The 56,435-nt window shown below is 71.4% G+C and carries 56 protein-coding genes (2 of these 56 cut by a window edge); 13 read left to right on the forward strand and 43 right to left on the reverse strand.

The genetic code is table 11. The features are described from left to right. The 11 genes from lgt to hisI form a co-directional block, all read right to left on the reverse strand. Positions 1-498, reverse strand: the 5' end (the start) of a protein-coding gene (gene lgt, locus ABT070_RS00245) for a prolipoprotein diacylglyceryl transferase (protein WP_351752459.1). 699 nt of this gene lie to the left of the window's left edge; only the first 498 of its 1,197 coding nucleotides appear in the window; it begins with the start codon at positions 496-498; its stop codon lies off the left edge, out of view. A gap of 94 nt (positions 499-592) precedes the next feature. Then, positions 593-1,369 carry a DsbA family protein gene (locus ABT070_RS00250; protein WP_351752461.1) on the reverse strand — a complete coding sequence of 259 codons (777 nt, stop codon included), beginning with the start codon at positions 1,367-1,369 and terminating at the stop codon, positions 593-595. Positions 1,370-1,473: 104 nt separating this feature from the next. Next, complete coding sequence (gene trpA / locus ABT070_RS00255; RefSeq protein ID WP_351752464.1) at positions 1,474-2,292, reverse strand: tryptophan synthase subunit alpha; 819 nt, start codon at positions 2,290-2,292, stop codon at positions 1,474-1,476. Continuing rightward, the gene (gene trpB / locus ABT070_RS00260) at positions 2,289-3,572 is read right to left on the reverse strand and encodes a tryptophan synthase subunit beta (RefSeq protein WP_351752466.1); all 1,284 of its coding nucleotides are present in this window, start codon (positions 3,570-3,572) and stop codon (positions 2,289-2,291) included. Before trpB ends, trpA begins: the two co-directional genes overlap by 4 nt. Positions 3,573-3,629: 57 nt before the next feature. After that, positions 3,630-3,845 (reverse strand): tryptophan biosynthesis modulator TrpM, encoded by a 216-nt coding sequence (trpM, locus tag ABT070_RS00265; protein WP_351752469.1) that lies wholly within the window; start codon positions 3,843-3,845, stop codon positions 3,630-3,632. 22 nt (positions 3,846-3,867) lie between these two features. Continuing rightward, entirely contained in the window at positions 3,868-4,677 is an 810-nt protein-coding gene (trpC, locus tag ABT070_RS00270; RefSeq protein WP_351752472.1) for an indole-3-glycerol phosphate synthase TrpC, read from the reverse strand. Positions 4,678-4,826: 149 nt separating this feature from the next. Beyond that, the gene (locus ABT070_RS00275) at positions 4,827-5,294 is read right to left on the reverse strand and encodes a DUF2752 domain-containing protein (protein WP_351752475.1); all 468 of its coding nucleotides are present in this window, start codon (positions 5,292-5,294) and stop codon (positions 4,827-4,829) included. 100 nt (positions 5,295-5,394) lie between these two features. Further along, positions 5,395-5,658, reverse strand: coding sequence for an HGxxPAAW family protein (locus ABT070_RS00280; RefSeq protein ID WP_351752478.1), 264 nt, complete (start codon positions 5,656-5,658; stop codon positions 5,395-5,397). Between the two features lie 167 nt (positions 5,659-5,825). Beyond that, the gene (locus ABT070_RS00285; RefSeq protein WP_351752481.1) at positions 5,826-6,476 is read right to left on the reverse strand and encodes a TIGR02234 family membrane protein; all 651 of its coding nucleotides are present in this window, start codon (positions 6,474-6,476) and stop codon (positions 5,826-5,828) included. Between the two features lie 52 nt (positions 6,477-6,528). Then, positions 6,529-8,049: an anthranilate synthase component I gene (locus tag ABT070_RS00290; RefSeq protein ID WP_351752484.1), complete on the reverse strand. Its 1,521-nt coding sequence runs from the start codon at positions 8,047-8,049 to the stop codon at positions 6,529-6,531. An 11-nt stretch (positions 8,050-8,060) separates the two neighbouring features. Then, positions 8,061-8,510, reverse strand: coding sequence for a phosphoribosyl-AMP cyclohydrolase (gene hisI, locus ABT070_RS00295; protein WP_351752487.1), 450 nt, complete (start codon positions 8,508-8,510; stop codon positions 8,061-8,063). Between the two features lie 82 nt (positions 8,511-8,592). On the opposite strand from hisI, the gene ABT070_RS00300 reads away from it, so the two are divergent. Together ABT070_RS00300 and ABT070_RS00305 are read left to right on the forward strand one after the other, a co-directional pair. Beyond that, entirely contained in the window at positions 8,593-9,228 is a 636-nt protein-coding gene (locus tag ABT070_RS00300) for a TIGR03085 family metal-binding protein (protein WP_351752490.1), read from the forward strand. 11 nt (positions 9,229-9,239) lie between these two features. Beyond that, complete coding sequence (locus ABT070_RS00305) at positions 9,240-9,638, forward strand: VOC family protein (protein ID WP_351752493.1); 399 nt, start codon at positions 9,240-9,242, stop codon at positions 9,636-9,638. 30 nt (positions 9,639-9,668) lie between these two features. On the opposite strand, the gene ABT070_RS00310 is transcribed toward ABT070_RS00305, so the two are convergent. From ABT070_RS00310 to hisD, 10 genes are all read right to left on the reverse strand, one after another. Next, positions 9,669-11,090, reverse strand: coding sequence for an MFS transporter (locus ABT070_RS00310; protein ID WP_351752496.1), 1,422 nt, complete (start codon positions 11,088-11,090; stop codon positions 9,669-9,671). 14 nt (positions 11,091-11,104) lie between these two features. Then, positions 11,105-11,692 (reverse strand): ArsR/SmtB family transcription factor, encoded by a 588-nt coding sequence (locus tag ABT070_RS00315; protein WP_351752498.1) that lies wholly within the window; start codon positions 11,690-11,692, stop codon positions 11,105-11,107. 125 nt (positions 11,693-11,817) lie between these two features. Then, positions 11,818-12,573, reverse strand: a complete 756-nt coding sequence (gene hisF, locus ABT070_RS00320; RefSeq protein ID WP_351752501.1) for an imidazole glycerol phosphate synthase subunit HisF — start codon at positions 12,571-12,573, stop codon at positions 11,818-11,820. Continuing rightward, the gene (locus tag ABT070_RS00325) at positions 12,570-12,968 is read right to left on the reverse strand and encodes a RidA family protein (RefSeq protein ID WP_351752504.1); all 399 of its coding nucleotides are present in this window, start codon (positions 12,966-12,968) and stop codon (positions 12,570-12,572) included. The genes hisF and ABT070_RS00325 overlap by 4 nt, the downstream gene beginning before the upstream one ends. Beyond that, positions 12,965-13,690 (reverse strand): bifunctional 1-(5-phosphoribosyl)-5-((5-phosphoribosylamino)methylideneamino)imidazole-4-carboxamide isomerase/phosphoribosylanthranilate isomerase PriA, encoded by a 726-nt coding sequence (gene priA, locus ABT070_RS00330; protein ID WP_351752506.1) that lies wholly within the window; start codon positions 13,688-13,690, stop codon positions 12,965-12,967. The genes ABT070_RS00325 and priA overlap by 4 nt, the downstream gene beginning before the upstream one ends. Continuing rightward, positions 13,687-14,349, reverse strand: coding sequence for an imidazole glycerol phosphate synthase subunit HisH (gene hisH / locus ABT070_RS00335; RefSeq protein WP_351752509.1), 663 nt, complete (start codon positions 14,347-14,349; stop codon positions 13,687-13,689). Before hisH ends, priA begins: the two co-directional genes overlap by 4 nt. Beyond that, complete coding sequence (locus ABT070_RS00340; protein WP_351752511.1) at positions 14,346-14,510, reverse strand: CG2302 family histidine operon protein; 165 nt, start codon at positions 14,508-14,510, stop codon at positions 14,346-14,348. The genes hisH and ABT070_RS00340 overlap by 4 nt, the downstream gene beginning before the upstream one ends. Before the next feature lie 4 nt (positions 14,511-14,514). After that, on the reverse strand, positions 14,515-15,108 hold the full coding sequence (gene hisB, locus ABT070_RS00345; protein ID WP_351752514.1) for an imidazoleglycerol-phosphate dehydratase HisB: 594 nt from the start codon (positions 15,106-15,108) through the stop codon (positions 14,515-14,517). Continuing rightward, positions 15,105-16,244, reverse strand: a complete 1,140-nt coding sequence (locus ABT070_RS00350) for a histidinol-phosphate transaminase (protein WP_351752516.1) — start codon at positions 16,242-16,244, stop codon at positions 15,105-15,107. Before ABT070_RS00350 ends, hisB begins: the two co-directional genes overlap by 4 nt. Continuing rightward, on the reverse strand, positions 16,241-17,566 hold the full coding sequence (gene hisD / locus ABT070_RS00355; RefSeq protein ID WP_351752519.1) for a histidinol dehydrogenase: 1,326 nt from the start codon (positions 17,564-17,566) through the stop codon (positions 16,241-16,243). The genes ABT070_RS00350 and hisD overlap by 4 nt, the downstream gene beginning before the upstream one ends. A 167-nt stretch (positions 17,567-17,733) precedes the next feature. Here hisD and ABT070_RS00360 point away from each other — a divergent pair, with 167 nt between their 5' ends. From ABT070_RS00360 to ybaK, 4 genes are all read left to right on the forward strand, one after another. Then, on the forward strand, positions 17,734-19,323 hold the full coding sequence (locus tag ABT070_RS00360; protein ID WP_351752522.1) for an oxidoreductase: 1,590 nt from the start codon (positions 17,734-17,736) through the stop codon (positions 19,321-19,323). Positions 19,324-19,451: 128 nt separating this feature from the next. Further along, positions 19,452-20,498: a hypothetical protein gene (locus ABT070_RS00365; protein ID WP_351752524.1), complete on the forward strand. Its 1,047-nt coding sequence runs from the start codon at positions 19,452-19,454 to the stop codon at positions 20,496-20,498. Between the two features lie 11 nt (positions 20,499-20,509). Continuing rightward, positions 20,510-21,250, forward strand: coding sequence for an LON peptidase substrate-binding domain-containing protein (locus ABT070_RS00370; RefSeq protein WP_054242891.1), 741 nt, complete (start codon positions 20,510-20,512; stop codon positions 21,248-21,250). Between the two features lie 8 nt (positions 21,251-21,258). Further along, entirely contained in the window at positions 21,259-21,759 is a 501-nt protein-coding gene (ybaK, locus tag ABT070_RS00375) for a Cys-tRNA(Pro) deacylase (RefSeq protein WP_351752527.1), read from the forward strand. 129 nt (positions 21,760-21,888) lie between these two features. Here the strand turns inward: ybaK and ABT070_RS00380 are convergent, their stop codons facing one another. The 4 genes from ABT070_RS00380 to ABT070_RS00395 all read right to left on the reverse strand — a co-directional run bounded on the left by ABT070_RS00380 (position 21,889) and on the right by ABT070_RS00395 (position 25,840). Beyond that, entirely contained in the window at positions 21,889-22,578 is a 690-nt protein-coding gene (locus tag ABT070_RS00380) for a DUF2567 domain-containing protein (RefSeq protein ID WP_351752530.1), read from the reverse strand. A 34-nt stretch (positions 22,579-22,612) separates the two neighbouring features. Further along, on the reverse strand, positions 22,613-23,440 hold the full coding sequence (locus ABT070_RS00385) for an ABC transporter permease (RefSeq protein WP_351752532.1): 828 nt from the start codon (positions 23,438-23,440) through the stop codon (positions 22,613-22,615). 94 nt (positions 23,441-23,534) lie between these two features. Continuing rightward, positions 23,535-24,509 (reverse strand): ABC transporter ATP-binding protein, encoded by a 975-nt coding sequence (locus tag ABT070_RS00390; protein WP_351752535.1) that lies wholly within the window; start codon positions 24,507-24,509, stop codon positions 23,535-23,537. Between the two features lie 107 nt (positions 24,510-24,616). Further along, on the reverse strand, positions 24,617-25,840 hold the full coding sequence (locus ABT070_RS00395; RefSeq protein ID WP_351752538.1) for an NYN domain-containing protein: 1,224 nt from the start codon (positions 25,838-25,840) through the stop codon (positions 24,617-24,619). Between the two features lie 223 nt (positions 25,841-26,063). Between ABT070_RS00395 and ABT070_RS00400 the strand changes: the two genes are divergently transcribed. Next, on the forward strand, positions 26,064-26,228 hold the full coding sequence (locus ABT070_RS00400) for a hypothetical protein (RefSeq protein WP_199825085.1): 165 nt from the start codon (positions 26,064-26,066) through the stop codon (positions 26,226-26,228). 137 nt (positions 26,229-26,365) lie between these two features. On the opposite strand, the gene dnaE is transcribed toward ABT070_RS00400, so the two are convergent. After that, complete coding sequence (gene dnaE / locus ABT070_RS00405; protein WP_351752541.1) at positions 26,366-29,905, reverse strand: DNA polymerase III subunit alpha; 3,540 nt, start codon at positions 29,903-29,905, stop codon at positions 26,366-26,368. Between the two features lie 214 nt (positions 29,906-30,119). Here dnaE and ABT070_RS00410 point away from each other — a divergent pair, with 214 nt between their 5' ends. The 4 genes from ABT070_RS00410 (at position 30,120) to ABT070_RS00425 (ending at position 34,910) form a co-directional block, all read left to right on the forward strand. Beyond that, positions 30,120-31,445 carry a DUF2252 domain-containing protein gene (locus tag ABT070_RS00410; protein ID WP_351752544.1) on the forward strand — a complete coding sequence of 442 codons (1,326 nt, stop codon included), beginning with the start codon at positions 30,120-30,122 and terminating at the stop codon, positions 31,443-31,445. A 68-nt stretch (positions 31,446-31,513) separates the two neighbouring features. Then, positions 31,514-32,206 carry a hypothetical protein gene (locus tag ABT070_RS00415; RefSeq protein WP_351752546.1) on the forward strand — a complete coding sequence of 231 codons (693 nt, stop codon included), beginning with the start codon at positions 31,514-31,516 and terminating at the stop codon, positions 32,204-32,206. Between the two features lie 108 nt (positions 32,207-32,314). Further along, positions 32,315-33,127 (forward strand): thioredoxin domain-containing protein, encoded by an 813-nt coding sequence (locus ABT070_RS00420; RefSeq protein ID WP_351752549.1) that lies wholly within the window; start codon positions 32,315-32,317, stop codon positions 33,125-33,127. Between the two features lie 103 nt (positions 33,128-33,230). Beyond that, entirely contained in the window at positions 33,231-34,910 is a 1,680-nt protein-coding gene (locus tag ABT070_RS00425; RefSeq protein ID WP_351752552.1) for an alkaline phosphatase D family protein, read from the forward strand. 90 nt (positions 34,911-35,000) lie between these two features. On the opposite strand, the gene ABT070_RS00430 is transcribed toward ABT070_RS00425, so the two are convergent. After that, positions 35,001-35,570: a dienelactone hydrolase family protein gene (locus ABT070_RS00430; RefSeq protein WP_351752554.1), complete on the reverse strand. Its 570-nt coding sequence runs from the start codon at positions 35,568-35,570 to the stop codon at positions 35,001-35,003. A 98-nt stretch (positions 35,571-35,668) separates the two neighbouring features. Here ABT070_RS00430 and ABT070_RS00435 point away from each other — a divergent pair, with 98 nt between their 5' ends. Then, positions 35,669-36,781, forward strand: coding sequence for a mechanosensitive ion channel family protein (locus tag ABT070_RS00435; RefSeq protein ID WP_351752556.1), 1,113 nt, complete (start codon positions 35,669-35,671; stop codon positions 36,779-36,781). A 3-nt stretch (positions 36,782-36,784) separates the two neighbouring features. Here the strand turns inward: ABT070_RS00435 and ABT070_RS00440 are convergent, their stop codons facing one another. The 6 genes from ABT070_RS00440 to ABT070_RS00465 all read right to left on the reverse strand — a co-directional run bounded on the left by ABT070_RS00440 (position 36,785) and on the right by ABT070_RS00465 (position 42,492). Continuing rightward, entirely contained in the window at positions 36,785-37,525 is a 741-nt protein-coding gene (locus ABT070_RS00440) for an SDR family NAD(P)-dependent oxidoreductase (protein ID WP_351752559.1), read from the reverse strand. A gap of 92 nt (positions 37,526-37,617) precedes the next feature. After that, complete coding sequence (locus ABT070_RS00445) at positions 37,618-39,204, reverse strand: Na+/H+ antiporter (RefSeq protein ID WP_351752561.1); 1,587 nt, start codon at positions 39,202-39,204, stop codon at positions 37,618-37,620. 66 nt (positions 39,205-39,270) lie between these two features. Then, positions 39,271-39,744, reverse strand: coding sequence for a GNAT family N-acetyltransferase (locus tag ABT070_RS00450; protein WP_351752564.1), 474 nt, complete (start codon positions 39,742-39,744; stop codon positions 39,271-39,273). Beyond that, positions 39,741-40,685 carry an RluA family pseudouridine synthase gene (locus ABT070_RS00455; protein WP_351752566.1) on the reverse strand — a complete coding sequence of 315 codons (945 nt, stop codon included), beginning with the start codon at positions 40,683-40,685 and terminating at the stop codon, positions 39,741-39,743. Before ABT070_RS00455 ends, ABT070_RS00450 begins: the two co-directional genes overlap by 4 nt. Positions 40,686-40,760: 75 nt before the next feature. Then, positions 40,761-41,357: a signal peptidase II gene (gene lspA, locus ABT070_RS00460; RefSeq protein ID WP_351752568.1), complete on the reverse strand. Its 597-nt coding sequence runs from the start codon at positions 41,355-41,357 to the stop codon at positions 40,761-40,763. A 67-nt stretch (positions 41,358-41,424) separates the two neighbouring features. Further along, entirely contained in the window at positions 41,425-42,492 is a 1,068-nt protein-coding gene (locus ABT070_RS00465; RefSeq protein ID WP_351752571.1) for a TraR/DksA family transcriptional regulator, read from the reverse strand. 591 nt (positions 42,493-43,083) lie between these two features. On the opposite strand from ABT070_RS00465, the gene ileS reads away from it, so the two are divergent. Beyond that, the gene (gene ileS / locus ABT070_RS00470; protein ID WP_351752574.1) at positions 43,084-46,251 is read left to right on the forward strand and encodes an isoleucine--tRNA ligase; all 3,168 of its coding nucleotides are present in this window, start codon (positions 43,084-43,086) and stop codon (positions 46,249-46,251) included. Positions 46,252-46,468: 217 nt separating this feature from the next. Here ileS and ABT070_RS00475 read toward each other — a convergent pair whose 3' ends face one another. From ABT070_RS00475 to murD, 10 genes are all read right to left on the reverse strand, one after another. Then, on the reverse strand, positions 46,469-47,758 hold the full coding sequence (locus ABT070_RS00475; protein WP_351752576.1) for a DivIVA domain-containing protein: 1,290 nt from the start codon (positions 47,756-47,758) through the stop codon (positions 46,469-46,471). A gap of 52 nt (positions 47,759-47,810) precedes the next feature. Continuing rightward, positions 47,811-48,095 (reverse strand): YggT family protein, encoded by a 285-nt coding sequence (locus ABT070_RS00480; protein ID WP_020129925.1) that lies wholly within the window; start codon positions 48,093-48,095, stop codon positions 47,811-47,813. Between the two features lie 62 nt (positions 48,096-48,157). Beyond that, the gene (locus tag ABT070_RS00485) at positions 48,158-48,799 is read right to left on the reverse strand and encodes a cell division protein SepF (RefSeq protein ID WP_351752579.1); all 642 of its coding nucleotides are present in this window, start codon (positions 48,797-48,799) and stop codon (positions 48,158-48,160) included. Between the two features lie 128 nt (positions 48,800-48,927). Next, entirely contained in the window at positions 48,928-49,647 is a 720-nt protein-coding gene (locus tag ABT070_RS00490) for a YggS family pyridoxal phosphate-dependent enzyme (protein ID WP_351752581.1), read from the reverse strand. Between the two features lie 6 nt (positions 49,648-49,653). Next, entirely contained in the window at positions 49,654-50,382 is a 729-nt protein-coding gene (gene pgeF, locus ABT070_RS00495; RefSeq protein ID WP_351752584.1) for a peptidoglycan editing factor PgeF, read from the reverse strand. Then, a complete protein-coding gene (gene ftsZ, locus ABT070_RS00500) occupies positions 50,379-51,575 on the reverse strand; it encodes a cell division protein FtsZ (RefSeq protein WP_351752587.1) in 1,197 nt (398 codons plus the stop codon). Before ftsZ ends, pgeF begins: the two co-directional genes overlap by 4 nt. 277 nt (positions 51,576-51,852) lie before the next feature. Continuing rightward, positions 51,853-52,647: a cell division protein FtsQ/DivIB gene (locus ABT070_RS00505; protein WP_351752590.1), complete on the reverse strand. Its 795-nt coding sequence runs from the start codon at positions 52,645-52,647 to the stop codon at positions 51,853-51,855. A 143-nt stretch (positions 52,648-52,790) separates the two neighbouring features. Further along, entirely contained in the window at positions 52,791-53,888 is a 1,098-nt protein-coding gene (murG, locus tag ABT070_RS00510; protein ID WP_351752593.1) for an undecaprenyldiphospho-muramoylpentapeptide beta-N-acetylglucosaminyltransferase, read from the reverse strand. Positions 53,889-53,894: 6 nt separating this feature from the next. Further along, complete coding sequence (gene ftsW / locus ABT070_RS00515; protein ID WP_351752596.1) at positions 53,895-55,259, reverse strand: putative lipid II flippase FtsW; 1,365 nt, start codon at positions 55,257-55,259, stop codon at positions 53,895-53,897. A 108-nt stretch (positions 55,260-55,367) separates the two neighbouring features. Further along, positions 55,368-56,435, reverse strand: partial view of a UDP-N-acetylmuramoyl-L-alanine--D-glutamate ligase gene (murD, locus tag ABT070_RS00520; protein ID WP_351752599.1) — the 3' portion only. 360 nt of this gene lie beyond the right edge of the window; only the last 1,068 of its 1,428 coding nucleotides appear in the window; its start codon lies beyond the right edge, outside the window; it ends in the stop codon at positions 55,368-55,370.

Genomic DNA, 56,435 nt, shown 5'->3' on the forward strand with positions numbered 1-56,435 from the left:
CGAGGACGTGATGTGCAGCGCCCAGGGGAGGTCGGTCTGCTTGCCGTACAGCTCCTGGTTGAACCAGTTGCCCCAGCGGCCGATCGCCTGGGCGAGAGCGATACCGGGCGCGATGGCGTCGGCGTACGCGGGCAGCGGGATACCCCGGCGGCGACAGCCGATCCACGCGCCGACCGCGCCGAGCGCGATCGCGCCCCAGATACCGAGGCCGCCCTCCCAGACCTTGAAGGCGTCCACCCAGTCACGGCCCTCGCTGAAGTACAGCTCGTAGTCCGTGATCACGTGGTAGAGGCGGCCGCCGACCAGGCCGAAGGGCACCGCCCAGACGGAGATGTCGGCCACCGTGCCGGCCTGCCCGCCGCGGGCGACCCAGCGCCTGTTGCCGAGCCAGACCGCGACGAAGACGCCGATGATGATGCAGAACGCGTAGCCGCGCAGCGGAACGGGGCCGAGATACAGCACCCCGTGCGACGGGCTGGGAATGTAGGCAAGTTCCATGGCAGGGTCGACGCTACCGTGCCGGACCGGGCCGACGACGGGCAGCCCGGCTACGGCTCCATAACGGGCGGGTGACCAGGGGCCTCACCCCTGGTCACCCTTTGTCGGCATCCTCCACCATCTGCTTCAGCTTCGCCGGCGTCATCGACTGGTCGGCGTAGATGTTCTTGCCGTTGAACAGCACGGTCGGAGTGCCGCCGAATTGGCCGTTCTGGAAGGCCTGGTTGGACTTCGCGACCCAGCTGTTGTGCGTGCCGTCCTCGACACAGGTACGGAACGCGGGCGTGTCGAGGCCGTCGACCTTGGCCGCGAGCCCGATGAGCTTGCTGTTCTCGGCGAAGGCGTCGTCCGTCTCCTCCGGCTGGTTCTCGTAGAGCACGTCGTGGTACGCGGGGAACTTCCCGGCGTCCTGCGCGCAGGCAGCCGCGTTGGCCGCGTTACGGGAGCCGGTGCCGCCCATGTTGCCGTCGATGAGCGTGGCCAGGTGGTACTCGACCCTGAGCTTCCCGGCGTCCGTCAGCTCATGGATCGTGGGGCGGTACGCCGTCTCGAAGGCCTTGCAGGCCGGGCAGCGGAAGTCCTCCCACACGGTGAGCGTGGACCTGGCGCTGTCCTTGCCGACGGGGATCGCGAGGGCGTCCTCGCCCTGCGCCCCCGAGGGCGCCACGACCGGACCCGCCTTGTCGCTGCTGTCGTCCTTGCCGGAGTTCGCCGCGACGACCCCGATCACCGCCGCCAGACCCAGGACGCAGACGACGCTCGACGCGACGATCAGCGTCCGCCGCCGCCGCTCCACGGCCTTCTGTTTCTCTCGCTCGTCCGCCAGCCGCTCCCTGGCGGTGCGCTTACCCGCACGATTCTTCTCGCTCACACCCCCAGAACGAACCGGGGAGGCGCAATGCGCCTCCCCGACCCCAGGTCCACCCGTTCGAGTGACCCGGCGCTCTGTCCCGCTCTGGTGTGCCGGTCCCCCGGTCACGCCTGTCGGCGCACGCCCTTCGCCAGCTCGGCGGCGAGCTCGCGGACCGCCTCGACACCGGCCGCGTCGTCCGGCGCGTCCAGCATCCGCTTGACGAAGGCCGAGCCGACGATCACGCCGTCGGCGAAGCCGGCCACCTCGGCGGCCTGCGTGGCGTCGGAGACGCCGAGGCCGACGCAGACGGGCAGGCCGGTGCCGGTGGCCCGGGTCCGCTCGACCAGGTCCTGGGCCTGCGCGCCCACCGACGCACGGGTGCCGGTGACCCCCATCAGCGAGGCGGCGTAGACGAAGCCGCTGCCCGCCTCGGTGATCTGCGCGAGCCGCGCCTCCTTGCTGCTCGGCGCCACGACGAAGACCGTCGCGAGGCCGTGCTTGTGGGCGTGCTCCCTCCACAGCTCCGATTCCTGGACCGGCAGATCGGGCAGGATGCAGCCCGCGCCGCCCGCCTCGGCCAGCTCGGCGGTGAAGCGCTCGACGCCGTAGCGGTCGATCGGGTTCCAGTAGGTCATGACGAGGATCGGCTTCCCGGTGGCCTCGAAGGCCTCCCGGACCGTCCGCATGACGTCCGCGATCCGCACCCCGCCGCGCAGGGCGATGTCGTCGGCGGTCTGGATGACCGGGCCGTCGAGGACGGGGTCGCTGTGCGGCAGACCGACCTCGACGACGTCCGCGCCTCCGTCGATGACGGCCTTGATCGCCTCGATGCCGCCGTCCACGGTCGGGAACCCGGCCGGGAGGTAGGCGATGAGCGCGGCGCGGCCCTGCGCCTTGGCGTCGGCGAGGGTGTCCGCCAGCAACTCCATGTTCCCGCTCACTTGGCGTCCCCCTCGATCTCGGCGGTGTCGGCCGCGTTGGCGGCGACCTCGGCGTCGGTTTCGTACAGGCCGAAGTACCGGGCGGCCGTGTCCATGTCCTTGTCGCCGCGGCCGGACAGGTTGACGACGATCAGCCCGTCCTTGCCGAGCTCCTTGCCGACCTCCAGGGCCCCGGCCAGCGCGTGCGCGCTCTCGATGGCCGGGATGATGCCCTCGGTGCGCGACAGCAGACGCAGCGCCTGCATGGCCGCGTCGTCGGTGACCGCGCGGTACTCGCCGCGGCCGCTGTCCTTGAGGTAGGAGTGCTCGGGGCCGATGCCCGGGTAGTCCAGGCCCGCCGAGATGGAGTACGGCTCGGTGATCTGGCCCTCGTCGTCCTGGAGGACGTAGGAGCGCGAGCCGTGCAGGATGCCGGGCTCGCCCGCGGTGAGGGTCGCCGCGTGCTCGCCGGTCTCGATGCCGTGACCGGCCGGCTCGCAGCCGACGAGCCGGACGCCGGCGTCCGGGATGAAGGCGTGGAAGAGGCCGATGGCGTTGGAGCCGCCGCCGACACAGGCGACCGCCGCGTCGGGGAGGCGGCCGGCGCGCTCCAGGATCTGGCGGCGGGCCTCGACGCCGATGACGCGGTGGAAGTCGCGCACCATCGCCGGGAAGGGGTGCGGTCCGGCGACCGTGCCGAACAGGTAGTGGGTGCGGTCGACGTTGGCGACCCAGTCGCGGAAGGCCTCGTTGATGGCGTCCTTCAGCGTGCGGCTGCCGGACTTCACGGCCACGACCTCGGCGCCCAGCATGCGCATGCGCGCCACGTTGAGTGCCTGGCGCCGGGTGTCGATCTCGCCCATGTAGATGGTGCACTCGAGCCCGAAGAGGGCGCAGGCGGTGGCCGTGGCCACGCCGTGCTGGCCGGCGCCGGTCTCGGCGATCACGCGGGTCTTGCCCATGCGCCGGGTGAGCAGCGCCTGCCCGAGCACGTTGTTGATCTTGTGGGAGCCGGTGTGGTTGAGGTCCTCGCGCTTGAGGAACACCCGGGCGCCGCCGGCGTGTTCGGCGAACCTCGGCACCTCGGTGAGGGAGCTGGGCCGGCCGGTGTAGTGCACGAGCAGGTCGTCGAGCTCGCGGGCGAACTCGGGGTCGTGCTTCGCCTTGTCGTACTCGACGGCGACCTCGTCCACGGCGGCGACGAGGGCCTCCGGGATGAACTTGCCGCCGAACGCGCCGAAGTAGCCTTCGGCGCTGGGGATCTGACCCTCGGGGTCGGGAATGAAGAACTCGCTGGGCATGCGGAAACCTCACGGTGGGTGTGTGGTGGGCACCAGTCGCCGTGGGGGCAGGGATGATCAGTCGGCTGCGGGACCTTGACGGCCGGCCGCGCAGTTCCCCGCGCCCCTGACGGGGCGCTGCCATCGCATGCCGTTCACCTGGCCGGGCTCGTCCCCGATGACGTAGCGCACGCGCCTGCCGTGCACCCGGCGGGCGGGCGCGCGGCAGCCACGGGGGCGGCAGCCGCGCGCGAGGCGGGCGTACCTGTCCATGGCGGTCGTCGTGGGTGTCATCGGGGCCGATCCTACCGGGAGGTCAGCCGCGGCCGTGCCGGAGAGCGGGGTGCTCGCCCGCCGCCACCAGGTCGGCCACCGCCGTCTTCGGGTCGCGGCCCGTCACCAGGGACTCGCCGACCAGGACCGCGTCGGCGCCGGCGTTGGCGTACGCGATGAGGTCGTGCGGGCCCCGGACACCGGACTCGGCGACGCTGACGACGTGGGACGGGATCTCGGGGGCGATGCGCTCGAAGGTGCCCCGGTCGACCTCGAGGGTCTTCAGGTTGCGCGCGTTGACGCCGATCACCTTGGCGCCCGCGTCGACCGCGCGCTCCACCTCGTCCTCGTCGTGGACCTCCACGAGCGGGGTGAGGCCGATGGAGACGGCTCGCTCGATCAGCGACTCGAGGGCCGGCTGTTCGAGGGCGGCCACGATCAGCAGCGCGAGGTCGGCGCCGTACGCGCGGGCCTCCCACAGCTGGTACGAGGTGACGATGAAGTCCTTGCGCAGCACGGGGATGTCGACCCGCGCGCGGACCGCCTCGAGGTCGGCGAGGGAGCCGCCGAAGCGGCGCTGTTCGGTGAGGACGGAGATGACGGCCGCGCCGCCCGCCTCGTAGTCCGCGGCCAGTCCGGCCGGATCGGCGATGGCGGCCAGCGCGCCCTTGGACGGGCTGGAGCGCTTGACCTCGCAGATGACCTTGACGCCGTCGCCCCGGAGCGCGGCCACCCCGTCCTTGGCGGCGGGGGCCTTCGCCGCGCGCTCCTTGAGCTCGTCGAGGCTGACGCGCGCCTGCCGCTCCGCGAGGTCGGCACGGACTCCGTCGATGATCTCGTCGAGCACACTCACGCGAGCGGCCCCCTTCCAGCGGTGGAGAGACGGTGGACAGTTCCAGCGACCAGTAGAAAAGAGGTGGTCACTGCGATGGTATCCGGAGGAAGGCGAAGGCCTCACATCCGGTTGACGGCGGTCCCAATACCTGGACGTTCGCCCGTTGATCAAGGATGCAGCCAGCCACCGAACGGCAGGTTCCGGACAACCGTGAAGACCAGCAGGAACGCGCCCAGCGTCCACAGCTGCGCCGGGCCGGGTTCCAGGCGCGCGGGGCGTCCGCGCACCACACGGACCACCCAGACGGTCCACACCACCGCGAAGAGCGGATAGCCGACGGCGGCCAGTGCGTTGTCCTGCAGGGCGGCGGCGAAGTCCCCGTGCACGAAGGCGTGCGCGCTGCGCAGGCCCCCGCAGCCGGGGCAGTACAGGCCCGTGACGCGCAGCAGGGGGCAGACCGGGTAGTGGCCGGGCTCGTTGGGGTCGACGGTCCCGACGTACGCGAAGGCCCCGGCGACGGCCGTGAGGATCCCGGCGGGCACCACGAGTCGTCCGAGCACGGTTCCCGGGGGTGTCCGGGGCGTCCGGGGCGTCCGGGGTGTCACCCGCTGACTGTCGGCGTTCACGCCTCGCATTGTGCCCCGCCGGGGCGCCACGCGCGCGTGAGGGGCGGCCGGTGTGCACCGGCCGCCCCTCACGAGGTCCTGCGGAAGTCCTACCGAAGTCGTACGGGGCTCAGGCCTCGGCGCTCGCCGGCTCGCGGGTCGCGGTGGCCGTCGTCGTGACCTGGTGCACCGGGTGGGCGTCCTTCGGCATGCCGAGGCCCATCGCGCGCATGATGCCGCCGACGACACCACCGAGGGCCACGATCACCATGCCGGCCCAGAAGCCGAGCGGCTCGGCCATCACCATGAACGCGCCCGCGACGGTGAACCCGATGAAGACGATGGTGACGCCGGTCCAGGCGGCCGGGGTGTGTCCGTGGCTGCTGCCCGCCATGACTTGCTCCTCATTGCTGTCTCTGTGTCCGTCCGAGCCGGACGCTCGTCGTCCATTGTCCCGTACCCGCGGGCCCGGCGGACGCGGGGGTGGCCTCCGGTCGCGTCTGATTCACCACATCGGGAACCGCGCGGCCGGACGTGGACCGGGCTGCGCGCGCGGTCGGGTCAGGCGGGATCCGCGCCGGTCGGGTCCTCGCCCCGGTCCAGGGCCTTCCACATGTCCTCGGGCCGGTCCGGGTCTACGGGCTTGGCCGCGCGCCGGGGGCGCGGGGTGCCGTCGCGTTCGTAGCGGCCGGACATCGCGGGCCACAGGCGGCCGTAGCGCAGGGCGAGCAGGCCGGCCAGGAGGATCAGGGCGCCGCCCGCAGCCGCGGCGTAGGGCCAGGCGGTGTGGGCGAAGGAGGCGACGGTCGCCGAGGTGTCGCCGGAGGCGCGGGCGGCCTGCTCGTCGAGCGCGGAGCCGTCGGAGGCGCCGAGCAGGGAGGCGGCCGTGATGCCGGCGCCGGAGAGCGCGAGCAGCGCGGAGACCGCGAAGCGGCCGGTCCTGCGGACGGCGAAGACGGCGACGAGCGCGGCGAGGGCCGCTATGGCGAGCGCCGCGGGCACGCCCGTGACGTCGCTGCCCCTGGCGGTCAGCGGGAAGGCGCCGCCGGCCACCGTGGCCGTGCCCTCCGACCAGCGCTGCCGGGTGGACAGCAGGGTCACTGCCGAGCCCAGCGCGCCGAACAGCAGGGCGAGCGCGAGGCTCCGGCGGCCGGACCCGGCGGGGGCGGCGGCTTCGGATCGGGGGTGCGGAACGGCAGTCACGTACTCCACTATCGCCTGAACCCCGGGCGAACCGTCACCCGGGGTTCACGTGAGACGCGTCCTATTCTTCGAGATGTGTCCCGGCGGTCCGCCCGGAAGCGCCCTGTTTCGCCAGTCGGTTGGCGGTGTGGACGGCGCGCAGGACCGCCGCCGCCTTGTTGCGGCACTCCTGGTCCTCGGCGACCGGGTCGGAGTCGGCGACGATGCCCGCGCCGGCCTGCACGTAGGCGGTGCCGTCGCGCAGGAGGGCCGTACGGATGGCGATGGCGGTGTCGGAGTCGCCGGCGAAGTCCAGGTAGCCCACGCAGCCGCCGTACAGGCCGCGTCGAGACGGCTCCAGTTCGTCGATGATCTGCATGGCGCGCGGCTTGGGGGCGCCGGAGAGGGTGCCGGCGGGGAAGCAGGCGGTGAGGACGTCGAAGGCGGTGCGGCCCGCCGCGACCTTCCCGGTGACCGTCGAGACGATGTGCATCACGTGCGAGTACCGCTCGACGGACATGAAGTCGACGACCTCGACGGAGCCCGGTTCGCAGACCCGGCCCAGGTCGTTGCGGCCGAGGTCGACGAGCATCAGGTGCTCGGCGCGCTCCTTGGGGTCGGCCAGCAGTTCGTCGGCGAGGGCCTGGTCCTCCTGCGGGGTGGCCCCGCGGTGCCGGGTGCCGGCGATGGGGTGGACCATGGCGTGCCCGTCCTCGACCTTGACGAGGGCTTCCGGGGAGGAGCCCACGACGTCGAACCCGTCGAAGCGGAAGAGGTACATGTACGGGGACGGGTTCGTCGCCCGCAGCACCCGGTAGACGTCCAGCGCGCTCGCCGTGCACGTCGTCTCGAAGCGCTGGGAGGGGACGACCTGGAAGGCCTCGCCCGCGCGGATGCGCTCCTTGATGTCCTCGACGGCCCGCTGGAAGTCGGGGCCGCCCCACAGGGCGCTGTACTCGGGGAGTTCGGAGGGCGGGAGGACGGCCGGGGGCTGGGCCACCGGGCGGGAGAGGTCGGCCTCCATGGCGTCCAGCCGGGCCACCGCGTCCGTGTAGGCCTCGTCGACGCCCGTGTCGAGGTCGTTGTGGTTGATCGCGTTGGCGATCAGCAGGACGGAGCCCTCCCAGTGGTCCATGACGGCGAGGTCGCTGGTCAGGAGCATGGTCAGCTCGGGCAGCCGGAGGTCGTCGCGCTCACCGGGGCCGATCTTCTCCAGGCGGCGCACGATGTCGTAGCCGAGGTAGCCGACCATGCCGCCGGTGAAGGGCGGCAGGCCCTCCTCGTGGGGGGTGTGGAGGGTCTCGATGGTGGCGCGCAGGGCGGCGAGCGGGTCGCCGTCCCGCGGGACGCCCACGGGCGGGGTGCCGAGCCAGTGGGCCTGGCCGTCGAGCGCGGTGAGGGTGGCGGCGCTGCGGACGCCCACGAAGGAGTACCGGGACCAGGAGCGGCCGTTCTCCGCGGACTCCAGCAGAAAGGTGCCGGTGCGCTCGGCGGCGAGCTTGCGGTAGAGCGCGACCGGGGTGTCGCCGTCGGCGAGGAGCTTGCGGGTGACCGGAATGACGCGGCGGTCGCCGGCCAGCTTGCGGAAGGTCTCGAGGTCCATGGCGGCTGACCTTACTGATCCGTGGCGGGTACGCCGGAATCGGCGTTCTCGATCAGGACATCGGCGTCGAAGCAGGTGCGCGCGCCCGTGTGGCAGGCGGCTCCCACCTGGTCGACCTTGACGAGCACGGTGTCGGCGTCGCAGTCGAGGGCCACGGACCTGACCCACTGGAAGTGACCGGAGGTGTCGCCCTTGACCCAGTACTCCTGGCGGCTGCGCGACCAGTAGGTGCAGCGGCCGGTGGTGAGCGTGCGGTGCAGCGCCTCGTCGTCCATCCAGCCGAGCATGAGCACCTCACCGGTGTCGTACTGCTGGGCGATGGCGGGAACGAGCCCGTCGGCGCTGCGCTTGAGGCGCGCGGCGATCTCGGGGGCGAGGTGACCGGACGGGGAACCGTGGGGCGCAGCCTCTCGATCCGGGGCGGTGGTCGGGCGAGGGGCGGGCGGGGGCGTGCTGGTCATGCCTGCCATTGTGCCGTGCGCCACTGACAGTGACGGGCCATGTCCACTGGGCGGACCTTCCCCACGGTCGTAGGCTGACGGCATGTCGACTTTCGCCAAGCGTGAACGACTTCTTCTCGCCGACCTCCTGGAAACGGCGGGCCCCGAGGCCCCGACCCTGTGCGAGGGCTGGCAGACCCGGGATCTGGCCGCGCACGTGGTGGTGCGCGAGCGCCGCCCGGACGCCGCCGGGGGCATCCTGATCAAGCAGCTCGCGTCCCGCCTGGACAAGGTGATGGAGGAGTTCGCCGCCAAGCCGTACGAGGAGCTGATCCAGCTGATCCGCACGGGTCCGCCGCGCTTCTCGCCCTTCCAGCTCAAGCAGCTCGACGAGGCGTCCAACACGATCGAGTTCTACGTGCACACCGAGGACGTCCGCCGCGCCCGGCCCGAGTGGACACCGCGCGCGCTCGACCCGGTCTTCCAGGACGCCCTGTGGTCCCGCCTGGAGCGCACCGCCCGGCTGATGGGCCGCGGCACCCCGACCGGTCTGGTGCTGCGGCGCCCGGACGGCCGTACGGCGGTCGCCAACCGGGGCACGCCGGTCGTGACGGCCACCGGGGAGCCGTCGGAGCTGCTGCTGCTCCTGTACGGCCGGCAGAGCGCCGCCGAGGTGGAGCTGGACGGCGAGAAGGAGGCGATCGCCCGGCTGCACGGCGGCAAACAGCTCGGGATCTGAGAGGACCGCACATGATCAAGGTCGCCATGACGAGCGTGTACGTCGACGACGTCACGAAGGCCCACGCGTTCTACACCGAGGTCCTGGGGTTCGAGACCCGGCTGCACATGGATCTCGGCGAGGGCACGCTGTTCGTCACCGTGGGCGCGGCGGAGGGGGCCCAGCGGGATCTCCAGCTGCTGCTGGAGCCCGGCCAGGGCCCCATCGCGGAGCCGTACCGGGCGGCCCTGCGGGAGGCGGGGCTGCCGTGCATCGTCTTCTCGGTCGACGACCTCGATGCGGAGTACGAGCGGCTGCGGCGGCTGGGTGTGCGCTTCACCCATCCCCCGCAGGACCAGGGCCCGGTCGTCGCGGCCGTCCTGGACGACACGGTGGGCAACCTGGTGCAGCTGGCTCAGCCGAAGGGGTGAGCGGGTGAAGTCGTGAAGGGGTGAAGGGGGTCAGCGGGGCAGTTCGGCGCGGCGCAGGTGCCGGAAGCACAGGATCACCACGCCTCCGAGCCCGCAGACCGTCGCGCTGACGACGAAGACCGGGCCGGTGCCCCAGACGCCGATGGCGGCGGCGGACAACGGCATGCCGAGGGGCGCGATTCCGAGGCTCACCAGACTGGCGACGGCGGTGACGCGGCCCAGGTAGGCGGGGTCCGACCAGGTCTGCAGCAGGGCCGCGCACAGGGCGCCGCTGAGGCCGGCGAGCAGCCCGACCAGGACGGCGGTGCCGACGGCCGCGAGGACGCCCGGCGCGTAGGCGAGGGCGCCGATCGCGACGGAGCCCGCGAGGATCGCGTAGGCCGCGACCTGCCCGGCGTGCGGCACGCGACCGCGCACGGCCAGCAGCAGGGAGGCGGCACCGGCGCCGGCGCCGAACCCGGCGAGCGTCCAGCCCATCCCCGAGGCGCCCCAGCCGCGTTCGTCGGCGAGCAGGGCCAGTCCCACGTTGAGCGGTCCGACGAAGCCGAGGTCGCCGAGCGCGATGACCAGCATCAGCGGGCCGAGGACCCGGTGACCGCGGACGTAGCGCAGACCGCCCACCAGATCCCGCCAGGCGGTACCGCCACGGGCCGCCGACCCGCCGGACGGACCGGGAGACCCGACGGCCACGGACTCCTCCTCGGCGGACGGCCCGCGCGACCCGACGCCCGCCGCCCGATCGCCGGACAACTCCCCCTTCCCGACGGCCCCCGCCCTGACTCCGGCGGCCCCCGCCGTGTCCCCGGCGGGCGGCTCGCTCGGCGTGTCGTCCGTCGGCAGCTCCCGCATGCGTACGGACACCAGCAGCGGTACGGACACGGCGATCAGCACCGCGGCCAGTCCGAAGGCGGTCGCCGCGCCGCCCAGTGCCACGCCGAGGCCGCCGAGCGGGGCTCCGACCACGCTCGCCAGCCGGGCCCCGAGGCCCCGCATGCCCTGCACGCGCGCGAGCTGGCTCCGGCCGGTCACGCGCGCGGGGAGGGCGCCCACGGCCGGTACGAACACGGCGTCGACCGTGCCGAAGGCCACGGCGAGCGCCGCCAGTGGCCACAGCCCGGGCTCGGTGGAGAAGCACAGGACGGCCACGGTGAGGACGGCCGCGCAGCGCACGGCGTCACTGCCGATGACCACCCGGCGCGGCCCGAACCGGTCGGCGATCACTCCCCCGCCCAGCATCAGCAGCGCCCGCGGCACGGCGCTCACCGTCATCACCAGGCCCGCCTGCGCGGGGGAACCGGCTCGTACGGCCGCCCAGGACAGCGCGAGGTAGTAGACGTTGTCGCCGATCATCGAGGCCGTGTAGGCGGCGAGCCAGCGCAGGACGTTGCCGTCGCGATGGGCGGGGCGCTCGGCGTCGGCCCGTGCGGGTGCGACGGGCGCGGTGACGGTCACGGAGGTGTTCTCCCTCAGGTGCGGAACGGGAATCCGTACACGTGCAGCGCGACGTTCTCCCGCCCTTCGGTGTCGCCGGCGGCGTCGGCGGCCCGGCCCTTCTCGTCGTACTTCCTGGCGAGAGCCAGCAGTTCCTCGCCCAGTTCGGCCAGTTCGGCCGCGGTCAGGCGCAGGAGGGACTCGTTGTCGGGGGCAGCCGTGTTCCACTCGGGCCGCCAGGTGGGCCGTTCGTCGAGGTACCGGCGGTACATGTCGGCCCGCTGCTCATGGAAGAGCCGGGTGGCCGCCAGGTGGGCCGCCGCGCGCTCGGGTGCGTCCCGGAAGTCCTTGTCGCGGATGCTCACGCCGTCCGAGGAAGGCTGCCACCAGCGTTCCCGACCGTCCGCACTCTGCGTCCCGGCCTCCTCGATGAGGCCGTGCTCGGCGAGTTTGCGCAGGTGGTAGCTGACCAGGGAGACGGCCTCGTCCACCTGGTCGGCCAGCTGCGAGGCGGTGGCCTTCCGGGCCACGCACAGTCCCCGGTACAGCTGCATGCGCAGCGGGTGGGCCAGGGCCTTCAGTGTGCCCAGGTCCGTGATGGGCCGGTTCTCTTCGCGCGCCATGGCTCCAGCGTAGATACAAAAGAAAAGTTGCACAATAAATTTTGCGCAACTTGTCTTTCACAACTCCGGAAGCAAGAGCCCCGGCACCCCTCGGGCGACCGGGGCTCGCGCCGCGTCCGACGGCGTCACCTCACCGGGTGGCCCGCCCCTCGCAGCGCGTCCTTGACCTGGCCGATCCGCAGATCGCCGAAGTGGAACACCGACGCGGCGAGCACCGCGTCCGCGCCCGCCCCGACGGCCGGCGCGAAGTCGGCGAGCTTGCCGGCGCCGCCGGAGGCGATCACCGGGACCGTCACGTGCTTGCGGACGGCGGCGATCATCTCCAGGTCGTAGCCGTCCTTCGTGCCGTCCGCGTCCATCGAGTTGAGCAGGATCTCGCCCGCGCCCAGCTCCGCCGCGCGGTGCGCCCATTCGACGGCGTCGAGGCCCGTGCCCCGGCGGCCGCCGTGGGTCGTCACCTCGAAGGTGCCCTCGGGGGTCCGGCGGGCGTCCACCGAGAGCACGAGCACCTGACTGCCGAACCGCTCGGCGATCTCCTTGATCAGCTCCGGGCGGGCGATGGCCGCCGTGTTGACGCCCACCTTGTCCGCGCCGGCCCGCAGCAGCTTGTCGACGTCCTCGGGGGCGCGCACCCCGCCGCCGACGGTCAGCGGGATGAAGACCTGCTCGGCGGTGCGGCGCACCACGTCGTAGGTCGTCTCGCGGTTGCCCGACGAGGCGGTGATGTCCAGGAACGTCAGCTCGTCGGCGCCCTCGGCGTCGTACACCTTGGCCATCTCGACGGGGTCGCCCGCGTCGCGCAGGTTCTGGAAGTTGACGCCCTTGACGACCCGGCCGTTGTCCACGTCCAGGCAGGGGATGACTCGTACGGCAAGGGTCATGCCGAGGACCCTCCTCGATAGGCCTCCACCTCGACCTCGACGACCAGGCTGGGGTCCACGAGGCCGGAGACGATGAGCATGGACGCGGCGGGCCGGACGGAGTCGAACAGCTCCTTGTGGGCACGTCCGACCTCGTCCACGTCCCGCGCGTGGGTGAGGTACAGGCGGGTGCGCACGACGTCGTCGCGCCCGAGGCCCAGCTGCTCCAGCGCCGCGAACGCGACGTTGAAGGCGTTGACCGTCTGCTCGTACGGACCGCCGCCGGCGATCTCGCCGTCCACGATCGACGTGCAGCCGGAGACCAGCACCAGGCCGTTAGGCAGCTCCACCGCGCGGGAGTACCCGAAGGTGTCCTCCCAGGGCGCGCCGGTCGTCACGCGTCGGACCTCGCTCACTGGGCGACCGCCTCCAGCGCCTCTTCCAGGGTGAACGCCTCGGCGTACAGGGCCTTGCCGACGATGGAGCCCTCGACGCCGAGGGGCACCAGTTCCGCGATGGCCCGCAGGTCGTCGAGGGAGGACACTCCGCCCGACGCCACGACCGGCCGGTCCGTCACGGCGCAGACGTTCCTCAGCAGCTCCAGGTTCGGGCCCTGGAGCGTGCCGTCCTTGGCGATGTCGGTGACGACGTAGCGCGCGCAGCCCTCCTTGTCGAGACGGGCCAGCGTCTCGTAGAGGTCGCCGCCGTCGCGGGTCCAGCCGCGGCCGCGCAGCGTCGTGCCCCGTACGTCCAGGCCGACCGCGATCTTGTCACCGTGCTCGGCGATGACCTTGGCGACCCACTCGGGGGTCTCCAGGGCGGCCGTGCCCAGGTTCACCCGGGTGCAGCCGGTGGCCAGGGCGGCGGCGAGGGTGTCGTCGTCGCGGATGCCGCCGGACAGCTCCACCTTGATGTCCATCGCGCCCGCGACCTCGGCGATCAGCGCGCGGTTGTCGCCGGTGCCGAACGCGGCGTCCAGGTCGACCAGGTGCAGCCACTCGGCGCCCGCGCGCTGCCAGGCGAGGGCGGCCTCGAGCGGGGAGCCGTAGGAGGTCTCGGTGCCCGACTCGCCGTGCACGAGGCGGACGGCCTGGCCGTCGCGGACGTCGACGGCGGGGAGGAGTTCGAGCTTGCTCACAGTGTTCCGATCCAGTTGGTGAGGAGCTGGGCTCCGGCGTCGCCGGACTTCTCGGGGTGGAACTGCGTAGCCCACAGGGCGCCGTTCTCCACGGCGGCCACGAACGGCTTGCCGTGCGTCGACCAGGTCACCTTCGGCGCCCGCAGCAGCGGGTTGTGCACGTCGAGGGACCAGTCCTGCACGGCGTAGGAGTGCACGAAGTAGAAACGCGCGTCCGCGTCCAGTCCGGCGAACAGCTCGGAGTCGGCCGGAGCGTCGACGGTGTTCCAGCCCATGTGGGGCACGATCTCGGCCTGGAGCGGCTCGACCGCGCCGGGCCACTCGTCGAGGCCCTCGGTCTCCACGCCGTGCTCGATGCCCCGGGCGAACAGGATCTGCATGCCGACGCAGATGCCCATCACCGGGCGCCCGCCGGACAGCCTGCGGCCGATGATCCAGTCGCCGCGGGCCTCCTTCAGGCCCCGCATGCAGGCGGCGAAGGCGCCGACGCCCGGCACCAGCAGCCCGTCGGCGTTCATGGCCGTGTCGAAGTCACGCGTGATCTCGACGTCGGCCCCGCTGCGCGCGAGGGCCCGCTCGGCGGAACGGACGTTGCCGAAGCCGTAGTCGAAGACGACGACCTTCTTCGGGCTTCTCGAGCTGTTCGGGGCGCTGCTCAATTCCACACCTCCAGCCGCACGACGCCGGCGACGAGGCACATCGCGGCGCCGATCGACAGCAGCACGATCAGGCTCTTCGGCATCTGTTGCTTGACGAAGGAGTAGATGCCGCCGGCCAGGAAGAGGCCGACGACGATCAGGACGGTCGACAGTCCGCTCATGGCTCTACAGGGCGCCCTTCGTGGAGGGGAGGATGCCGACCGCGCGCGGGTCGCGCTCGGAGGCGTAGCGCAGGGCCCGGGCCAGCGCCTTGAACTGGCACTCCACGATGTGGTGCGCGTTGCGTCCGTAGGGCACGTGCACGTGCAGCGCGATCTGCGCCTGGGCGACGAACGACTCCAGGATGTGCCGGGTCATCGTGGTGTCGTACTCGCCGATCATCGGCGCCATCTTCTCGGGCTCGGTGTGCACGAGGTACGGCCGGCCGGAGAGGTCGACGGTGACCTGGGCGAGGGACTCGTCCAGCGGGACCGTGCAGTTGCCGAAGCGGTAGATGCCCACCTTGTCGCCGAGGGCCTGCTTGAAGGCGGCGCCGAGCGCGAGGGCGGTGTCCTCGATGGTGTGGTGGGAGTCGATGTGCAGGTCGCCGTCGGTCTTCACGGTCAGGTCGAACAGACCGTGCCGGCCGAGCTGGTCCAGCATGTGGTCGTAGAAGCCGACGCCGGTCGACACCTCGACCTTGCCGGTGCCGTCGAGGTTGATCTCGACGAGGACCGACGTCTCCTTCGTCGTACGCTCTACACGTCCTACGCGGTTCATGCGCTCTGCTCCTTCGGGGGCGTGGGGGTGCCCCCCACAAAACACTTCAACTCACGGACCGCGTCGAGGAACGCGTCGTTCTCTTCGGGGGTTCCGGCGGTGACCCGCAGCCGGCCCGGCACACCGTTGTCCCGGACGAGGACCCCGCGGTCGAGGATCTGCTGCCAGACCTCGTGGGCGTCCGCGAACCGTCCGAACTGCACGAAGTTGGCGTCGGACGCCGTGACCTCGTAGCCGATCGCGAGCAGTTCGCTCACCAGCCGGTCCCGCTCCGACTTGAGCTGCTCGACGTACTTCAGCAGCGTCTCGGTGTGCTCCAGGGCGGCCAGCGCGGTCGCCTGGGTGACGGCCGACAGGTGGTAGGGCAGCCGGACGAGCTGGACGGCGTCCACGACCGCCGGGTGCGCGGCGAGGTAGCCGAGGCGCAGGCCGGCCGCGCCGAAGGCCTTCGACATGGTGCGCGAGACGACGAGATTCGGCCGACCTTCGAGCAGCGGCAGCAGTGAGTCGCCGTGGCTGAACTCGATGTACGCCTCGTCCACGACCACCATCGACGGCTTGGCGGCCTGCGCGGCCTCGTACAGCGCGAGGACCGTCTCGGCCGGGACCGCGGTGCCGGTGGGGTTGTTGGGGGTGGTGACGAAGACGACGTCGGGCCGGTGCTCGGCGATGGCCCGCTCGGCCGCCGCCAGGTCGATGGTGAAGTCCTCGTTGCGGGGGCCGGCGGTCCAGCCGGTTCCCGTGCCGCGCGCGATGAGCCCGTGCATCGAGTACGACGGCTCGAAGCCGATCGCGGTACGGCCCGGGCCGCCGAAGGTCTGGAGCAGCTGCTGGATGACCTCGTTGGAGCCGTTGGCGGCCCACACGTTCGCCGGGCCGACCGCGTACCCGGAGGTGTCCGTCAGGTACTCGGCGAGCCGGGTGCGCAGCTCGACGGCGTCCCGGTCGGGGTAGCGGTTGAGGTTGCGTGCCGCCTCGCGCACCCGCTCCGCGATCCGCTCGACGAGCGGCTCGGGCAGCGGGTAGGGGTTCTCGTTGGTGTTCAGCCGTACGGGGACGTCCAACTGGGGCGCGCCGTAGGGGGACTTGCCGCGCAGCTCGTCCCGTACGGGGAGATCGTCGATTCCGAAGCTCACTTGCTCGTCGGTACCTTCCAGTCGAACCGCGCCTTGATCGCCGCGCCGTGCGCGGGCAGGTCCTCCGCCTCCGCCAGCGTCACCACGTGGTGCGCGACCTCGGCCAGCGCGTCCCGCGTGTAGTCGACGATGTGGATGCCCCGGAGGAACGACTGCACGGACAGCCCGGAGGAGTGGCAGGCGCAGCCGCCCGTCGGCAGCACGTGGTTGGACCCGGCCGCGTAGTCGCCCAGGGACACCGGCGCCCAGGGGCCGACGAAGATCGCGCCCGCGTTCCTCACCCGGTCGGCCACGGCGGCGGCGTCGGCCGTCTGGATCTCCAGGTGCTCGGCGCCGTACGCGTCGACCACCCGCAGGCCCTCCTCGACGCCGTCGACCAGCACGATCGCCGACTGCCGGCCGGCGAGCGCCGGGACGATCCGGTCCTCGACGTGCTTGGTGGCCGCGACCTGCGGTTCCAGTTCCTTCGCGACCGCGTCCGCCAGTTCGACGGAGTCGGTGACCAGGACGGCGGCCGCCAGCGGATCGTGTTCGGCCTGGCTGATCAGGTCGGCGGCGACGTGGACGGCGTCGGCGGTGGAGTCCGCGAGGACGGCGATCTCGGTCGGACCCGCCTCGGCGTCGATCCCGATCTTGCCGGCGAAGTAGCGCTTGGCGGCGGCGACCCAGATGTTGCCGGGGCCGGTGACCATGTTGGCGGGCGCGCAGGACTCGGTGCCGTACGCGAACATCGCGACGGCGGTCGCGCCACCGGCCGCGTACACCTCGTCGACGCCGAGCAGGGCGCACGCGGCGAGGATCGTCGGGTGGGGCAGGCCGTCGAACTCGGCCTGCGCCGGGGAGGCGAGCGCGATCGACTGCACGCCGGCCTCCTGGGCCGGGACCACGTTCATGATCACGGAGGAGGGGTAGACCGACCGGCCGCCGGGCGCGTACAGCCCGACCCGGTCGACCGGCACCCACTTCTCGGTCACGGACCCGCCGGGCACGACCTGGGTCGTGTGCGTCGTACGGCGCTGCTCGCGGTGGACGAGGCGGGCGCGGCGGATGGACTCCTCGAGGGCGGCGCGGACGGCCGGGTCGAGCCGCTCCAGCGCCTCGGCGACGGCCCGCGCCGGCACGCGCACGGATTCCAGCCGCACCCCGTCGAACTTCTCGGCGAAGTCGATCAGCGCCGCGTCGCCCCGATGATGCACGGCCTCGCAGATCGGACGCACCTTCTCGAGGGCGGCCGAGACGTCGAAGTCAGCTCGGGGCAGCAGGTCGCGCAGGGCGGGTCCCTCGGGGAGGGCGTCGCCGCGCAGATCGATTCGGGAGATCACGCCGTCAATTCTCTCAGACCGGGATCGGGCGTCGTCCGCGCGTATCAATGGCTGATACAGAACCCGGCCGGGATCCGGAGGATCACCTTCACGTCTAGCGTTCGGGGGGTCACTCACCGAGCATGAACAGCTGTGCGAATTCGCGGGTGACGAAGGGGGTGAATGGTGTGACCGAGGGGGCGGCCATCCGTACCGGAAACGACCCGGGAGATCTGCCGGACGACCTGACCGCCGCCGAGGCCGGCATGTGGCAGGCCTTCCGCAACGGCAGCGTGTACGACCTGAGCAGCGGGGACACGGTCGTCGACGACCCGCACGGCGGGCATCCGTGGGGGGAGTCGCGGACCGTGCGGGCGCGGATCGTCGCCTGGCTGCTGCTGGCCGGGCCGCCCGCGCTGGCCGGCCGGGTCGCCTCGCTGAAGCTGGCGGGCGTGCAGATCAGCGGCACCCTGGACCTCGCGGGCGGCACGGTGGTGCCCTACCTGGAGATGAAGCGCTGCCGGTTCGAGCGGGAGGTGCTGCTGCCGGAGGCGCGGTTCACCACCCTGCGAATGGTGGACTGCTCGGTGCCGCGCCTGGAGGCGGCCCGGGTGCACACCGAGGGCGATCTGCACCTGCCCCGCTGCCGCTTCCACAACGGCGTCCGCCTCACCGACGCGCACATCGGCACCGACCTGCTGCTCAACCAGGCGATCGTCTACCGCGACCGCAGCGGCCGCTCGATCGCCGCCGACGGCATGACGGTCGGCCAGGACCTCCAGGCCGAGCTGCTCGAATCGCACGGCGAGCTGAGCCTGCGCAGCGCCAAGATCGGCGTGTCGCTGAGCCTGCGCGGGGCGCGGCTGGCCAACCCGTACACGCGGCTCGCGCTGAACGCGCCCCAGCTGACGGTGGAGCGCTCGCTGTACCTGACCCCGGCCGGCGTCGGCGGCCAGGCGCTCAGCGGCACGACACCCGCGCGCGGGACCCGCATCCAGCGCTTCGAGTGCCGGGGCGGGGTGCGTCTGGACGACGGACGGTTCGGCGACGCCGTGGACCTGGAGCGGGCCCGGTTCGTGTTCACGGAGGACCAGGAGCTGTCGCTGCGCCGGGTGCAGACGCCCGAGCTGCGCTTCCTCGGGGAACGGCCGCCGCGCGGCAGGGTGGTGCTGTCGGGCGCCCGGGTGATCAACCTGGTCGACCGGGCGAGCGCCTGGCCGGGCCCCGGCAGTGTGCACATGGGCGGTTTCGCCTACGAGAACCTGGTGCCGCAGGGCCCGTTCCCGCTGGCCGAACGGCTGCGCTGGGTGTCCGCCGCGACCGCCGAGTACGCCCCGGAGCCGTACGAACGGCTGGCCGCCGTGCTGCGGACCGGCGGGGAGGACGAGGACGCCCGCGAGGTGCTGCTGGCCAAGCAGCGGCGGCGCCGCGAGACCCTGCCGCCGGCCGCGAAGCTCTGGGGCTACGTCCAGGACTGGACGGTCGCCTACGGGTACCGGCCGGGCCGCGCCGCGGTGTGGATGGCGGTGCTGTGGGCGGCGAGTTCGCTGGCCTTCGCGCACGCCGCGCATCCGCCCGTCCACCGGGACGGGCACCCGCCCTGGAACCCCGCCCTCTTCGCCCTCGACCTGCTGCTGCCGGTCATCGACCTCGGGCAGGTCGGCGAGTGGCAGCTGCGGGGCGGCTGGCAGTGGCTGTCGTCGGCGCTGATCCTGCTCGGCTGGATCCTGGCGACGACGGTGGCGGCGGGGGCCACGCGACTGCTGCGCAGGGGATGACCGGCGGCGGCGAACGGCTCACCGACAGTCGCCGAACCGTCACCTTTTACCGCCCCTTGACCGTACCGTGTACAACTTTCGTGAAGGTCTCCGAACCCTCTGGCGCAATGTGAACCTGCGGCTTTTCAATGGTCGGCACCATGGCTCTGCTGCCCCCGTTCATCCGCGCCTCCCGGACATCCCGGGCGGCACGGAACGCCGCCGCCCCCCACAGCGCCGCCGGGCTCCCCGCCGACGACGAGGTGCTCCTCGACGTGCCCGACGACCGGCTCGGTCCTGCCCTGGTCGCCGCCGGCCTGGGCGCCTACGCGCCGGCCGCCCAGCTCATGGCCCGGACCCGGGAACGGGCCGAGTGGGAGTACCGCGACCGGTACGCGACCCGGCTGGCGTCCTTCGCGCACTCCCGGTCGGAGTGGTTCGAGGAGTGGTGCGCCGCCGCCCCGCGCGACCCGGACGTGCTGCTCGTCACCGCCCAGCTCGCGGTGTACCGGGCCTGGCACTCACCGGCCCGGGCCGAGCTGCTGCGCGAGGTGAGCCCGCTGATCACGGCCGCCGCGCAGAGCGACGTCCGCGACCCGGTGCCGTGGCGGATCGCCCTGGACCACGCGCGTGGCACACGTGCCGGGCACAAGTACTTCGGCGAGCTGTGGTCGGCCGCGGTCCGGCGCGCCCCGCACCACTACGGCTGCCATGTCGCCGCCAAGCGCTATCTGGCCGAGTCGTGGCACGGCTCCCACCGGGAGTGCTTCGACTTCGCCGACCGGGCCGCGCAGGACGCGCCGGCCGGCTCCCTCGTCCAGGCGCTGCCGATGCGGGCCGCCTTCGCGTACCTGACCGACGGCTGCGGGCCCGAGGTGCCGCGCGAGCGACTGGACGCGGCGGCCGACCGCGCCATCGCGCTCTCCGCCCGTTTCCCCTCCGTCGACCCGTGGCCGGCCGAGATCCGCAATGTGCTGACGTACGTCCTGGTCCGCCTGGACCGCCGCGACGAGGCCCTCGCGCAACTGCGCCTGATCGGCCCGTACGCCACGTCCTTCCCCTGGGGCCGGCTGTCGGACGACCCGCTCGGCCACTTCCTGGCCGTACGCGAGGAAGTGCGTTCCGGACCCTCCGAGCGGCCCCCCTGGCATCCGGGGACCGGGCACGGCGAACGAGCCCACCCCGCGGACCACTAGGCTTCTGCGTCGTGACCACCGTCCGTCTGCCGCTCTTCCCGCTGAACTCGGCGTTGTTCCCGGGGCTCGTGCTCCCGCTCAACGTCTTCGAGGAGCGCTATCGCGCCATGATGCGCGACCTGTTGAAGACCCCCGAGGACGAATCGCGCCGGTTCGCCGTCGTGGCCATCCGCGACGGCCATGAGGTGGCCCCCAGCTCCCACGGCCTGCCCGACCAGACCGCGCTGCCCGAGCGCGGCCCCGCGGCCGGCTTCGGCGACGCCCCGCTCAAGGCGTTCCACGACGTCGGCTGCGTGGCCGACGCGGCGACGATCCGCGAGCGCGCCGACGGCACCTTCGAGGTACTGGCGACGGGCACGACCCGCGTGAAGCTGCTGTCGGTGGACGCGTCGGGCCCGTTCCTGACCGCCGAACTGCAGGAACTGCCCGAGGACCCGGGCGACGAGGCGGGCGCCCTCGCGGAGGGCGTACTGCGCGCCTTCCGCCAGTACCAGAAGCGCCTGGCGGGCGCCCGGGAACGCTCACTGACCACCGGCGCGGATCTCCCGGACGACCCGTCGGTGGTGTCGTACCTGGTGGCGGCCGCGATGATGCTGGACACCCCGACCAAGCAGCGCCTGCTCCAGGCCCCCGACACGGCCTCCCGCCTGCGGGACGAGCTGAAGCTGCTGCGCGCGGAGACGGCGATCATCCGCAGCCTGCCCTCGCTGCCCGCGTCGGACCTGACGCGCGGCCCGACGAGTCTCAACTGAAGGCCCGCATGGCGAAGAAGCCGAAGAAGCAGCAGTCCGCGGGCACACCCGCGACGGTGGCCCTGACGGCGGCGGGCGTGGACTTCACGGTCCACGCCTACGACCACGACCCGAGCCACCCGTCCTACGGCGAGGAGGCGGCCGAGGCGATGGGCGTCTCCCCCGACCGGGTCTTCAAGACCCTGGTCGCGGACGTGGACGGCGCCCTGACGGTGGCCGTGGTCCCGGTGGCCGGCTCCCTGGACCTGAAGGCCCTGGCGTCGGCGGTGGGCGGAAAAAGGGCGGCGATGGCCGACCCCACCCTCGCGGAACGCACCACGGGCTACGTCCGGGGCGGCATCTCCCCCCTGGGCCAGCGCAAGAGGCTCCCCACGGTCCTGGACGCCTCGGCCTCCGCCCACGCCACGATCTGCGTCTCGGCGGGCCGCAGAGGCCTCGAGGTGGAACTCGCCCCGACGGACCTGGCCGGCCTCACAGGAGCGGTCCTGTCCGAGATCGCCCGCGCCTGAACAGCAACCTGAACAGCCCGTCCGGCGTTCGAGGACGAGGCCCGTTCGGGGCCGGAAGCGGGGGTCCGGGGGCGCGGCCCCCAGGGTCGGGACGGGAAGGGACGGCGGGCGGGGGCGAGAAAAGCCCCGCTAGCCCATCGGCGCCCCGTACCCGTCCTTCGGCATCCCCGCGTACGCCTGATACGGATCGGGGTCCCGAGGCCCGAACAGCGCCGTGAGCCCCAGATGCACCAGCGCCGCGGCGAACGACCACGCCAGCAACGCCCCCTTGGCCCCGAGCTTCAGCGGAGCCGAGAACGTGGCCCCCTTGCCCGCCGACTGCGCGTGCGCGAGCACATCGGACTCGGGACCCAGCCACACCCCCAGCCGCCACGCCAGCAACGACCCGAGGAATCCCCCGACGGCGAGGGCGATCACCAGCGGCACTCCGCCACGGCGCCGCCACAGGAACACGGCAGCCGCGCTCACGGCCCCGCACGCCAGGGCCAGCAGCGTGAACGTCCCGTCCACGCCGATCGCCTGCTCCCCCTCGGTGTCCTTGAAGTAGACGACCCAGTTGCCGTCCACCAGTTCACCGACGAGCGGTACCTTCGGCGCCAGCCACACCCACAGCAGCCCGAGCAGCGCCCCGGCGAGCGCGACCGCCACCGTGATCACGGCGGCCTCCCGCAGTTCGGTCTTCATGCCGGGCCCGTCCTGTCCGTACGCGACGTCATGGGGCGCGGCGGCCACCCCCGCGTACCCGCCGGGCGACGGCGGCCAGGCCGCGTGCGGAGAGGGTTCGTGCGGCGGCGGAGGAGGAGTCAGCGGTGCGGTCACCCTGCCATCGTGCCAGGCGCGCCTGTGCCGCGCGTCACCGGACGGCGGCTCGGCGGTACGCCCAGGTGGCGACGGCCAGCGAAACGACGCCGACACCGGCGCACACGGCGAGGTCGCCGAGGACGAACGCCCAGTCGGGACTGGCCCGGAAGGTCCGGGCGAACGCCTCGACCCCGTACGTCGACGGCAGCAGATCGCGGGCGAACCGCACCGCCTCCGGCATCCGGTCCGGCGGCAGCACGCCCAGCAGCAGCGCCGCCGACATGCCGAGCTGCCCCAGCACGGTGGCCAGCTCCGGCCGCGGCGCGAGCAGCCCGAAGGCCGCGCCGAGCCCGGACAACGCGGCACCGGCCAGCGGGATCACGGCGACGAGCACCCACAGATGGGTGAAGGGCAGCCCGAACAGCACGCATCCGAAGACCGCGGTCACCAGGGTCCCCGGCACGGTGAAGGACGCGTACGCCCCCGCCGCCCCGAGCACCACGGCCGCAGGCGGCACCGGGAGGGTCGCGTAGTGGTCCAGGCCGCCGCTCGCCCGCAGCTGTCCGAAGTACTGCGCGAGCAGGTTCAGCGCGACGAACGCGACGACGAGGACCGCGGAGCCCGCCACCACGGCCTCCGCCTCGCGGCCCCCGTCCACCACGCCGCGCATCATGATCAGGATGCCGACCGACTGGAAGGTCGCCACGAACAGCAGCGGGATGCGCGCCACGCGGGCCCGGGACAGCTGCGCCCGGTACACGGCCACCAGCGAAGGCCACAGCCGCGCGCGGGGGGCCAGCTCGGCGGCGGCGGCGCGGGGCACGGTCTGTGTGACGGCCCGGGCGCTTCCCGGCAGAACCTCGGCGGGTACGACACTCACGTGACGTTGCTCCTCTTCCCTACGGTTCCCCTACCGTCCCATACGGGCCCGGAGGCTCGCGCGCTCACCTCGGCGCCCCGCGCTCTCGCCGCCCTCATGCCCGCACCAGCCCCTGCCGTGCGGCCCCGCCCAGCGCCAGATAGACGTCCTCCAGGCTCGGTGTGGCCAGCGTGAAGTCGTCGAGGGCGGCGAAGGCGGCTCCTCCGGTGACGGTGGCGACGACCGCGCGGGCCTCGTCGGGCGCCAGCCGCAGGGTCCAGCGGCGGCCCGACTCCACGGCCCGCTCGCGCAGCGCGGCGACCTCGGGGACGTCCAGCGGCGCCCGCTCCCGCCACACCAGTTCGACCCGCACCTCGTCGGCGACCTGTTCCTTGAGCCCGGTGGGGGTGTCGCAGGCGATGACCCGGCCCTGGTCGAGGACGGCGACCCGGTCGAGGACGGTCTCCGCCTCGATGACGTTGTGGGTGACGAGCAGCACGGTCGTCCCGCGTTCGGCCCGCCGCCGGTCCACGGAGGCCCACACGGCCCGCCGGGCCACCGGGTCCATTCCGGTGGTCGGTTCGTCCAGCACGAGCAGGGGCCGCTCCCCCACCAGCACCGACGCGAAGCAGGCCAGCCGCCGCTGGCCGCCGGACAGCTTGCGCAGCGGCCGTCCGGCGATCGGGGTGAGACCCAGCTCGTCGAGGACGGCGTCCCGCTCCCGGCGCGCCGCGCGCACGTCGAGGCCGCGCAGCCGTCCGGTGGTCTCGGCGGCCAGCGAGACGGTGAGTTCGTCGAGGGCGGTGGACTCCTGCCCGAGGTAGGCGAGGATCCGCGCGGCCCGCTCGGGGTGGCGCACGATGTCGTGGCCGAGGATCTCCACGCTGCCCGTGTCGGGCCGCATCAGCCCGGTCATCTGCCGTACGAGGGTGGTCTTCCCGGCGCCGTTCGGCCCGAGCAGCCCGAAGATCTCACCGCGCCGGATGTCCAGGCGTACGTCGTCGGTGGCCCGGACCTCGGGTGTCGCGGGAGTGCCGCGCCGGCCGCGGACCGCCCGATAGGTCTTGGTCAGCCCGCGCACGGCACACACGACCTCGTCCCTGTGCCGAATGGGCGGTGCCGCGCGCGTACTCACAAGGGACGAGACTACGGGGTCACGGACCGCCGTTCGCCGTCGGGGCGTCGCGGACGGAGGGTTCAGTCCCCGGCCGGAGCGTGCTCGGCGGCCGTCCGTACGTCGATCTCGCGCCAGAATCCCGCCCGGATGGCGTACCGGTCGTGTTCGTCGATCTGGTCGTCCTTGTGGGCGAGCAGTCCGAAGCGGGCCGCGTACCTCAGCAGCTCGCCGTCGATGCGGTGCGGGATCCGCGGGTACATGCCCGACAGCTTCTGGAGCTGGCCCTGCTCGCCGAGGCGACCCATCCACCGGCGCGCGAAGACCTGCCCCACCTCGTACGGGTCGCCGCCGACGGTGGTGATGTCCTCCTCGCGGTCGGCCCACCGCTGCTCGGCCGTGGTGAGCTGTGCGAGCGTCGGCATCGCGGCGACCTCGGAGGGCTCGGCGGCGATCCCGGGGCGGTCGACCCAGCCCTTGTCGGAGGACCAGCGCAGGGTCGCGGTGGTGGGGTGCTGGACGGTCTGGGCGCCGGGTGCGCGCAGGGCGGCCAGGTCCTTGGGGGTCGGCACGCCCCCCTTCGGGGCGGGGACGCGCTCCTCGGAGCCGTTCTCGGAGGCGCCGACGGCGGAGGGGTGCCCGCTCTCCTCGACGGTCCGCTCGGCGGGGCGGGCGAGGCCGGAGTCGGGCAGCGGCGCGGAGAGGATCGCGGCGATCTCGGGCCGGGGCACGGGCGGCGGCGCGCAGGTCCCGCCGAGCTCCTTCGCGCGTACGGCCTTGGTGATCCAGGTACGGTCCAGGACCCGCCGTTCGTCGGCCTCGGCGACCAGGTCCTCCGACTGGTTGTAGTCGCCGTCGGCGGCCTGGACGGCCCACAGGTGGACGGCGACGCCGTGCTCCTTGGCGGCCATCATGCCGGGCAGCAGATCGCCGTCGCCGGTGACGAGGACGACGTCGGAGCAGGCGCGGTTACGGGCCAGCTCGGTCAGCTCGGCGTGCATGGCGGCGTCGACGCCCTTCTGCGCCCAGCGGCCGTCGCTGCGGGTCAGCGCGCCCAGCCGGACGGTCACCCGGGGCATCACGCGCAGTCGGCGGTGTTCGGGCTGGGGAACGCGGTCGGGGGCGCCGTCGAACCAGTAGATGCGCAGCAGTGGCCGCTCGGTCTCGGACTCGGCCTGTTCGCGCAGTCCCTGGACGAGTGCGGAGTGGTCGACGGTGATCCTCGATCGCGAGGGCTCTCCGGCGAGGAGGCTGGCGGCGGCCCCCAGCAGATACCCGGCGTCCACCAGGACGATGCAGCGGTCCACACGACTCACCCTCTTTCCCGGAGGTTTGCTTCGGGCTTTCTTCGAGTCTGCCCGACCACGCGGAGGTTAACGGCCGGAACTCGATCTTCGGCGTGGCGTTTCGGGGGCTTGCGCTCCGACAACCCCTGTTACAGACGGTAATTATCCGAAATGCGTCGTAAGTCAGCCTATGTGAGTCTGGTCCCGTCGATGGCCCCCAGATCCTCCCAGGAGGCAGATCACCATGGCCAAGAACAAGAAGCAGGAACGTAAACAGCCGCAGTCCGAGCGCGGCCGGCAGGCGGCCCAGCAGTCCTCGATGGAGTCGCAGGCCGAGCAGCGCATCGCACAGGTGACGCCCGCCGATGTCGCCCGCAAGGGCCGGCAGAAGCGATTCGGCCACAACTGACATCCGGGCGACGGGCCGTTGCGGCTCGGACGCACCGAGGGGCGCATCCGGTACCGGATGCGCCCCTCGTACGTGTCCTCCCCGACTTCCCCCGTCGTCTCCCGACTTCCCCCGTCGCCCCCGGTGCCCGGCCGCGCTCAGCCGGCCAGACAGGACGGGCCGAGCAGCACCTTCAGATCACCGAACAGCGCGGGGTCGGGCTTGACCCGGTGCCGGTCCAGGCGCAGGACGGTCGTCTTGGTCGGGCCCTGGAGCCTGATCCGGACCTCGCTGTCCCCCCGGTGGTGGGTGAGGATCTCGCCGAGGCGGTTGATCATCGGCGGGGTGACCCGGGTGGCCGGGATGGTGAGGATCACGGGGGCGTTGGTGCCCGCGTTCGACAGGTCGGGGACCTGGAGCTCCATGGCGACGAGCCGCGGCACGTCCTCCCGCTTGTCGAGGCGGCCCTTGACGAAGACGACGGCGTCCTCGACGAGTTGGGTCGAGACGAGCTGGTAGGTCGCCGGGAAGAACATGCACTCGATGGAGCCCGCGAGGTCCTCCACGGTGGCGATCGCCCAGGCGTTGCCCTGCTTGGTCATCTTCCGCTGGAGACCGGAGATGATGCCGCCGATGGTGACGACCGCGCCGTCCGCGTGCTCGCCTCCGGTGAGCTGGGCGATGCCCGCGTCGGCCTTGTCGGACAGCACGTGCTCCAGGCCGAAGAGCGGGTGGTCGGAGACGTACAGACCGAGCATCTCCCGCTCCTGGGCGAGCAGATACGTCTTCTCCCACTCGTCGGTCGTGAACTCGACGTCGAGTCCGAAACCGGGCTCGCTCGTCTCCTCCTCGCCCATGCCGCCGAAGAGGTCGAACTGGCCCTCGGCCTCCTTGCGCTTGACCGCGACCACGTTGTCGATCATCGGCTCGAAGTGCGCGGTGAGGCCCTTGCGGGTGTGCCCCAGGGTGTCGAACGCGCCCGCCTTGATCAGCGACTCCGTGGTGCGCTTGTTGCACGCGACCGCCTCGACCTTGTCGAGGTAGTCGGGGAACGAGCCGTACTTGCCCTTGGCCTTGCGGCTCCTGATGATCGACTCCACCACGTTCGTGCCGACGTTGCGCACGGCCTCGAGGCCGAAGAGGATCACGTCGTCGCCCTGCGCGGCGAAGTTGTGCACCGACTCGTTGACGTTCGGCGGGAGCACCTTGATGCCCATGCGCCGGCACTCGTTGAGGTAGACGGCCGACTTGTCCTTGTCGTCCTTGACCGACGTGAGCAGTCCGGCCATGTACTCGGCGGGGTGGTTCGCCTTCAGGTAGGCGGTCCAGTACGAGACCAGGCCGTACGCGGCGGAGTGCGCCTTGTTGAAGGCGTAGCCGGCGAAGGGGACCAGCACGTCCCACAGGGCCTGGATCGCCTCGTCGCTGTAGCCGTTCTTCTTGGCGCCCGCCTGGAAGATGGTGAAGTTCTTCGCCAGCTCGTCGGGCTTCTTCTTGCCCATCACGCGGCGGAGGATGTCGGCCTCGCCGAGCGAGTACCCGGCGATGATCTGGGCGGCCTTCTGCACCTGCTCCTGGTAGACGATCAGGCCGTAGGTGACGGCCAGGACCTCTTCGAGCGGCTCCTCGAGCTCCTTGTGGATCGGGGTGATCTCCTGGAGCTTGTTCTTGCGCAGCGCGTAGTTGGTGTGCGAGTCCATGCCCATCGGGCCGGGACGGTAGAGCGCGGAGACGGCGGAGATGTCTTCGAAGTTGTCGGGCTTCATCAGGCGCAGCAGCGAGCGCATCGGGCCGCCGTCGAACTGGAAGACGCCGAGGGTCTCGCCGCGCTGGAGGAGTTCGAAGGTCGTCGGATCGTCGAGCGGCAGGGCCAGCAGGTCGAGATCGATGCCCTTGTTGGACTTCACCATCTTGACGGCGTCGTCCATGATCGTCAGGTTGCGCAGGCCGAGGAAGTCCATCTTCAGCAGGCCGAGCGACTCGCACTGCGGGTAGTCCCACTGGGTGATGGTCACGCCGTCCGTGTGCCGCACCCAGATGGGGGCGTGGTCGACGATCGGCTCGCTGGACATGATCACGCCGGCCGCGTGCACACCCATCTGCCGGACCAGGCCCTCGACGCCCTTGGCGGTGTCGATGACCTTCTTGACGTCCGGCTCGTTCTCGTACATCGCGCGGATCTCGCCCGCCTCGCTGTAGCGCGGGTGCGAGGGGTCGGTGATGCCGTTGAGGTCGATGCCCTTGCCCAGGACGTCGGCGGGCATGGCCTTGGTGAGGCGGTCGCCCATCGCGTACGGGTAGCCCAGCACGCGCGCGGAGTCCTTGATGGCGTTCTTCGCCTTGATCTTGCCGTAGGTGCCGATCATGGCGACCTTGTCGGCGCCGTACTTCTCCGTCACGTACCGGATCACCTCGACGCGCCTGCGCTCGTCGAAGTCGATGTCGACATCGGGCATGGAGACGCGCTCGGGGTTGAGGAACCGCTCGAAGATCAGGCCGTGCGGGATGGGGTCGAGGTCGGTGATGCCCATCGCGTAGGCGACGATCGAGCCGGCCGCGGAACCACGCCCCGGACCGACCGCGATGCCCTGGTTCTTGGCCCACATGATGAAGTCGGCGACGACGAGGAAGTAGCCCGGGAACCCCATCTGGATGATGACGTCCATCTCGTACTCGACCTGCTTCTGCCGGTCCTCGGGGACGCCGCCCGGGAAGCGGCGGTCCATCCCCAGCCGGACCTCCTCCTTGAACCAGGTGACCTCGGTGAAGCCGTCGGGGATGTCGAACTTCGGCATGAGGTTCCGCGCCTCGAACATGCCGGTGGTGTCGATCTGCTCGGCCACCAGGAGGGTGTTGGCGCACCCCTCCTGCCAGGCGTCCGAGGAGTCGATGGCGTACATCTCGTCCGTGGACTTCAGGTAGTAGCCGGTGCCGTCGAAGCGGAAGCGGTCCGGGTCGGAGAGGTTCTTGCCGGTCTGGATGCACAGCAGCGCGTCGTGCGCGACCGACTCGTGCGCGTACGTGTAGTGCGAGTCGTTGGTGACCAGCGGCGGGATGCCGAGCTTCTTGCCGATCTCCAGGAGGCCGTCGCGGACCCGGTGCTCGATCTCGATGCCGTGGTCCATCAGCTCCAGGAAGTAGCGGTCCTTGCCGAAGATGTCCTGGTACTCGGAGGCCGCCTTCAGCGCCTCGTCGAACTGCCCGAGGCGCAGCCGGGTCTGGAGCTCACCGGAGGGGCAGCCGGTGGAGGCGATCAGCCCCTCGGACCACTGGGAGATCGTCTCCTTGTCCATCCGGGGCCACTTCTGCAGCCAGCCCTCGGCGTACGCGTCCGAGGAGAGCCGGAAGAGGTTGTGCAGGCCGGTCGCGTTGGCCGCCCAGATCGTCTTGTGGGTGTAGCCGCCGGAACCGGAGACGTCGTCGCGCTTCTGGTGCGGCTGGCCCCACTGGATCTTGCGCTTGTTGCGCCGCGACTCGGGGGCGACATACGCCTCGATCCCGATGATCGGGGTGACTCCGGCCTTCTTCGCGGTGTGGAAGAAGTCGTACGCCCCGTGCAGGTTGCCGTGGTCGGACATGGCGATATGGGTCATGCCCATCTCGTTGCACGCGTCGAACATGTCCTTCAGCCGCGCGGCACCGTCCAGCAGCGAGTACTGGGTGTGGACGTGCAGGTGCGTGAACGGCGGCTTTGACACGGCTGCGGCCTCCAGGGGAAACAAAGGGTGACGGGTGTCCCACGGGTTGCGGGCGGTCCGGGGGACAGCGTCGAAGTCTATGCCTCGCGACTGACACCCGGGATGCTCCCCCGCGTACCTTCACCGGAGGGAAACGGGCACTCCCGCGTCCCTTCGTCCGTTGGAGACGGCAGAGACGCTGTCGTCCATGCACTGCACCAGGAGGCACCCAGCGATGTCGGTTCCGCAGCTCAACGACGAGCACCGCGGCGAGGAGATCCTCGCCGTCTTCGACACCGCGTTCGGCGAGCTCCTGGCCGCCGACCCGGCCGCGTTCCGGGTGAAGTTCCGGAAGATGGCGGCCTCGGCGTTCGCGTTCTACCGGGGTACCGCGGGCCTCTTCTACCACGATGTCGACGCCGAGAAGCGGGGCGGCCCGTTCCTGGACGAGCGCACCTCGCGCGTGTGGATCCACGGCGACCTGCACGCGGAGAACTTCGGCACGTACATGGACGCGACGGGCCGGCTGATCTTCAACGTCAACGACTTCGACGAGGCGTACGTCGGCCCCTTCACCTGGGACCTGAAGCGCTTCTCCGCGTCCATCGCCCTCATCGGGTACGCGAAGGCGCTCGGCGACGAGCAGATCAGCGATCTGGTGGAGGTGTACGCGGGCGCCTACCGGGAGCGGATCCACGCGCTGGCCACCGGCGCCAAGAGCGACGAGGTGCCGCCCTTCACCCTGGACACCGCGCAGGGCCCGCTGCTGGACGCGCTGCGCGACGCCCGGTCGCTGACCCGCTTCGGGCTGCTGGACTCGATGACGGAGATCCGTGACTTCGAGCGCCGCTTCGCGGCGGGCGGCGGCTCCATCGAGCTGGACGCGGCCACCCGCTACAAGGTCCTCGCGGCCTTCGACGGCTATCTGGAGACACTGCCGGAGACCTCCCTGACCCGCCCGGACTCCTACCGCGTGAAGGACGTCGTCGGCCGCCGGGGCATCGGCATCGGCTCGGCCGGCCTGCCGTCGTACAACATCCTCCTCGAGGGCCACAGCGACGCCCTGGAGAACGACGTCGTGATCTACATCAAGCAGGCCCAGACGCCGGCCGTCTCCCGGCACATCACGGACCCGGCGATCCGCGACTACTTCCAGCACGAGGGCCACCGCACGGTGATCTCCCAGCGCGCCCTCCAGCAGCACGCCGACCCGTGGCTGGGCTGGACCGAGCTCGGCGGCGCCGGCCAGCTGGTCGCCGAGGTCTCGCCGTACGCGGTCGACCTGGACTGGGGCGACATCGACGACCCGGAGGAGATCGCGGGCGTCGTCGCCGACCTGGGCCGGGCCACGGCCACGATGCACGCGGCGGCGGACGACACCTCCGGCGAGTCCCTGGTGCCCTTCTCCACCGAGCGGGCCATCGACGCGGCGATCGCGGCCGACGAGGACGGCTTCGCGCCGCTCCTGGTCGAATTCGCGCACACGTACGGCGCACGGGCGCGTGCCGACCACCAGATCTTCGTCGACCTGTTCCGCAACGGCCGGATTCCAGGTCTCTAACGGTCCGCCTTCTCACAGGGACCCTTTAGGGGTCTCCTACAGGAGCACGTGACACACTCTCCTCCGCTATGGACATATCCGGGACCCGCCTCAGAGCCGCGCGCGCGGCGCTGTTCACGGCATGCGTCGTGACGCTCAGCACCGCGTCGCACGTGCTGCTGTCCCGGGCCCCGCTGCCGCTCAACACGGTGGCCGCCGTCGCGGCCGCCGTGTTCGCCCTCGCGTACGTCCTCGCCGGCCGCGAGCGCGGCTTCGGGCGGATCGCCGCCCTGCTCATCCCGCTGGAGCTGGCGGCCGACACCGTCTTCACCACCGGCCAGCACGTCTGCTACGGCCGTGCGGGCGGCCCGGTCGCCGGCCCGCTGGCCTCGGTCGGCTGGGACGTGCTGTGCGGCGACGGCACACCCGTCGGCACCCCGCTGGCCCAGGTCACCGGCACCGACACCGACCGGCTGGGCGGGCTCCTCGCCCACCCCGACCCGGCCGCCGCGTGGCTGCTGCTCGGCGCGCACCTCTGTGTCGGCCTGATCGCGGCCGCCTGGCTGCGCCGGGGCGAGCGGGCGCTGGCCCAGCTGCTGCGGGCGGCGGGCGCGACCACCTTCCGGCCGCTGCTGCTGGCCGTCGCCGCCGTGACCGTACGCCGCGCCCCGGCGGTCCGCCGCCTGCCGCGGCCCACCCGCCGGTCGACCACCGTCCGTGAGCGGATTCTCGTGCACTCCTTGGGTCGGCGTGGACCGCCGTGCTCGCCCGCCGCGGTCTGAACAGACCTTCACGTCTGTGCCAGGCCCGGCCGCCCGAGCACCACCCGGTCCCGCAATCCCCCACGAACTTCCGCGTACGAAGAGTGCGCGTCCCCTTTGGAGAACACCATGAGCAAGCGGAACAGCGCGCAGGCGAAGACGGCGGCCCGGGAGCGGCTGCGCATCGAGCGTGAGCGCGAGGCCAAGCGGTCCAAGGTCAGGCGTCAGATCATCGTCGCCTGCTCGGTCGTCGCCGTGCTCGCCGCGGCCGGCGGCATAGGTTACGCCGTCGTCCAGGCCAACAAGCCCGGCTACTGGGAGGACGCGGCGAAGGCCAAGCTGGTCGCGCCGGCCAACACCGGCGGCAAGAACGGCACGACGGTCGTCATGGGCAAGGCGACCGCCAAGAAGACGCTCGTGATGTACGAGGACCCGCGCTGCCCGATCTGCGCCTCGTTCGAGCAGACCGTCGGGGCGACGGTGAAGACCGACTACGACGCCGGCAAGTTCAAGCTCCAGTACGTCGGCGCGACCTTCCTCGACCGCAGCCTGACCGGCGAGGGCTCCAAGAACGCGCTCAGCGCCCTGGGCGCCGCGCTCAACGTCGGCCCCGAGGCGTTCCTCGAGTACAAGACCGCGCTGTACTCGGCGAAGTACCACCCCGAGGAGACCGAGGACAAGTTCAAGGACGACTCCTACCTGATCAAGGTGGCGGACACCGTCGCGGCCCTGAAGGGCAACACCAAGTTCCAGAGCGCCGTGAAGAACGGCACCTACGACCGGTGGGCGCTGGAGATGTCCAAGACGTTCGACAAGAGCGGCGTCTCGGGCACCCCGACGCTGAAGATGGACGGCAAGACGCTGACCGGCTCCGACGGGCAGAACGCCCCGATGACGGTCGCCGACTTCACCACGGCGGTCGACGCGGCGCTCAAGGGCTGATCGGGCTCCGGCCGGATCCTGATCCGACACTCCGAGGAAGAGCGGGCGAACTTTTGGGAGTTCGCCTGCTCTTTTGTCGTACCGGTCAGTAATCTGATCGCCCGTGACCAGTCGACACAGATCCTCCGAGAGCGCCGACACCCCGTCAGAGCGCCCCGACTCGCTTTCACCGCGCCGCCGTACGGCGCTCAAGGCCGTGGCCGCCACCGCTGTGCTCGCCGGCCCGCTCGCCGCCGCGCTGCCGGCCCGTGCCGCCGAGGCCCCCGTCTTCCTGCACGGCCTCGCCTCCGGCGACCCGCTGCCCGACGGCGTCCTGCTGTGGACCCGGGTGACGCCCACCGCCGAGGCGATACCCGGCTCCGGACTCGGTCCGGCCACCGACGTGAGCTGGGTCGTCGCCACGGACAAGGCACTGACGAACGTGGTGTCCCGGGGCTCCACCACCGCCTCCGCGGCGACCGACCACACCGTCAAGGCCGACATCCGCGGTCTCGCGCCCGCCACCGACTACTGGTTCCGTTTCTCGGCCGGCGGCACCGACTCCCCGGTGGCGCGCACCCGCACCGCGCCGGCGGCGGACGCCGCCGTGCCCGGCCTGCGCTTCGGCGTGGTGTCCTGCGCCAACTGGGAGGCCGGCTACTTCTCCTCGTACCGTCACCTCGCGGCCCGTGGCGACCTGGACGCCTGGCTGCACCTCGGGGACTACATCTACGAGTACGGCACCGGCGAGTACGGCACGCGCGGGACCGTCGTACGGCAGACGGCGCCCACGCACGAGATCCTCACCCTCGCCGACTACCGCACCCGGCACGGCAAGTACAAGACCGACCCGGACCTCCAGGCCCTGCACGCGAAGGCGCCGGTCGTCGCGATCTGGGACGACCACGAGTTCGCCAACGACACCTGGTCGGGTGGCGCCGAGAACCACACCGAGGGCACGGAGGGCGCCTGGCCGGCTCGTCAGGCGGCCGCCAAGCAGGCCTACTTCGAGTGGATGCCGGTCCGGCCGGCCATCGCCGGCACCACCTACCGCCGGCTGCGCTTCGGCAAGCTCGCCGACCTGTCCCTGCTGGACCTGCGGTCCTTCCGCTCGCAGCAGGCCGCCGTGGGCAACGGCACCGTCGACGACCCGGACCGCACGCTCACCGGCCGCGCCCAGCTCGACTGGCTGAAGGCCGGGCTGAAGTCCTCCGACACCACCTGGCGGCTGGTCGGCAACTCGGTGATGATCTCGCCGTTCGCGATCGGCTCGCTCTCCGCGGACCTGTTCAAGCCGCTCGCCAAGCTGCTCGGCCTGCCCCAGGAGGGCATCGCCCTCAACACCGACCAGTGGGACGGCTACACCGACGACCGCCGTGAGCTCCTGGCCCATCTGCGTTCCAACGCCATCCGCAACACCGTCTTCCTGACCGGTGACATCCACATGGCGTGGGCCAACGACGTGCCGGTGGACGCCGGGACGTACCCGCTGTCGGCCTCGGCCGCCACGGAGTTCGTGGTCACCTCGGTGACCTCGGACAACCTCGACGACATCGTGAAGGTCCCGGAGGGCACGCTCACCGCCATCGCCTCCCCGATCATCCGGGCCGCGAACCGGCACGTCCACTTCGTCGACACCGACCGGCACGGCTACGGCGTCCTGGACATCACCGCCGAGCGCGCCCAGATGGACTACTACGTGCTGTCCGACCGCACCAGCACCACCGCGACCTCCGCCTGGTCCCGCTCGTACCGCACGCGCACCGGCACCCAGAAGGTGGAGCGCACCTACGACCCGGTCTAGATCCGCGTCCGGGTCCGGGTCCATGTCCGGGTCCGGGTTCGAGGCCGTGTCCAGGTCCGAGGCCGGGGCAGGGTCCGGGGCAGGGCCCTGCTAGAGCGTCTCGAGGAAGCCGAGCGCCACCCGCCAGGTGGCCTCGGCGGCCTCCTCGTCGTAGTCGGGCAGGTCGGGGTCGGTGTACAGGTGCCCGGCTCCCGCGTACCGGTAGACCTCCACGTCGGCGCCCGCTCTGCCCATCTGGAGATACCAGGCGCTCAGCCAGTCGTCGGTCTCGAACTGGTCCGGCTCCGCGACATGCAGCTGCACCGGGAGGCCGTCCACCGAGACGTTCGGCGCGAGGTCCGAGGTGCCGTGCAGGAGGAGCAGGCCACGCGCCCTGGCGTCGCCGAGGGCGAGGGTCTGGGCGATCGACGCGCCGAGCGAGAACCCGGCGTACACCAGCCCGCGCTCCGAGTAGGGCGCCGCCGCCAGGACGGCCCTCTTCAGCAGCTCGTCCTTGCCGATCTCCTCGTTGTACGCCATGCCCTCCTCGACCGTGTCGAACGTGCGTCCCTCGAAGAGGTCCGGCGTCCACACCTCGTGCCCGGCGGCGCGCAGCCGGTCCGCCGCGGCGCGCACCGCGGGCCGCGGACCGTAGGTCGAGTGAAAGAGCATGATGTTCATGTGCCCATGGTGCCAGCCTGCACCGACAACCCCGTGCGTGCGCCTCCTCACAGAAACCGCATGTTCAGGACCCCTCCGACCCGGTTACGTTCGAAGGCATGGAGAACCTGCTCCGCCCCGTGATCGTGGTCGGCGGCTCGGTCGTGCTGACAGTCCTCATCGGCTGGGCCACCGACCGCCTGCTCTGCAAGGCCGACCGACGGCACCCCGAGACCCCCATGTGGGGTCTGCTGCGCCGTGGCCGCATCCCCTATCAGCTCGTGCTGTGCGCGGCGATGCTGAGAGGGTCCTACGACGCCGCCCAGATGCTGGAGGACCATCGGACCGGCATCGGCCAGTTCCTCACCCTGGTGCTGATCGGCTCGGCGGCCTGGCTGGTGATCAGGATCGCGGCGGCGATCGTCGAGACGTCGTACTCGCGCTACGCGCGCATGCACCGCGATCCGGCCCGGGTCCGGCGGGTGCGGACCCAGGTGTCGCTGATCATGCGGGTGGTGTCGGCCGTCGTCGGGGTCGTCGCGGCGGCCTCGATGCTGCTGACGTTCCCCGCCATGCGCGCGGCGGGCGCCTCCCTGCTGGCCTCGGCCGGAATCCTCGGCATCGTCGCCGGTGTCGCCGCCCAGTCGACGCTGAGCAACATGTTCGCCGGTCTCCAGATCGCCTTCGGCGACATGGTGCGCATCGGCGACACGGTCGTGGTGGACGGTGAGTGGGGCACGGTCGAGGAGATCACCCTGACCTTCCTGACCGTGCGGACCTGGGACGAGCGCCGGATCACGATGCCGGTCTCGTACTTCACCTCGAAGCCCTTCGAGAACTGGTCGCGCGGCACCCCGCAGATGACCGGCATCGTCTACTGGCACGTCGACCACGCGGCGCCGGTGGAGGCGATGCGCGAGAAGCTGCGCGACATCCTGCGCGAGTGCCCCGCCTGGGACGGCCGTGCCTGCGGGCTCGACGTCACCGACACCACGCCCAACACCATGCAGGTGCGGGCCCTGGTCACGGCGAAGGACGCCGACGACATCTGGACGGTGCGGGTCAGGGTGCGCGAGGAGATGATCCGCTGGCTGTCGAAGGAGCATCCGTACGCGCTCCCGAGGGTCAACACGGCCGATGCCGCGCTGCCCCCGGGCCGCCTGCCGAGTCAGTCCTCGTCCCCCGACGGTGCGGCCCGCCGCGTCCACGAACCGCCGCGCACGGGCCGCTGAAGGTCAGTTCCCGCGCTCCGCACCGCCGTTGACCTGGACGACCTGCGAAGTGACGTGACCGGCGCCCGGGGAGGCCAGCCAGTGCAGTGTGGCGGCGATGTCCCCGGGCGTCCCGGCGCGTCCGGTGAAGGTCTCGCCGACGAGCCGCTCGCGCCGCGCGGGCTCGATGGCGCCCCCGAAGAACCCGGTGTCCTCGACATACCCCGGGGCGACGAGGTTCGCGGTGATGCCCCGGGGGCCCAGCTCCCGGGCGAGATCACGGGCGTACGGGTGCAGCGCGGCCTTGGCGCCGCCGTAGGCCCCGCTGCCGGACCCCCGGTAGGCGGCGATCGAGCTGACGAACAGCACCCGGCCGCCCGGCGAGGCGAGCCGCTCCTTCAGGGCCTCGGTGAGCAGCGCGGCGCTGAGGGTGTTGCTGCGGAAGTTGACGGTCCAGTTGTGCGCGACACGGTCCAGCGGATCGGCGCTGTCGCCGGGCGGCTCCAGATGTCCGGCGCCCCCGGCACTGTGGATCAGCACGTCCACGGTCCCGAACTCCGCCTCCACGAACCGGGCGACCCCGCGCACCTGCTCCGGCTCGCTCAGGTCCGCGGCATAGCCGAGCGCCCCGGCCACCCCGGCCTTCTCCAGCACCTCCGCCCGCCGCCCGAGCAGCAGCACCCGGTCCCCGTCCGCGGCGAAGACCTGCGCCGCCGCGAGCCCGATTCCTGTCCCGCCTCCGCTGATCACCACGTTGCGTGCCATGAGCCGAGCGTAACGAGGAGTGCCGACAGGGGTCGTGGCGGTTTACGCGACTGCCATGAACCGGGCAGCCGCAACAGGCGTGCCCGGTCGGCTCACTTGAGGCTGCGCACGTCCAGATGCCGCAGCACCCGGTCCACGATCTCCGGATCGGAACCGGGTTCGCTGCGCGCCGCGACCACCTCGTGCCGGGCCGCGCTCAGCATCTCCGCCTGGATCCGCCGTACCCGCTTCAGCCTCCGCACCCGCTGATCGTGCCCCTCACGCCGTTCGTCCTCGCCGACGTCCGGGCTGATCCGCAGCCCGATGTCGAAGGCCCGCCGCAGCATCTGCTCGGACAGCTCCTCCGGCAGGTTCTCCTCGGCCTCGATCTCCCGCAGCCGGCGCTTCGCCGCCTTCGCCGCCCGTACCGCGAGCTCCTTCTCGAACTCCTTCTCGCGGTCGGTGTCCGACTGCACGCCGAGGCGCTTGACCAGCCACGGCAGGGTCAGTCCCTGAAGGACCAGTGTCGCCATGATCACACCGAACGCGATGAAGATGATCTCGTCGCGGTCGGGGAAGGGCCCGCCGCCGTCGGTCTCCAGCGGAACGGCCAGCGCCAGCGCGACCGACGCCACCCCGCGCATCCCGGACCACCACATGACGAGGGTCTCCCGCCAGTTCGTCGGAATGTCCTCGAGGTGGTCCTGTCGGGCGTGCAGCCGTTGCGTCAGCCAGGTCGCCGGCAGCAGCCACAGCAGCCGTACGACGACGACCACGGCCACGATCACCGCCGCCCAGCCCAGCATCTCCCCCCACCGCCCGGACGCCGTCCGGATCGCGTTGTGCAGCTCCAGGCCGATCAGCCCGAACGCGACGCCCGTGACGAGGGTGTCGATGATGTCCCAGAAGGTGTGGCCGGCCAGCCGGGTCAGCACGTCGTCGGGGTCGGTGGCGTACTCGGCGAGGAACAGGGCCGTGGTCAGGACGGCCAGCACCCCGGACCCGTGGAACTCCTCCGCCAGCACGTACGAGGCGTACGGCACCAGGAGCGTCAGCCCGATCTGCAACGTCGTGTCGCCGAGGACGTCCAGCAGCCTGTTCGCGCCCCAGCCGAGCGCGACACCCACCGCCACCGCCACCACCGCGGACAGCACCAGGTCGAGACCGGCCTGCCACGGCGAGAACGAGCCGCTCACGGCCGCGGCGATCGCGACGTGGTAGAGCACGATGGCCGTCACGTCGTTGAACAGCCCCTCGCCCTCCAGGATGGACACCAGCCGGCGGGGCAGCCCCAGCTGTCCGGCCACGGCGGTGGCGGCCACCGGGTCGGGCGGCGCGACCAGCGCGCCCAGCGCGACGGCCGCGGCGATCGGCAGGCCCGGCACGATCGTGTGGGCGACGGCCGCCACGCACACCGTCGTGACGAACACCAGCGCCACGGCCAGCAGGAAGATGGGCCGCACGTTCGCCGCGAACTGCCGCCACGAGGTCCGCCGCACCGCCGCGTACAGGAGGGGCGGCAGCAGGAGGGGCAGGATCAGGTCCGGCGGGATCTCCACGTTGGGCACGAAGTCGAGCACCGCGAGGACGATCCCGAGCAGGGTCATCAGCACCGGAGCCGGCAACCCGAACCGGTCCCCGACCGGAACGCTCACCACGGCCCCGAGCAACAGGACGAACAACAGGGCCAGCTGGTCCACGGTCAGCGCTCCGGGTCTAGACGATCAAGAACATCCAGACCTCCAGCGTCGCACGGCCGCCGTCCGCTACAGAGAACGCCGCATGGACCGGTGCGGAATCCCCGCCTCCATGTCCTCCGGCCCGTACGCCACGTACCCCAGCCGCTCGTAGAACCCCAGTGCCTGCGTCTGTGCGTGCAGGTCCACGGCGGTGAGCCCCAGCGCGCGTGCCGCCTCCTCGATGGCCCGCACCAGCGCGACCCCGACGCCCAGCCCGCGCGCCTCGCGTGTCACGGCGAGCCGCCCCAGCGAGCCCACCGACGGGTCGCCGCCCGTCCTGGCGGCGGCCGCCTCGCCGTGCAGCAGCCGCCCGGTGCCGAGCGGCAGCCCGTCCTCCCGGACCGCCAGCACATGGACGGCCCCGGCGTCGTGCGCGTCGTACTCCAGGTCCTCGGGCACACCCTGCTCGCCGACGAAGACCTCCTTGCGGACCGCGAAGCACGCCTCCCGGTCCGCGGGGTCCTCGGCGACCCGCACCGCGTACCCCTGGACGCCGCTCATCCGTAGGTCTCCTCGCGGACCTTCTCCAGGGCCTTGGCCAGGTCCTCGGGATAGTCGCTGGCGAACTCCGCCCACTGCCCGTCACCGGGGTGCTCGAAGCCCAGCCGCACGGCGTGCAGCCACTGGCGGGCCAGGCCCAGCCGCTTGGAGAGAGTGGGGTCGGCGCCGTACGTCAGGTCGCCGACACAGGGGTGGCGGTGGGCGGCCATGTGGACGCGGATCTGGTGGGTACGGCCCGTCTCCAGCTTCACGTCCAGCAGGGAGGCCGCGCGGAAGGCCTCGATCAGGTCGTAGTGCGTGACGGACGGCTTGCCCTCGGCCGTGACCGCCCACTTGTAGTCGTGGTGCGGGTGCCGGCCGATGGGCGCGTCGATGGTGCCGCTGGTCGGGTCGGGGTGGCCCTGGACGAGCGTGTGGTAGCGCTTGTCGACCGTGCGCTCCTTGAACTGGCGCTTCAGCGACGTGTACGCCCGCTCCGACTTGGCGACCACCATCAGCCCCGAGGTGCCGACGTCGAGGCGGTGCACGATGCCCTGGCGCTCGGCGGCACCGGAGGTGGAGATGCGGTACCCGGCGGCGGCGAGTCCGCCGATGACGGTCGTCCCGCTCCAGCCGGGCGACGGGTGCGCGGCCACGCCGACCGGCTTGACGATCACGACCACGTCGTCGTCGTCGTGCACGATCTCCATGCCCTCGACCGGCTCGGCGACGATCTGTACCGGCGCCGGCGCCGGCGGCATCTCGACCTCGAGCCAGGCGCCGCCGATCACCCGCTCGGATTTGCCGACCACCGAGCCGTCGACCGTGACCTTCCCCGCTGCGGCCAGCTCGGCGGCCTTCGTACGGGAGAAGCCGAACATGCGGGAGATGGCGGCGTCTACGCGCTCGCCCTCCAGGCCGTCCGGCACGGGCAGGGTACGGGTCTCGGGAATCGTGCTCACCCGTCGAGTATGCAGGACGGCACCGGTACCGCCGTACGGCCCTGTGGACAACCGCTGTGGACAACCGCCGGGCGGTCAGTCCTTGTGGACGGTCCCGTCCGGGTCCAGACCCTTGAAGGACAGCAGCACGATCAGGATGCCGCCGCAGACGATCGCCGAGTCGGCGAGGTTGAAGACCGCGAAGTGCTTCGGGGCGATGAAGTCCACGACCGCGCCCTCGAAGACGCCCGGCGCGCGGAAGATCCGGTCGGTGAGGTTGCCCAGCGCGCCACCCAGCAGCAGCCCCAGGGCGATCGCCCAGGGCAGGCTGTAGAGCTTGCGGGCGAGCCGGGCGATCACCACGATCACGGCCGCCGCGATCACCGTGAAGATGATGGTGAAGGCCTCGCCGAAGCCGAAGGCCGCGCCCGCGTTGCGGATCGCCTCGAACTTCAGCCAGTCCCCGATGATCTCGATCGGCGCGTGATGCTCCAGCTTGGCGACCACGATCATCTTGCTGACCAGGTCGATCACGTACGCGAAAGTGGCGACGGTGAAGAGCACGGCGATCCGGCGCTTGCCCCTGGACCTCGCCCCGGTGCTCTCCTGCCCGTCCGTGCCGGACGACTGTTCCGGCTCGGATCCCGCCTCTGGGGTTTCCGGCGTACCGATGACGCGCTCCGCCTCTGCCACGTGAGTCCCTCAACCTAGGTACCTGACTGAGCACGAGGGTACGGCACGCCCCCCGGCAGCCAGGTGATCAGTACCGGCGCTCCTGCTTCTGCTTGCACTCGACGCACAGCGTGGCCCTCGGGAAGGCCTGCATCCGGGCCTTTCCGATGGCCTTGCCGCAGTTCTCGCACAGGCCGTAGGTGCCCGCGTCCAGCCGTTCCAGGGCGTGCTCGGTCTGGATCAGCATCTCGCGCGCGTTGGAGGCGAGCGCCAGTTCGTGCTCACGCGTGATGTTCTTCGTCCCGGTGTCCGCCTGGTCGTCGCCGGCGCCGTCCCCGGAGTCCCGCATCAGCCCCGTGAGGGCCGCCTCGGACGCGGCGAGCTCCGCCCGCAGCCGCCCCTGCTCGGACTCGAGCTCCGCGCGGGCCTCCTCGACCTCCCCCGGCGTCCACGGCTCCTCGCCGGGGCGCACCGCGAGCTCGCCGGGCTCCACCGCCGCGAGGCGTGCCTTGGGAACAGCGGTCTTCGCCGCCGTGGCCGTACCCGGAGTCTTCTTCGCAACCACAGTCGTGGCTCCCGTCTGCTCCGCGGCCGAGGCCGCGCCCACCTTCTTGGCCGTGCTCTTCCTGCCCGCACTCGTCCCGGTCACGCCTTCGGCGCCGGCGATCTTCTCGGCCGCCGCCTTCCCGGCGGCGACCTTCCTGCCGCCGGCCTTCTTGGCGGCCGCCTTCGTGGCGGCCGTCTTCGTGGCAGGCGCCTTCGTGGCAGGCGCCTTCTTCGCGGTCGTCGTCTCCGCCGCGGCCGTCTTCTTGGCTGCGGCCTTCTTGGCGACCGTCTTCTTGGCGACCGTCTTCCTGGCCGCCTTCTTCACCGCGCTCTTCTTCGCGGCGGGTGCCTTCCCGGCCGGCCCGTCCCGCTCGGCGGGCTCCACCGACTCCGCCTCCGACTCCGCCGCCTCCTCCTCCACAGGTCTTCGGGCCACCGCCTTCGTGCCCGCCGCCTTCTTCGGTACCCGGGCCGCGACGGACCGCACCGTCTTCACGGCCCTGGCGTCGTCGGCCGCGCCGCCGGAAGCCCCGAAGGGCCCGGAAGCACCGGAGGCACTCGTGGAGCTGCCGGACGCCGACTGCTGTACGGCGGTCTTCTTCGCCACCATGGCCGCGGCCCCTTCACATATTGTGATCTTGCACGCGAATCGTGCTGGGACGATAAATCGACTTGGAGCCCGCGGCAACGGGGCGCACCGCCCGATTCGCCCGCCTCGCGCACGCTGCGCGGCAGGCCTGCAACCGTTGTGCCCAGCTCGCCGCCGGGTAATCCGCCGAGTCGGGCGGCCCGGAATCCGAGCGACCGTACCGTCACACAAAGCCACCATTCGGGTCATCGCGGACCGGGCCGTCCGCCAGGCCCCGCGCCCCCGAAAACCCGTCGGCCGCCGTCGCCGAGGAGCCGTACACTGGGCGGAGCGAAAAGCGTGGATGGGGACGAGTAGCGGCGTACGCAGCCCAGAGCGACCCGGGGACGGTGGAAGCCCGGGGGCGAGCGCGACGTGAAGATCACCCCGGAGCCGCCGGAGGAAAGCCGCAGCCGACAGGCGAGGGCCAGTAGAACCGGCATCGCGACCCCAATGAGGGGGCTCACCGGCGCACAGAGCGCACCGGAGGGCCAAGGAGGGTGGTACCGCGGGAGCGCGCCGCACACGGCGTAGACAGGCAAGTCGGCTCTCGTCCCTCCGACGGAAGGCAGTATGTCCGCCGGAGGAAGCTCGTTGAACACGCAGCCGCAGTACCGCCAGGTGCCCGCCCAGGTCGACCTGCCCGCCCTCGAGCACGCGGTGCTCGACTTCTGGCGCGAGCAGAAGATCTTCGCCAAGAGCCTGGAGCAGTCCGAGGGACGCCCCGAGTGGGTGTTCTACGAGGGCCCGCCCACCGCCAACGGCATGCCGGGCGCCCACCACATCGAGGCGCGCGTCTTCAAGGACGTCTTCCCCCGCTTCCGCACCATGCGCGGCTACCACGTGGCCCGCAAGGCCGGCTGGGACTGCCACGGCCTCCCGGTGGAGCTGGCGGTCGAGAAGGAGCTCGGCTTCTCCGGCAAGCAGGACATCGAGGCGTACGGCATCGCCGCCTTCAACGACAAGTGCCGCGAGTCCGTGCTCCGCCACACCGACGCGTTCTCCGAGCTGACGACGCGCATGGGTTACTGGGTCGACCTCGACGACGCCTACGTCACGATGGACCCCGAGTACATCGAGTCGGTCTGGTGGTCGCTGAAGGAGATCTTCAACAAGGGCCTGCTGGTCCAGGACCACCGCGTCGCCCCCTGGTGTCCGCGGTGCGGCACGGGTCTGTCCGACCACGAGCTGGCCCAGGGCTACGAGACGGTCGTCGACCCGTCCGTGTACGTCCGTTTCCCGCTCACCTCCGGTCCGCTCGCCGGCGAAGCCGCCCTCCTCGTCTGGACGACGACGCCCTGGACGCTGGTCTCTAACACGGCCGTGGCCGCGCACCCCGACGTCCCCTACGTCGTGGCGACCAACGGCGAGGAGAAGCTCGTCGTCGCCGAGCCGCTGGTCGCCAAGGCGCTCGGCGAGGGCTGGGAGACCACCGGCGAGACCTTCACCGGCGCCGAGATGGAGCGCTGGACCTATCAACGTCCGTTCGAGCTCGTGGAGTTCCCGGAGCCCGCCCACTACGTGGTGAACGCCGAGTACGTCACGACCGAGGACGGCACCGGTCTGGTCCACCAGTCCCCCGCCTTCGGTGAGGACGACCTCAAGGTCTGCCGCTCCTACGGTCTGCCCGTCGTCAACCCGGTCCGTCCGGACGGCACCTTCGAGGAGTCCGTCCCGATGGTCGGCGGCGTCTTCTTCAAGAAGGCGGACGAGAAGCTCACCGAGGACCTCCAGCAGCGCGGCCTCCTCTTCAAGCACATCCCGTACGAGCACAGCTACCCGCACTGCTGGCGCTGCCACACCGCGCTCCTCTACTACGCGCAGCCGTCCTGGTACATCCGCACCACGGCCGTCAAGGACCGCCTCCTCCAGGAGAACGAGAAGACCAACTGGTTCCCGGACACGGTCAAGCACGGCCGGTACGGCGACTGGCTGAACAACAACATCGACTGGGCACTCTCCCGCAACCGCTTCTGGGGCACCCCGCTGCCGATCTGGCGCTGCGAGGACGACCACCTCACGGTCGCCGGCTCCCGCGCGGAGCTGACCGAGCTCACCGGCACCGACCAGTCCGGGCTGGACCCGCACCGCCCGTACATCGACGCGGTCACCTTCGCCTGCCCCCAGGAGGGCTGCGGGCGGACGGCCACGCGCGTGCCGGAGGTCATCGACGCCTGGTACGACTCGGGTTCGATGCCGTTCGCGCAGTGGGGCTACCCGTACAAGAACAAGGACCTCTTCGAGTCCCGCTACCCGGCGCAGTTCATCAGCGAGGCCATCGACCAGACCCGCGGCTGGTTCTACACGCTGATGGCCGTCGGCACCCTGGTCTTCGACAAGTCGTCGTACGAGAACGTCGTCTGCCTCGGCCACATCCTCGCCGAGGACGGCCGCAAGATGTCCAAGCACCTGGGCAACATCCTTCAGCCGATCCCGCTGATGGACCAGCACGGCGCCGACGCGGTCCGCTGGTTCATGGCGGCCGGCGGTTCCCCCTGGGCGGCCCGCCGCGTGGGCCACAACACCATCCAGGAAGTCGTCCGCAAGACGCTCCTGACGTACTGGAACACGGTCGCCTTCCAGGCCCTGTACGCCCGTACGTCCGGCTGGGCGCCGAGCGAGGCCGACCCGGCCCCGGCCGACCGCCCGGTCCTGGACCGCTGGCTGCTCTCCGAACTCCACGCGCTCACCGACCAGGTGACGCAGGCTCTGGAGGCGTACGACACCCAGCGCGCCGGCAAGCTGCTCTCCGCGTTCGTCGACGACCTGTCCAACTGGTACGTCCGCCGCTCCCGCCGCCGCTTCTGGCAGGGCGACAAGGCCGCGCTGCGCACCCTGCACGAGGTCGTCGAGACGGTCACCCGGCTGATGGCCCCGCTGACGCCGTTCATCACCGAGCGCGTCTGGCAGGACCTCGTCGTTCCGGTCACCCCGGGCGCCCCGGACTCCGTCCACCTGTCCACCTGGCCGGAGGCCGACCTCACCGCGATCGACCCGGAGCTGTCGAAGCAGATGGTCCTGGTCCGCCGCCTGGTGGAGCTGGGCCGCGCCACGCGCGCGGAGTCGGGCGTGAAGACCCGCCAGCCCCTGAAGCGCGCCCTGATCGCCGCGAGCGGCTTCGACGCCCTCGACCGCGAGCTGCACGGCCAGATCACGGAGGAGCTCAACGTCGAGTCGCTGGCGTCCCTCTCCGAGGTCGGCGGCAGCCTGGTCGACACGACCGCCAAGGCCAACTTCCGCGCCCTGGGCAAGCGGTTCGGCAAGCGCGTCCAGGACGTGGCCAAGGCCGTCGCGAACGCCGACGCGGCCGCGCTCTCCCTCGCCCTGCGCGAGGGCACGGCCTCGGTGGAGGTCGACGGCGAGACGGTCACCCTGGCCCCCGACGAGGTCATCATCACGGAGACCCCGCGCGAGGGCTGGTCGGTCGCCTCCGACTCCGGCGCGACGGTCGCTCTGGACCTGGAGATCACCGAGGAGCTGCGCCGAGCGGGCCTGGCCCGGGACGCGATCCGGCTGATCCAGGAGGCCCGCAAGAACAGCGGCCTCGACGTCGCCGACCGCATCGCGCTCCGCTGGACCGCGACCGACCCGGCCACCGCCGACGCCCTGTCCGGTCACGCCGGCCTCATCGCCGACGAGGTCCTCGCCACGGACTTCGCCCGGGGTGAGGCGGACGACACGTACGGCACCCCGTTCACGGACGACGGTCTGACGCTGACGTTCCGCCTGCGCAAGGCGTAGGACATGTCCGCGAGGGCCCGGTTCCCCCGAGGGGGCCGGGCCCTCCGCATGTCCGGCGCACGGATCCCGGGGCTCACGTCGGAATCACCTCGGGCTCACAAGCCGGGGCGCGCGCCCGTGATCGCCGTCAACACGCGTAAAAAGGGCGGGACCCCGGATGGTGATCCGGGGTCCCGCCCTTTGAACGCTGCCGACGCCTAAGGCGTACTACAGGCCGTCAGTTGTCGTCCTCGTCGATGAGGAAGCCGCGCATCGGCGAGGGAGCCTGGCCCATCGGGGAGGGGCCCTGCGGCCGCACCGGCGCCATCGGCTGGGTCATCGCCGGGGACATCTGCTGCTGCCCGCCATAGGACGGACCGGCCGGGCCGGGAGCACCCATGCCCGGGTTGCCGCCGTAGGACGGAGCGCCGGCCGGAGCCATGGAAGGCGCCGGGGACGGCGGCAGCGAAGCCGTGGCCGGTGTGCGCGGCGGAGCGAGGGAGTCGTCGGCCTGGGTCTCCAGCTGACGCAGCTGCGACTCCAGGTAGGACTTCAGACGCGTCCGGTACTCGCGCTCGAAGCCACGCAGGTCCTCGACCTTGCGCTCCAGCGTGGCGCGGGCGGACTCCAGGGAGCCCATCGCGACGCGGTGCTTCTCCTGCGCGTCCCGCTCCAGGGCGTCGGCCTTGGCACGGGCGTCCCGCTCGAGACCCTCGGCACGCGAACGCGCCTCACCCACGATCTTGTTGGCCTCGGAACGGGCCTCGGCGATCGCCTGGTCGGCGGTCTGCTGGGCCAGCGAGAGGACACGGGCGGCGCTGTCGCCACCGGGGCCCTGACCGGGGCCGCCCATCGGACCGCCCATGGGGCCGCCCATCGGGCCACCCATCTGCTGCTGCATGGGGTTCTGGCCACCCATGGGGCCCTGGCCCATCGGACCCTGACCCATGGGGCCCTGGCCCATCGGACCCTGACCCATCGGACCCTGGCCCATGGGGCCTTGACCCATCGGACCCTGGCCCTGCGGACCACCCTGGCCGCCGCCGGGACCGGCGGGCAGCTGCGGCGCACCGCTCGGCAGCTGGGGCGGGCCACCCATGGGGCCACCCATCTGCTGCTGCGGCGGGCCCGATATTCCGGCGGGCACCGGTGCGCCCGGACCTCGCATGCCCTGCTGCGGCATGCCCTGCGGAGGCATCCCCTGCTGGGGCATGCCCTGTTGCTGCATACCGCCCTGCTGCATACCGCCTTGCTGCATGCCACCCTGCTGGGGCATACCGCCCTGCGGAGGCATGCCGCCCTGCTGCTGGTCCTGTTCGGGCGGCTTGCGCATGTTCTGCTGGTTCTGGGCAGCAGCGCGCGTGGCCGCGGCCAGTTTGGCCCGCAGGTCCTCGTTCTCACGAAGCAGGCGGGTCAGTTCGGCTTCGACCTCATCGAGGAAGGCATCGACCTCGTCCTCGTCATAGCCTTCTCGGAGGCGGACGGTCGTGAACTGCTTGTTCCGCACGTCCTCGGGGGTCAACGGCATCTCTTCACCTCAACGTAGTCGTCGGCATCGGCAAGACGGTAGTTCACATCGCTCACAGCCGGCTCACGATCGAGATCAGGATGTAGACGATGATCATCAGTACGAAGAAGGACAGGTCGAGCGCCACGCCCCCGAGACGCAACGGCGGGATTACCCGCCGCAGAAGCTTGAGCGGTGGATCGGTGACAGTGTAGGTGGCCTCCAGAACGACCACCATCGCCTTGCCGGGCTGCCATGAGCGGGCGAACTGGAAGACGTAGTCCATGACCAACCGAAAGATGAGCACGATGAGGAAGACCATCAGCGCGATGTAGACGACATCCAGGACCACGCTCATGTTCGGTGCTTCCCTCTCCCCTGTTCCGTGCTTCTCTGTACTGCTGCATCCGGTCCTGCGTCTCAGCTCTGGTTGAAGAACCCGCCCTCTGCGATGCGGGCCTTGTCCTCCGCCGTGACATCGACGTTAGCAGGCGACAACAGGAACACCTTCTGCGTCACCCGCTCGATGCTGCCGTGAAGACCAAACACCAAACCAGCCGCAAAGTCGACAAGTCGCTTTGCGTCTGTGTCATCCATCTCAGTCAGATTCATGATCACCGGGGTGCCCTCACGGAAGTGTTCCCCGATGGTACGGGCCTCGTTGTAGGTCCGGGGGTGGAGCGTGGTGATCCGGTACGGCTCTCGTTCCGACACGACCTTGGGCATGATCACCGGTGCGTTCTTCTCCAGGGACTGACGTTCTTGTGTGATGGATGCCACGGGCGCGATACGCGCCGGACGCCCGGATTCCGCGCCTAGCGAAGCGGAACGAGCCACCGGCTCACGCTGCGCCGGCGGCTGCACGATTCGCACCTCTTCGTCCCTTTGGGACTGATGTGCACCATGTGGCTGATGGGACGGCTCATGCCGCCGGTGGTCCCGCTCGGGCTCCGGGTCGAGCTCGGGTTCGAAGTCGTCGTCGGGGTCGAATCCCCGGCCGTCGTACCCATCGTCCTCCACGAGGCCGAGGTAGACCGCCATCTTGCGCATCGCGCCGGCCATTCTCTGAGTCCTCCGCTCTGTGGTGGATCGACTTTCAACTGCCAAGTCCCGCGATCCACGTGGCCCTTGTGTCCGCCCTTCGGCGGTAATGACCATATTTTCTGCTGTGGTCCGACTTCCTGGCGACGTTACCCGAGCCTGGGGCGGACTCCGAGTACCGCAGTGCCGACGCGTACATGTGTCGCTCCGGCCGCCACGGCCTCCTCGAGGTCCGCACTCATCCCTGCCGACACCATGTTCGCAGCAGGACGGGTCCGGCGCAGGTCAGTCGACAAATCCATCAACCGCCCGAAGGCCTCGCGTTGGCGCCCGGCGTACTCCCCGGTCAGGGGTGCGACGGTCATCAGTCCGTCAAGCCGCAGCCCCGGCGACCCGGCGACCAGAGCGGCCAACTCCTCGATACCGCCCGGGGCCACACCGCCCCGCTCACCCCGCTCGCTCGCCCCGGCGTCGAGCGCCACCTGAAGCAGACAGCCCACCTCGCGCCCGGCCCGCACAGCCTCCTTCGACAGGGCCGTCACCAGCCTGGCCCGGTCGACGGACTGCACCACGTCCGCGTAACCGACCACGGAACGCACCTTGTTGGTCTGCAGCTGGCCGACGAAATGCCACCGCAGCGGCAGCCCGGCGCACTCGGCCGCCTTGGGCGCCGCGTCCTGGTCCTTGTTCTCGGCGACATGGCGCACACCGAGCTCCGACAGGAGCCGCACATCGCTCGCCGGGTAGGTCTTGGTGACCACGATCAGGGTCACCTCCTCCCGCTCGCGGCCCGCGGCCGCGCACGCGGCGGCGATCCGCTCCTCCACCTTCGCCAGGTTTGCGGCGAGTTCACGCTTACGGTCAGTCATGCCCCATCAGTCCAGCCAGACATATCCCGCGAGTCGCCCCGTGGAGCGGTCGCGGCGATACGAGAAGTGATCGTTCGACTCCCGTGTGCACACCGGCGAACGTTCCCGGTCGTGCACCCCGAGCCGGTCGAGCTGTGCGTGCACCCCCGCGATCACGTCGACGGAGGGAGTGCCCCAGCTCGTCTCAGCGCTCGCCGCCGGCTCGACGGCGGCCACCTCGGCGCGCATCGCCTCCGGCACTTCGTAGCACCGCCCGCACACGGCGGGACCGGTGCGGGCGACGATCCGGGAGGGCTCGGCACCGAGCGACAGCATCGCGTCGATCGCGGCGGGCACGATCCCCTTGACCATGCCGGGCCGCCCGGCGTGGGCGGCGGCGGCCACCCCGGCGACGGGGTCGGCGAGCAGTACGGGCACGCAGTCCGCCGTCAGGACGGCGAGGGCGAGTCCACGGGTCGCGGTCACCAGACCGTCGACCGGCGGGGTGAGCGGGGTGGTCCACGGTCCGGCGACCTCGGCGACGTCGTCGCCGTGCACCTGGTTCATCCAGACGACCAGGCCGGGGTCCAGACCCAGCGACTTGGCCGCCAGTTCACGATTGGCGCGTACGGCGTCGGGGTCGTCGCCGACCGCTCCGCCGAGATTGAGCTCCTCATACGGAGCGGCGCTCACCCCGCCCCACCGGTCGGTGAAGGCGAAGTGGGCGCCGCTCACGCTCTCGCGCTGTCCTATCACTTCAGGAAGTCCGGCACGTCCAGCTCCTCGGCCGCGCTGTCCGAGTAGGACCGCGACGGCGGCACCGGCGGCGAGACCGGGAGGTCGGCCACCGGCTCGGGCGCCGGCTGCGGGTCCTCCTTGGGGGTCACGCTGCCGAGCGAGCCGAAGGACGGCCGGCTCTCGGTCTGCCGTACCGGAGTGGGCTCCTCGCGGCGTGCCGAGGACGAGGACGACCCCATGACGGTCTCCCGGCGCGCCGGGGGCTGGCCCCCGTCGAAGCCGGCCGCGATGACGGTGACCCGTACCTCGTCGCCGAGGGCGTCGTCGATGACCGCGCCGAAGATGATGTTGGCTTCGGGGTGCGCGGCCTCGCTGACCAGCTGGGCGGCCTCGTTGATCTCGAACAGACCGAGGTCGGAGCCGCCGGAGATGGAGAGCAGGACGCCCCGGGCGCCGTCGATGGAGGCCTCCAGGAGCGGCGAGGAGATCGCCATCTCGGCGGCGGCCACCGCGCGGTCGTCGCCGCGGGCCGAGCCGATGCCCATGAGGGCCGAACCGGCCTCGGACATGACCGACTTGACGTCGGCGAAGTCGAGGTTGATCAGACCGGGGGTGGTGATGAGGTCGGTGATGCCCTGGACACCGGAGAGCAGGACCTGGTCTGCCGACTTGAAGGCGTCGAGGACCGAGACCTGGCGGTCCGAGATGGACAGCAGTCGGTCGTTGGGGATGACGATGAGGGTGTCGACCTCTTCGCGGAGTTCGGCGATGCCGTCCTCCGCCTGGTTGGCGCGGCGCCGGCCCTCGAAGGTGAACGGGCGGGTGACCACGCCGATGGTGAGGGCGCCGAGGTTGCGTGCGATGTTGGCCACGACGGGCGCGCCGCCGGTGCCGGTGCCACCGCCTTCGCCGGCCGTCACGAAGACCATGTCGGCCCCCTTGAGGACCTCCTCGATCTCCTCGCGGTGGTCCTCTGCCGCCTTGCGGCCCACGGCCGGGTTGGCGCCGGCGCCGAGTCCGCGCGTGAGTTCACGGCCGACGTCGAGCTTGACGTCGGCGTCGCTCATCAACAGCGCCTGCGCGTCGGTGTTGATGGCGATGAACTCGACGCCCTTGAGACCGACCTCGATCATCCGGTTGATGGCATTGACACCACCGCCGCCGACACCGATGACTTTGATGACTGCGAGGTAGTTCTGCGGTGCTGCCACGTCGAAGGCCTCTCGCCTCGAGTTACGTGTCGTCGCCTCGCAGGTGATGCGATCCGACGACTGATGCCGAATGGGACGGTCCGTTTCGCCGACCCGAACCCTAACGCTGAAGTTTAGGGTTACCAGTGTGTCCGTTCCTTGGAGTCTTCTGAACAGGACACTAAGTCGACAAGTGGCGCCCGTTCAACGAACACGCCGAACCTCCCGTTTTTCTTTTCACCCTATGTGATCAGCCGTGTCGCTGCCCAACCAGGGTGCTGGCCTGCGCGGATGTGCGTCAACTCCCCGCTGACGCAGGGGCGGTGGGGGCGCTGACATCGAAGTGCCGCGCAGCCGGGGCGGCTTTCATGAGAGCGGTGAGTGTACGGCCCTTCGCCGCCGCTTTCTCGGCACTTCCCCACGCGACCGTGCGGCCGCCGCTCAGCTGCAGCGAGATGTCGTCGTAGGAACGGACCTTGACGGCCCGGGTGGCCCGCGCGACGGCGGGGGGCAGGGAACCGGCGGCCTTCACCGCCTCCCTGACCAGCCGGGCCTCGCCGAAACGGCGCAGGCTCGCGGCGGCCGAACGCGACGAGGAGACGGCCATTTCCAGCAGCGGGACGCCTTTGGGGGCCTCGGAAACCGTGGCGAAACGGACGCCTTCGTCGTCCACTTCCACGAATTTCGCCCCCTTTCGCACCAGCAGCACGGGTGTACGCTCTGTCACTTTCAGGCCGATTCCGTGGGGCCACGAACGGTCCACGTCGACCGAGTGGATCCGGGGCAGTTCGGTACGCAGCCGGGCCTCGATCGCGTCGATGTCGACCGAGACCAACGGCGATCCGACCGGTACCGCGGCGGCTTCGCGCACCTGCTGCGGTGTCAGCACCTTCGTGCCGGACACGGAGACGCGCTCCACGCGCAGCCACTGCGAGCCGTACAGCACCCAGCCGGTACCGGCGCCGAGGAGCACGACGGCCAGCGCGAGAACGATGATCCTACGAAGCCGGCGCGGCCCCAACCACCGGACGAGGGGCGGGCCGGACGACTCCTGCTGGCGTGCACCGCGCTCGGCGGTGGCGGATCCGGCCACGCTCACTCCCTTTCCTGGCCCGGTTCGCCTCCGGGGCGCCGGAGCCGGTGTCGAGGGCCCGGCCGTGCTCAGCCCTTCGGGCCTCCGCTCCCTCGGCCTCTCGACACCGACGCACCCCTTCGGCTCACTCGCCGATGCGTTTCCTAACGGCGTGCACGGGAGGCGGCGATCGCCTCGTACACCATGCCGACGAGCAGCTCGTCGGCGTCCCGGCGGCCGAACTCGCTGGCGGCGCGGGACATCTCGTACAGCCGGTGCGGGTCGGCGAGGACGGGCAGGACGGTCTCCCGGACCCACTCGGGGGTCAGTTCCGCGTCGTCGACCAGCAGTCCGCCGCCCGCCTTGACCACCGGCTGGGCGTTCAGCCGCTGTTCGCCGTTGCCGATGGGCAGCGGGACGTAGGCGGCCGGGAGCCCGACGGCGGAGAGTTCGGCGACGGTCATCGCGCCCGCGCGGCAGAGCATCATGTCGGCAGCGGCGTACGCGAGGTCCATCCGGTCCACGTACGGTACCGGGATGTAGGGGGGCATCCCCGGCATCTGCTGCACCTGCGGCAGTTCGTTCTTCGGGCCGACCGCGTGCAGGATCTGGATGCCGGCCTGCTGGAGCCAGGGGGCGACCTGCTGGACGACCTCGTTGAGGCGGCGGGCGCCCTGCGAACCGCCGGAGACCAGCAGGGTGGGCAGGTTGGGGTCGAGCCCGAACAGCGCGCGGGCCTCGGGGCGCACGGCGGCGCGGTCCAGGGTCGCGATGGAGCGGCGCAGCGGGATGCCGATGTAGCGGGCGTCCCGGAGCTTGCTGTCGGGCGTGGAGACGGCGACCCGGGCCGCGTAGCGCGAGCCGATCTTGTTGGCCAGGCCGGGGCGCGCGTTCGCCTCGTGGACGACGATCGGGACGCCGAGGCGCTTGGCGGCCAGGTAGCCGGGCAGCGCCACGTAGCCGCCGAAGCCGACGACGGCGTCCGCCTTGGTGCGCTCCAGGATCTGCTCGGCGGCCTTGATCGTGCCGCGCAGCCGGCCCGGGACGGTGATCAGTTCAGGGGTGGGCTTGCGCGGCAGCGGCACGGCGGGGATCAGCGCGAGGTCGTAGCCCCGTTGCGGAACGAGCGTGGTCTCCAGGCCGCGCTCCGTGCCCAGGGCCGTGATCCCCACAGTGGGGTCCTGCCTGCGCAGGGCGTCCGCGAGGGCGAGCGCGGGCTCGATGTGGCCGGCGGTCCCCCCACCAGCGAGTACGACATGCACCGAAATTCACCGCTCTCCGGACGGACGCGCCGCCGAGGCACGCCGTCTCATCGTGTTCCATCTGCGGGGGCTCCGGTCGAACGCGGAGCCCCCGGCCCCCCGCTTTCTACCAAAGCGGGGGTGCCGCATCGCAAGCGCCGCCCGCGCACCGGGCTCGTCGCGTGCGAAAGCGATCAGCAGCCCGATGGCGAACATGGTCGGCAGCAGGGCGGAACCCCCGTAGGAGAACAGCGGGAGCGGGACGCCGGCGATCGGCAGCAGGCCGAGCACCGCACCGATGTTGATCACCGCCTGAGCGGTGATCCAGGTGGTCACGCCTCCCGCGGCATACCTCACGAAGGGGTCCTCCGTGCGTCCGGCCACGCGGATACCCGCATAGCCTAGAGCCGCGAACAGGGCGAGTACCGACAGCGTCCCCGCGAGACCCAGTTCCTCACCGGTGACGGCGAAGATGAAGTCGGTGTGGGCTTCGGGCAGTTGGCCCCATTTCTCCACACTCGCACCGAGTCCCGAGCCGAAGATCCCGCCGGAGGCCAGGGCGTAGATGCCGTGCACGGCCTGCCAGCAGGCGTCGCCGGGGCCGGGGTCGGTCGCACCGATGCACTGAAGCCGGGCCATCCGGTTCGGGCTGGTCTTGATGAGGATCACACCGAGGGTGGCGGCGATCGACAGCACCCCGACGAAGAGCCGGGTGGGCGCCCCCGCGAGCCACAGCAGCCCGAACAGGATCGCCGTCAGGATGATCGCCGTGCCCATGTCGCCGCCGAGCATGATCAGCCCGAGCAGCATGAACGCGACCGGCACCAGCGGCACCAGCATGTGCTTCCACTGCGCGAGCAGTTTCCGGTCCTGTTTGCGGGCGAGCAGATCGGCGCCCCACAGCACCAGCGCGAGCTTGCCGAACTCGCTGGGCTGGATCTGGAAGGAGCCGCCGAGCGAGATCCAGTTCTGGTTGCCGTTGACCGACATCCCTATCCCCGGCACCTGCACCAGAGCCATCATGAAGACGGCGCCCGCGAGGATGGGATAGGCGAGTCCCCGGTGCAGTTTCACCGGCATCCGGGAGGCGACCAGCAGCAGCGCGCCCCCGATGGAGGCGGCCAGGAACTGTTTGCGGAAGAAGAACGATCCCGGCAACGACATCTGCAGCGCGGTGATCTGCGAGGCCGAGTAGACCATCACGAGGCCCAGGACGGTGATCAGCAGGCTTCCGCCGAAGATCAGGTAGTACGCGGTCAGCGGCCGGTCCCAGGCCTTCTGCGCACGCGTGTAGAGCCGCCGTACGGGGTTGTCGCGGAGCGGGCGGGAGGATGCCGCGGGTCTGCGGACGGTCCGCTGGACAGGCGGACGCCCGGTACGGCTACCGGGCATCGGCTGCTCCCCGGTGCGCGGCGCAACAGCTGTGCTCGGCTGCCGTGCCGTACGTCGGCCGTGACGGTCCCACGCGTCCCTCCCAAGGTCGCCCGGCAGGCGGCCGGGTCAGGTTCCGAGTTCGCCAACCGCCTGGGCGAACATGTCACCGCGCTGGTTGTAGTTGACGAACATGTCCATGGAGGCGCAGGCCGGGGCGAGGAGCACCGTGTCGCCTTCCGCGGCGAGGCGCCGGGCTTCCCGGACAGCCGCGAGCATCGCCCCAGTGTCCGTCCGGTCGAGGTCGACGACGGGTACTTCCGGGGCGTGTCGCGCCAGGGCTTCGCGGATCAGGGCGCGATCGGCGCCGATGAGCACCGCCGCGCGAAGCCGCTTCGCCGACTTGGCGACCAGCTCGTCGAAGGTGGCGCCCTTCGCCAGTCCGCCCGCGATCCAGACGATCGATTCGTAGGCCGCCAACGAGGCTTGCGCCGCGTGCGTGTTGGTCGCCTTGGAGTCGTCGACGTACGCGACGCCGTCCACGTCCGCCACGTGGGCGATGCGGTGGGCGTCCGGCGTGAAGGCCCGCAGGCCGTCCCGCACGGCCTTGGCGGGCACCCCGAAGGCGCGGGCGAGGGCCGCCGCGGCAAGGGCGTTGGCGATGTTGTGCGGGGCGGGCGGGTCGACGTCGGAGACCTCGGCGAGCTCTTGCGCGTTCTGCTGCCGGTTCTCGACGAAGGCGCGGTCGACCAGGATGCCGTCCACGACGCCGAGTTGGGACGGCGCGGGGGCGCCGAGCGTGAAGCCGACGGCCCGGCAGCCCTCCTCGACGTCCGCTTCCCGCACCAGGTCCTCGGTGGCCCCGTCGGCGACGTTGTAGACGCAGGCGACCTGATTGCCCTCGTAGACGCGGCCCTTGTCCTTGGCGTACGCCTCCATGGAGCCGTGCCAGTCGAGGTGGTCGGGGGCGAGGTTCAGGACGGTGGCCGAGTGGGCGCGCAGGGAGGGCGCCCAGTGCAGCTGGTAGCTGGAGAGCTCCACGGCGAGGACGTCGTACGGCTCCTCGCCGAGGACGGCGTCCAGCAGCGAGACACCGATGTTGCCGACGGCCGCCGTGCGCAGACCGGCCGCCTTCAGGATCGACGCCAGCATCTGGGTGGTGGTCGTCTTGCCGTTGGTACCGGTGACGCACAGCCA

The organism is Streptomyces sp. NPDC002884, from assembly GCF_040295245.1.
Lineage (GTDB): Bacteria > Actinomycetota > Actinomycetes > Streptomycetales > Streptomycetaceae > Streptomyces.

Excerpts from the sequence above, each read along its gene's own strand:
- trpB (WP_351752466.1), bottom strand. The coding sequence starts at position 3,572 with ATGCCCAGCGAGTTCTTCATTCCCGACCCCGAGGGTCAGATCCCCAGC.
- trpM (WP_351752469.1), bottom strand. The coding sequence starts at position 3,845 with ATGACACCCACGACGACCGCCATGGACAGGTACGCCCGCCTCGCGCGC.
- ABT070_RS00275 (WP_351752475.1), bottom strand. The coding sequence starts at position 5,294 with ATGCGAGGCGTGAACGCCGACAGTCAGCGGGTGACACCCCGGACGCCC.
- ABT070_RS00280 (WP_351752478.1), bottom strand. The coding sequence starts at position 5,658 with ATGGCGGGCAGCAGCCACGGACACACCCCGGCCGCCTGGACCGGCGTC.
- ABT070_RS00290 (WP_351752484.1), bottom strand. The coding sequence starts at position 8,049 with ATGGACCTCGAGACCTTCCGCAAGCTGGCCGGCGACCGCCGCGTCATT.
- hisI (WP_351752487.1), bottom strand. The coding sequence starts at position 8,510 with ATGACCAGCACGCCCCCGCCCGCCCCTCGCCCGACCACCGCCCCGGAT.
- ABT070_RS00300 (WP_351752490.1), top strand. The coding sequence starts at position 8,593 with ATGTCGACTTTCGCCAAGCGTGAACGACTTCTTCTCGCCGACCTCCTG.
- ABT070_RS00305 (WP_351752493.1), top strand. The coding sequence starts at position 9,240 with ATGATCAAGGTCGCCATGACGAGCGTGTACGTCGACGACGTCACGAAG.
- ABT070_RS00315 (WP_351752498.1), bottom strand. The coding sequence starts at position 11,692 with ATGGCGCGCGAAGAGAACCGGCCCATCACGGACCTGGGCACACTGAAG.
- hisF (WP_351752501.1), bottom strand. The coding sequence starts at position 12,573 with ATGACCCTTGCCGTACGAGTCATCCCCTGCCTGGACGTGGACAACGGC.
- ABT070_RS00340 (WP_351752511.1), bottom strand. The coding sequence starts at position 14,510 with ATGAGCGGACTGTCGACCGTCCTGATCGTCGTCGGCCTCTTCCTGGCC.
- hisB (WP_351752514.1), bottom strand. The coding sequence starts at position 15,108 with ATGAACCGCGTAGGACGTGTAGAGCGTACGACGAAGGAGACGTCGGTC.
- ABT070_RS00365 (WP_351752524.1), top strand. The coding sequence starts at position 19,452 with ATGGTCGGCACCATGGCTCTGCTGCCCCCGTTCATCCGCGCCTCCCGG.
- ybaK (WP_351752527.1), top strand. The coding sequence starts at position 21,259 with ATGGCGAAGAAGCCGAAGAAGCAGCAGTCCGCGGGCACACCCGCGACG.
- ABT070_RS00400 (WP_199825085.1), top strand. The coding sequence starts at position 26,064 with ATGGCCAAGAACAAGAAGCAGGAACGTAAACAGCCGCAGTCCGAGCGC.
- ABT070_RS00410 (WP_351752544.1), top strand. The coding sequence starts at position 30,120 with ATGTCGGTTCCGCAGCTCAACGACGAGCACCGCGGCGAGGAGATCCTC.
- ABT070_RS00415 (WP_351752546.1), top strand. The coding sequence starts at position 31,514 with ATGGACATATCCGGGACCCGCCTCAGAGCCGCGCGCGCGGCGCTGTTC.
- ABT070_RS00420 (WP_351752549.1), top strand. The coding sequence starts at position 32,315 with ATGAGCAAGCGGAACAGCGCGCAGGCGAAGACGGCGGCCCGGGAGCGG.
- ABT070_RS00430 (WP_351752554.1), bottom strand. The coding sequence starts at position 35,570 with ATGAACATCATGCTCTTTCACTCGACCTACGGTCCGCGGCCCGCGGTG.
- ABT070_RS00435 (WP_351752556.1), top strand. The coding sequence starts at position 35,669 with ATGGAGAACCTGCTCCGCCCCGTGATCGTGGTCGGCGGCTCGGTCGTG.
- ABT070_RS00440 (WP_351752559.1), bottom strand. The coding sequence starts at position 37,525 with ATGGCACGCAACGTGGTGATCAGCGGAGGCGGGACAGGAATCGGGCTC.
- ABT070_RS00450 (WP_351752564.1), bottom strand. The coding sequence starts at position 39,744 with ATGAGCGGCGTCCAGGGGTACGCGGTGCGGGTCGCCGAGGACCCCGCG.
- ABT070_RS00465 (WP_351752571.1), bottom strand. The coding sequence starts at position 42,492 with ATGGTGGCGAAGAAGACCGCCGTACAGCAGTCGGCGTCCGGCAGCTCC.
- ileS (WP_351752574.1), top strand. The coding sequence starts at position 43,084 with ATGTCCGCCGGAGGAAGCTCGTTGAACACGCAGCCGCAGTACCGCCAG.
- ABT070_RS00475 (WP_351752576.1), bottom strand. The coding sequence starts at position 47,758 with ATGCCGTTGACCCCCGAGGACGTGCGGAACAAGCAGTTCACGACCGTC.
- ABT070_RS00480 (WP_020129925.1), bottom strand. The coding sequence starts at position 48,095 with ATGAGCGTGGTCCTGGATGTCGTCTACATCGCGCTGATGGTCTTCCTC.
- ABT070_RS00485 (WP_351752579.1), bottom strand. The coding sequence starts at position 48,799 with ATGGCCGGCGCGATGCGCAAGATGGCGGTCTACCTCGGCCTCGTGGAG.
- ABT070_RS00490 (WP_351752581.1), bottom strand. The coding sequence starts at position 49,647 with ATGACTGACCGTAAGCGTGAACTCGCCGCAAACCTGGCGAAGGTGGAG.
- ftsW (WP_351752596.1), bottom strand. The coding sequence starts at position 55,259 with ATGCCCGGTAGCCGTACCGGGCGTCCGCCTGTCCAGCGGACCGTCCGC.